Here is a 57,671-nt window from a genome sequence, read left to right on the forward strand (position 1 = left end):
GCAAACGATTCAGGCCGGCGATTTAAGTATGAACCGCAAAACCTATGAAGTTACCGTAGGCGCAGAGAGCATTACACTGCCGCTCAAGGAGTTCGAACTGCTCTATAAGCTCGCGAGCTACCCGGGCAAAACCTTCTCCCGCGATCAATTGATCGAGCAGATTTGGGGATTTGACTATGAAGGCAACGAACGAACCGTCGACGTGCATATTAATCGGCTGCGTGAGCGATTTCCAGAGGAGAGGCACGCTTTTCGCATCGCTACAATCCGAGGCTTGGGCTATCGTTTGGAGGTACTGAAGTGACGAACAAGCACAGAGCAGAGATAAGAGAGCGGAGAGAGAGACGGAAGCAGCGGCGGATGAGCAACAAAAAGCAGTCCATTCTCCAACGAATTGGAGGCTTCTTTTTTGGCTTTGGTGTATTAGTGCTTATCATCCTGTATTGGCTAGCTGCCTTCTATGGCACAGAGCACCTTTATACGCATCTGGGGAAACGCCCAGCGGAAGTGATTGTGCAGTTGATCAACTGTTTCGGTGGCATGTTCCTCTGGGGAATAACCATGGCGATCCTTGGCAAATTTTTGCGTAAGCATCAATTGATTTTTTTTCAAAGCTTGAATCAAGCGATACGCAGTATGTCGAGAGGGGATTTTAATGTAACGGTGGACAATAACCCGCGAAATGGTCCCTTCGTGGAGTTGGCGAACTCCATTAACCTTATGGCGACCGAGCTAGGGCAGCTGGAGCGAATGAGGCAGGAATTTATTTCGAATGTCTCTCATGAGATCCAGTCGCCTTTAACGTCCATTAGCGGATTCTCCCGCGCACTGCAGAATGATCAGTTGTCGCCGGAAGAGCGCAAGCATTATTTGACCATCATTGAAACAGAAAGTGTACGACTATCCAAGCTAAGTGAAAATTTGCTGAAACTGACTTCCTTGGAGTCGCAGCATCACCCTTTTGAACCGAAGAGCTACCGTTTGGATAAACAGCTGCGTAATCATATTCTTGCTTGTGAGCCGCAGTGGATAGATAAAGATATTGAAATGGACATCGAGCTGGATAGTGTAACTGTGGAGGCTGATGAGGATCTGCTCAGTCAGGTATGGATCAATCTGATCCATAATGCGGTGAAATTTGTGCCTGTAAGTGGCACGATTTCTGTTCGTGTGGTCAGTAACGGAGAAGAGGCGGTAACGCGAATTTCGAATAATGGACCAAGCATTCCAGAAGAGGATCAAACGCATATTTTTGAACGTTTTTACAAAGCGGATAAATCTAGAAATCGGATGGCGGGCGGTAATGGGCTGGGTTTGTCGATCGCGAAGAAAATCGTGGAGATGCATCACGGATCGATCGCGGTGGAAAGTGGAGTCGAAGAGCTGACTTCCTTCATTGTCCGAATACCGATTGTTCAGAAGACTCAGATCTACAACCTATAACATCGTGTGCTCGCAAATAGAGGCCCCCGCTTATCCATGATAACCGGAGGTCTCTATGAGCCATTTTGCCTATTCAATTGTTCTTCCGCACTCCATTCCCCGAAAATTCGCAAGTCAGTTGCTGTAATCTATACGTCCGCTTCAAAGTTAAAGTGTCCTTTCTACTTATTAATTGCCCATTTCATCAACCGTACGACAAGTCCCTCACTTCTGTTCCTTTCCTAGAATGATGACCTGCCTGATCTGATTTCCCGCATGCTGGATGAACGAGTGGGACGTTCCTGCACTTGGCTCCTGTCGTTTAGAACGCAAGTGAGTAGCATGCTTCGCTAACGTGGTCCAATGGACTATCCCCTCTCCTAGAAGGATGACCTGCCTGATCTGATTTCCCGCATGCTGGATGAACGAGTGGGACGTTCCTGTACTTGGCTCCTTTCGTTTAGAGCGCAAGTGAGTAGCATGCTTCGCTAACATGGTCCAATGGACTATCCCCTCTCCTAGAAGTTGGTAAGGCTCTTCTGTGATGCTGCCCCGGTAGGTAACGGGTTGTCCTTTCTGTCTGCCTTGGATTCATAATAGCCCATTATTAAAATATTGTAAATATTCAGATTATTCAAATATTGGTAGAAATATGCCTGTTTTTTTGTTTTTTCTTATAAATGCTTACGTATTCGTGGAATTGCTCACATTGCATTCTTGCTTTCGAACTCTTTGAAACGAGTGCCTTGAAAAGTTAAATTCCCAATATCACCCTCGACCATATAACCAAACTGTTGCCGGCTTATCCACAACTCCAATCTGCTCTGGTCCTCTAACTCAAAAGTTACATAGTAAGAGGTGTTCGAACTTAAATTACTGGATCTTCCGGAGAGTTGTATCCGTTTGGAAACAACCTTACAGAATCGATCTTGAATCGGTGCATTGTTATTGGAGCTCCAGACCGAAAGGGATTTCATAATAATAGATAGAAAAATGCCAACTACGAGAATGAGGATGAGGATGAAGAGGATAAGGACAAGTGTACTTAAAGCTCCTTCATTTAATCCAGCTAGCACATGTAAGCACTCCTTCGCAGTATTGATAGAATAGGGGAATCGACTTCCTCCTAGCTAGAGGAAACGTTTGACAAAACGGTAGCCGGTTTCATGAAAGCCGAGGGGCGGTTGGGCAGTTCGGGATTTGTCACTGGATTCTACGTCAGTAAGCCACAACATACCAGAGCAATTATGATCACTTGCAAGCTGTTCGGCATAGCTTCTCAATTGCTCCAAAGGTGCTTGGTTACTATGGGGATCTTGCTTAAAGGAAATAACCGAGATTTCACTAAATGTGACATTGTTTACGGCATGATCTCTACGGATACGAAAGCTTAATGTACCGAGAATTCGATTCTTTTCTTCAAAAACATATAGTAATTCGTCCGGATTATCGCGCAGGTTATACAGCCTATTTTCAATATGTAAAGGGGAAATCAGTTTGCCAGTAAGATGAGAAACGAGTGAACTAATCGCTGATGTATCCTGGGGTGTTGCTTCACGAATGCATGTAGTCATAGGTATCCTTCTTTCTAATAACAAGTTATATTGCTAATTGTACCATATATTGGAACATTAGTTCTATATTTATGAAAAAAATGTCAATTTTTTCCCACATCAGGAAGAATGAAATTTCGGTTACCGAAAACTACATTCTGATTGGCGATAAAACCTACCAATAAACGCGGTTCCTCATCCCCGAGTAGCTTCGATAAAGGTTTTCTCATATAACAGGCGATGATAGGAATAATGAGGGATGAAATGCAAACAAGCGCAACAAGAATTTATCTTGTTACGCTTGTTTGCGTGGAACATGTTGCTTATGCTTGCGCAAGAATGGTATTTAATGTCGTGCGATCGCTGGCTTGCACCAGCTTAATTAGCAATTCCTTCGCTGCGGCATAATCATCCACGTGAAGAATCGACGCGGATGTGTGAATGTAGCGCGCGCAGACCCCGATCACAGCGGATGGAATCCCGCTGCCTTGCACGTGCACCTGCCCAGCATCCGTTCCGCCTTGCGAGATGAAGTACTGGTATGGGATCTTATGCGTCTCCGCCATATCCAGAATGAACTCGACCATCCCACGGTGGGTGATCATCGTGGGATCGAAGATCCGCAGCAGCGCTCCGCGCCCTAGCTGCCCGAACGCTTGGCGGTCGCCGGTCATATCCCCGGCGGCACTTGCATCGAGCGCGTAGAACAAGTCCGGCTGAATCATATTCGCAGCCGTTCTTCCACCGCGCACGCCGACCTCTTCCTGTACGGTGGCCCCCGCGTACAGGATGTTCGGGAGCTTCGGCCCGCCGTGAAGCTCCTTCAAGAGCTCAATCGCGAGGCCGACGCCGTAGCGATTGTCCCAAGCCTTGGCCATAATCCGCTTCGGATTGGCCATGGGTGTGAACGGGCAGATCGGCACGATCTGCTGCCCGAGCTTGATGCCGATGGCGATGGCATCGGCTTTGTTTTCAGCGCCGATGTCAATGTACATCGTCTTGATGTCTGCGGGCTTGCTGCGCGCAGCCTCGTCCAGCAAGTGCACGGGAACGGAACCGATCACACCGATGATCGGTCCGTTCGCGGTCATGATCTGCACGCGCTGCGCGGGCAGTACTTGACTAAACCAGCCGCCGAGCGGCTGGAACTTGACCGTGCCGTGCTCGGTGATGCCGGTCACGAGGAAGCCGACCTCGTCGAAGTGGCCCGCCACCATGATGCGCGGTCCTGTCTCATCACCGCGCACAACCCCGAAGAGGCTGCCAAGGGCGTCCTGCACGAACTCATCGGTATATTTGGCTAACTCGCCGCGTACAAATGCACGGATCTCTCGCTCAAAGCCAGGAGCGGCTTGCATTTCGGTTAACGTTTTAAAAAGTGCTAAAGTTTCAGTATTCATTAGGTACCTCACTCACTTCATTTGGACTGTTGGATAAATCTGAGAACTATTTTACCACAGTCTAATAAAGAACACTCAGTCAATTGCAAGTTGCCTATTTACAAAACTAATGACATTAGTTATTATACTAATATAAATAGTTAATGGAGGCGTTGAAGATGAAAATAACGCGAATCGGACATTTGTATCAGCTGGCTTTTATGCCGAGATTGTTCCCAGTGAATTGTTACTTGGTAGAGGAAGAAGCCGAATTAACTTTGATTGATGCGGCTTTGCCATTCAGTGTGAAAGGTATTCTGCAGGCAGCAAAGCAAATTGGGAAGCCGATTACACGTATCGTTCTGACCCATGCGCATGGGGATCATATTGGTGCACTAGACGGTTTGAAAAAGGAATTGCCTCATGCACAAGTTTACATCTCCAGAAGGGATGCGAAGTTGTTAGCAGGCAACGTAGAGCTGGAAGCGGATGAGCCTCAAACGCCGATTAAGGGTGACATCCCGAAAAGGATCCAGACGAAGCCCGATGTGCTGCTGGCTGATGGAGATCGAATTGGTTCATTGCAAGCATTCGCTGCCCCTGGTCATACACCAGGTTCCATGGCTTTCCTTGATGTGCGGAGCCGGGCGTTGATTGCTGGGGATGCTTTTCAAGTGCGAGGAGGAGTAGCGGTGTCAGGTGTGGTGAAATTCTGGTTCCCGTTCCCAGCGATGGCGACGTGGAGTAAAGAAGCTTCCTTGGCGAGTGCGCGCAGATTGAGACAGTTGGAGCCTAGCTTATTGGCAATCGGACATGGACGTATGATTGAGCAACCAGCAGTGGTGCTGAATGCAGCACTGGAAGAAGCAACAGCGAAATTTCAAAGCGCAACAGCGACAATTTAGAAAAAAGGGGTCCCCAAATGGCAACTCGACAAGGTTTAGATGCAGAATCGGTTTTACAGGCAGCAATAGAGCTCGCAGATCAACAAGGGATTGAGCTGCTCTCGCTTGCTGCACTGGCGACCAAACTAAAAATCAAAACACCTTCCCTTTACAATCATATCAAGGGCTTGCCTGATCTGCGAAAGCAACTCTCTAAGCGCGGCCTTCTCCTCGTGAAAGATGCCATGATTGAAGCAGTGATTGGTAAAGCTGAGGATGAAGCATTGTTGGCTGCTGGTGTGGCATATGTGGATTTTGCTCGGAAGCAGCCGGGATTGTACGAGGCGATCTCAGCGCTGCCTGATTATGAAGATCCCGAGCTGCAAGAGGTCGGCGCTGGTGTAGTAAGCTTCCTGTTGCGCATTCTTGCACCTTACGGACTCAGTGAGGAAGATGCGCTGCATGTGGTGCGCGGTTTTCGGAGCATTGTGCACGGATTCGCCTCGCTCGAGCTTCAGAATGGCTTCCGCATGGGGCTGGATCGGGATGAGAGTTTGCGTCGGTTGTTGCAGACGTATTTGCGGGGGCTGCGTGGGGATGCAGGGCGTGAGAAGTAGAGTGATAAGCTCAACGAGCCCGCACGGCCAACTAAATGGAAAACATACAGTTAATGTAGCCGTAAATCATCAAATCGGACGATTAGATGGAAAAAGTACAGCTATTATGGCCTGATTTGGTGATATGGCGACTTGGGGAGAAAATTACCTACAGGAAATCCAGCTATTTTCGTTTTTACGGGGAAATCGGCAAAATTAGCTACATGAAATCCAGTTAAATTTGTTGAGGTGCTTCTGAGGAGCGGTTTAGGTGGCGGAGTAGTTGTGGTGTTAAGCAAGAGTAGATGAGTAAGTGAGCAGTGTAGAAGTGGTAGTAAGCAAGAGTAGATGGATAAGTGAGCAGTGTAGTTGAAGTAGCTAGAATCTGCAATTTCACCAAGAAAATGCGAGTAAATGAGAGCGCGAGTGTCCTGTTAGGACTGCTTACGCTTTTTTGCGTGTTGGACCTTGGGGAGACGGGCATGGCCCCATTACTCCCCTGATTCAGCATGCAGGGGGAACGTCCCCGTCCCTACCCCTGCTGCGGTTTCTCGCATGCCTCCACTGGCAGACCGGAATCAACAAGTCCCGTGTCAATCGAACGCCACAAATAGAGGGAGCCGAAGCTGCGATAAGGCGCCCAGCCCTCGGCGGCGATGCCTAAGTAGTTTTTATCTGGGCGCTCGGGAAGTGCATGCAGCCAGCGGGCTGCTCGCTGTAGACCGGCATCGCCAAGTGATAAAATGTCAGGTCGACCTAGGGTGAAGATGAGAAACATCTCAGCGGTCCAGACGCCGATCCCTTTGACGCTAGTTAGCTGCTTCAGAAGTTCTGTGGTATCTACATCCTGCAGCTGATCCAGCATGACTTCACCACTTAGCACCTTGGTGCTGAGGTCGCGGATGTAGCGGATTTTGGGATAGGAGACCCCGCATTGGCGGATGGCTTCCTCATCAGTGGCCAGAATATCCTCTGGCGTAATGGAGGGGATGAGTTGTATAACTCTCGTTTTGATCGTTAATGCGGCTTTGGCTGAGAGTTGTTGGGAAATGATCGACATGACGAGAGATTCATAGGGGCGAAAGCTTGGTGTAAGTGTGAGTTCACCGATGAGCTCGATCAATCTTGCTAATTTCGGGTCAGCTTGAGATAAAGCGATGATGGCAGGGTGCTGGTTATGAAGTTTAATGGTTGTAGTAGGCACTGTAGGCTGGTGCATAACAAATCCTCCTCTGAAAAATCATGTCCAAAACGGTGCAATCTCGCTACACATTCTCTCAAGAAGAGAGAAATGGGTGGCTTATCCAAATCGACTCTCTTTGAGTATAATGAATACTCCCGCCACTTACCTTTAGCTAAAGCTAAGGTTGAAGATGGGGTTTCTAGTGTATCAACCTTACTTATTTCAGGATGCTTAACACTAGTGGAGTTGACACATTGATGGTTTTTGTACCATCCAACCCCTCTATCCCATTAGCAGATGCTTTTGGGAATACTTTCCGCATAATGTTGGCTGCGCCATTGACATCGGCATGGATTAAACTCTTCGCACTCTTATACAGTCCGCGATGAATCCGTTTGCTCGAGAAGGTCAAAGTACCCTCTTCATTGTATCGCGGCAACGGATCATGTTCCAAGAAACTGGCTTTCGAGGTGTAGGCTTCTTCTGTCAAGATGACAGCTATTCCCTGTTCAGCGGCTTTATATTGAATCATCGAAAGGAGCATCTGATGAGGAACATGACAGAATGACTAATTATTTCGTCGCCCCATATCAGAAGATCGCTTCCAACCGTCGTTATGCCCGATGACAATTGTGCCGATATTTTGCTTCATAGCCAACTTGATGATGAAATGGCTCGCCTTGTGAAACAAGTCTTTAATTCTACGATGGCGCTTCAAATGCAATCGTTCTAAACGTAGCGAAGTATGGGCACCTTCATACGGCTCCTTGCCTTGACGAAGAATACCTGTATAGCGAGCCTTCATTTTGTTGTAATATTGATTGATGGATTTCACTACCTTGCCCTTCAACAACACCGGTTTGGATCCGGTTGTGGTGACGATAGTTGCAAGATTATCGATACCTAGGTCGATCGCCAGTACATGTTCTTTCTCTATTTCTTTCTTTTCAATCCGACATGCAAAGACCAATTCCACTACGTATTGCCCATATCTTGGGACAACACGCACCTGCATCAACTTCCCATCAATACTACCCAACTTACCGATGTTAAGCTGCACTCGCGTTTTTGGGAGCTTGAGATATTTCCGTTCTTTGATTAAGCAATCTTGATTCGTAAAAACAACTTCTTTTGCTTGACTGCGAGCGTAGCCCGGAATACGTGGCTTTCCGTTGTACTTCTCCGGATGGTTACGATAGTCAGTGGTACTGGCAATGAAGGACTTCCAGTTTTGGAACACCACCTGCATGACCCCTTGACTGCTCTGCGTAGGGAGCTTTCGATAGGGCGTCCAGAAAGCGGTAATTGACAAAAGGACTCTCCTGTGATGGTAATTGAAACGGACGGGAACGTTTCTTCTCGCTCAGTCGTTCATTCATGGAGCCAATGTGCGTCTGCAGGGTGTCCGTCACTTGTTGCTGTAATGGCTGTAAGGGTTGATTCTGCCTAAAAGCGGTAAACACTTGCCGGATCCTGACACACCTGCTCCAGGTACGGATACAACCGATGTCCGGGTTTGATCCATACTTGATGAGTTCTGTAAACTGGCTTTGACTCTGACATGACTCACCTCCAGTTCATATAGCGAATTAGAACGAATGTTCTACATTTATTTTACCGCATATGAATTTGGAAAGGAAGAACATTTAGGGGGAACTCAGGAAGTCGCGGATTCACCTCGCCACTTGAAGAAGTGGGAGTCTTCTCCGCGGTATTAATAGAAGATAGAATGAAAGCCAAAGGGGCCGGAGCTGGATGACAGAGGAGAAACACATAGCATCAAGAAGGAACGTGGGGATTTTCGCGCACGTTGATGCGGGGAAGACGACAACTACGGAGCATTTGCTGTACCTAAGCGGGCGTATTCGCGCGCTTGGCAGTGTGGATAGTGGGACAGCACAAACGGATTCTCTGGAGGTGGAGCGTGAGCGGGGAATTTCGGTTAGGAGCGCAACGACAAGTCTAGTGTGGCAAAATACGTGGATTAATCTGGTGGATACGCCGGGGCATGTCGATTTTTTGTCGGAAGTAGAGCGCTCACTGCGCGTAATGGATGGAGCGATTCTCATCATCTCTGCGGTGGAAGGCGTGCAATCGCAGACGGAAATGATCTGGCATGCGCTTCAAACACTTCGCATCCCGACGCTGCTTTATATGAATAAATTGGACCGTGTCGGGGCCGACCCCGAGCGCGTCCTGCGGGAAATTCATAAGCAGCTCACGGGGATGGCGGTGCCGATCTATGCGCCGCTGGGCATTGAGGACACGTTCCGCGGCGCGCAGAACGTGCTGGACGACGCGCTCGCAGTCGGCGCGCCCCATGGATTCGACCTCGCGTCCGCGGTCGAAAAGCTCTCCGAGCTCGATGAGCCGATGCTCACGAGCTACATTGAAGGTGCGCCCATCGCGGCGCACGACGTCAAAGCAGCCCTGCAGCGATACGCGCGGCAGGGTGAGGCTTTCCCTTTGCTGGTCGGTGCCTCCAGCAAAGCCATCGGCATCGAGGAGCTGCTCGCAGCGGTTCTCGATTACTTGCCTGAGCCGCGCGGCGATGCAGAGCAGCCGCTGTCGGCTGTGGTCTTCAAGGTCGAGCGCGACAAGAGCATGGGGCGCATGGCATATGTCCGCCTCTACGAGGGGACGATCCGTAACCGGGACACCGTCGTCAATGCCACGCAGGGCGTGGAGGAGAAGGTGACCCAGATTCGCCGGATCGACGGTCGCAAAGCGGAAGATCTAGGAGTTGTCGCGGCGGGCGACATCGCGGCGGTCTGCGGCTTGACGCAGGTGCGGATCGGCGATGTGCTCGGCCGGCAGGACAGCGTGCCGCCTGCGCCGCGCATGGCGGTGCCGCTGCTCACGGTGCAGGTGCACGCCGAGAGCGACGCGCAGTACCCTGCACTCGTAGCTGCCCTGCAGGAGCTCACAGACGAAGATCCGCTCCTCGATCTGCAATGGCTGCAGGACGAGCGTGAGCTGCACGTCAAGGTCATGGGCGCGATTCAGCTGGAGATTCTGACGAGTCTCTTGCGCTCGCGTTTTGGTCTCGCGGTAAGGTTTGACCAACCTTCCGTGATCTACAAAGAAACGCCTTCGCAAACGGGTGAAGGCTTCATTGCCTATACGATGCCCAAGCCTTGCTGGGCGATCTTACGGTTTCGCATCGAGACTGGCGCGCCAGGCAGCGGGCTCGTGTATGAGTCCCAGGTACGAGGCGAGCAGCTGCTCGTGCAGTACCAGAATGAAGTGGCGCGCCGCGTGCCGGAGGCGCTGCAGCAGGGTTTGCTCGGTTGGGAGGTCACCGATGTGTTGGTGACGCTTGTGGAGGGGGAACATCACGTGTGGCACACGCATCCCCTCGATTTTGCCGTCGCGACGCCGATGGGCATTATGCAAGGCCTCGCACAGACGGGCACAACGTTGCTGGAGCCCATGCTTCAGGTGCGTATCACCGTGCCAGAAGAGTTCGGCGGCAAGGTGCTGAGCGATCTTGTGCAGATGAGGGCGAGCTTCGATGCGCCTAACATAGCTGGTGGAAGGTTCGTCTTGGAGGGACGGCTTCCAGTGGCGACATCGCTGGAATATCCTGTGAAGCTTAGCGCCATGTCGGGTGGTCGCGGTGTGATTACGTCGTCTTTTGCAGGCTATCAGCCGAGTCCTCCAGATGTGCATGCAGAGCGCAAACGGCGCGGCGTTAATCCGCTCGATCAGTCGAAGTATATTTTGGCCGTGCGAAAGGCCTTATCCAATTAAGCTTTCGGGGGGCGGCCTCTGAGACCATTGACAGGGCGTCCCTCCTTTGAGTAAAATACAGGTAAGTTAATAACATGTGACGGAGAACTGGAGACTCACTTGGATTGCCCTTAGAATACTGGAGGCAAATCTTGGTGAGTCTTTTTGTCATGGTGCTCATGTTCAGAAGTTTAGGGAATCGAGGTGAAGCGCGTGTTGCTGCAGGATCAGTGTATTTTACCAGCCATCCGGAAGATGAAGGATTTAGAGAAGCTCATGAAGTCGTCGTACACGTATATTGTGCTGCTCGATAGTCATATTGGCCAGCTCAAAAGCACTGTCGACCTAGGCCGAGCCCATGGAAAGAAGATGCTGCTTCATGCGGATTTGATCGAGGGGTTGAAAAACGACGAGTTCGCGGCTGAATTTCTGTGCCAAAGCATTCGCCCCGCAGGGATTATTTCGACGCGTGGCAATGTCATCACGAAGACGAGGCAGAACGGCTTGCTCGCGATTCAACGGCTTTTTCTGCTGGATAGCTCGGCGCTGGACAAAAGCTACACCCTGCTCGAACGCACACAGCCAGATTACATTGAGGTTATGCCGGGTGTCATTCCGCATATTATCAAAGAGGTGAAGGAGCGTTCGGGTATTCCGATTTTTGCAGGCGGCCTGATCCGTTCCGTTGATGATGTGGAGCAGGCGCTTGCGGCAGGTGCGACGGCGGTGACGACCTCAAACCATGAGCTGTGGCAGCATTACGATGGCGTGACAAGGAGGCATAATCAATCATGACAACAACGGGATCCAAGCCCTCATATATGCTTTCTCTCGATCAAGGAACAACGAGTTCAAGAGCCATTTTATTTGATCAAAAAGGAAGTATTGTTCACACCGCTCAGCAGGAGTTTAAGCAGTATTTCCCGAAGCCAGGTTGGGTGGAGCATGATGCCAACGAAATTTGGCTGTCGATTCAAAGTGTGATTGCAACGCTTTTGTCCGAGACGGGGTTACAGCCTACAGAGATTGCGGGCATCGGCATCACGAACCAGCGGGAGACGGCGGTTGTGTGGGATCGACATACGGGGATGCCGGTGTACCATGCCATTGTGTGGCAGTCGCGCCAGACCGCAGACATTTGTGAGGAACTGAAGGCTCAGGGGCTTAACGACCTGTTTCGCGAGCGAACTGGGTTGCTGATTGATGCATATTTCTCCGCGACCAAAATCAAATGGATTCTCGACCACGTCGAGGGAGCCAGAGCAAGGGCTGAGCAGGGTGATTTGCTTTTTGGCACGATGGACACGTGGATCATTTGGAAGCTGACGGGCGGCAAGGCCCATGTCACGGATTACTCGAACGCTTCGCGGACGCTCATTTACAACATTCACGAGCTGAAGTGGGACGAGGAGCTGATGGGACATTTGAACATTCCCGCCGCGATGCTACCTGACGTTCGTTCTTCGTCGGAGGTGTACGGGCATACGCAGGAAAGCTTATTCTTCGGTGCGGCGATTCCGATTGCGGGCGCGGCTGGGGATCAGCAGGCGGCCTTGTTCGGTCAGGCGTGCTTTGAGAAAGGGATGGCCAAAAACACCTACGGCACCGGCTGCTTCATGCTGATGAACACAGGGAATCATGCGATTCCGTCGCGCAGCGGCCTTTTGACAACCATAGCATGGGGCTTGAACGGAAAGGTTGAGTATGCGCTGGAAGGCAGTATTTTCGTGGCAGGATCGGCGATTCAGTGGTTGCGTGACGGGCTGCGAATGATCAAATCGGCAAAGGATTCGGAGGATTATGCCAAAAGAGTCGTGTCCACCGAAGGGGTGTACGTGGTTCCAGCCTTTGTGGGGCTGGGGACGCCTTATTGGGACAGTGATGTGCGAGGCGCGGTGTTTGGGCTGACACGGGGGACGTCGAAGGAGCATTTTATCCGAGCAACGCTGGAATCCCTTGCCTATCAGACCAAAGATGTGCTGCAAGCGATGGAAGATGATTCTGGCATTGAGCTCACCAAGCTGCGAGTCGACGGCGGTGTGGTAAAAAATGATTTCCTCATGCAGTTCCAAAGCGACATGCTGGGTGTCACAGTGGAGCGTCCGGTTATCAATGAAACGACGGCGTTAGGAGCGGCCTATTTGGCAGGTCTAGCGGTTGGCTTCTGGCAGGATCAGGCGGAAATTGCGGCGCAGTGGCAGGTGGATCGGGCGTTTGAGCAGGGAATGGAAGCGGATTTGCAAGAAAAGTTGTACAGCGGATGGAAAAAGGCGGTAAATGCCGCAATTGCTTTTAAATAAATGCATATAGTGATATACTACACCTAACAAGTTCATATTCGGTTGGAGACTAGGAGAAACCACAGCGGACCTTAACGTGCAAACGTGATAGGTATGTTGTGGTTTTTTATTTTATTCATAAAAAGGGAGAGATTGCCATGACAACAGTTGAGAAAAAAGCGGAAAAACATAAAGCATTTAACGGATTACAAAGAAAAGAGACGCTCGAGGCGATGGCGCAGCAACAATTCGATGTGATCGTGATCGGCGGGGGAATTACCGGTGCGGGTATTGCACTAGATGCGCAAAGTCGCGGACTTCGCACAGCGTTGATTGAGATGCAGGACTTTGCTTCGGGGACGTCGAGTCGTTCGACGAAATTGGTGCATGGCGGCTTGCGCTATTTGAAGCAGTTGGACGTTAAGGTAGTAGCTGAGGTAGGTAAGGAACGTGCGATTGTGTACGAAAATGGTCCTCACGTGACGACGCCAGAGTGGATGCTATTGCCTTTCTATAAAGGCGGTACGTTCGGTAAACTGTCTACTTCGCTAGGCCTACGCGTGTACGATTTCTTGGCAGGGGTCAAGCGCTCAGAACGACGCAAGATGTTCAGCCCAGATGTGACATTGCAGCACGAGCCTTTGCTCAAGAAGAAGGATCTCAGGGGTGGCGGCTACTATGTAGAATACCGCACGGATGATGCGCGGTTAACGATTGAGGTTATGAAAAAAGCGGTGGAGCTCGGCGCGATGGTGGTGAATTATGCCAAGGTCGAGGAACTGCTTGTGAAGGATGGCACGTTGCTAGGAGTACGGGTTGTGGATCAACTTGCGGCTGGAGGCGGAACTGAAGGAGGGAAAGCCGGAAAAGATCAAACAGCTTCGTACGCGCTGTATGCGAGCAAAGTCGTGAATGCGGCTGGGCCGTGGGTGGATACCCTTCGCGAAATGGATCGCTCGAAACAGGGCAAAACGTTGCATTTGACCAAAGGGGTGCATTTGGTTTTTGATCAAAGCCGGTTCCCGCTGGGGCAGGCGATTTATTTCGATACGCCGGACGGGCGGATGGTGTTTGCGATCCCGCGCGATGGCAAAACCTATGTCGGCACGACCGACACGAACTACAAAGGGGATATTGCGAATCCCCGTATTACTTTAGCTGATCGCACCTACGTGCTGCGTGCTGCGAACGAGATGTTTCCGTCCCTCGGGTTGACGGAGGCGGACGTTGAATCGAGCTGGACCGGGCTGCGCCCGCTGATTCATCAGGAGGGAAAAGACCCTTCCGAGATTTCGCGTCGCGACGAAATCTTCGTGTCGGCATCCGGCCTCATCTCGATGGCCGGGGGCAAGTTGACCGGCTACCGTAAAATGGCCGAGTCGGTCGTGAACCAGATCGCCGCCATGCTGGTGGCGGAAGGTAAGGTCTCGGCGGCGCTCCCGCCGAGCCGTACGAAGACGCTGCCGATATCCGGCGGCGAAGTGGGCGGCTCCGCGCAGCTGGCGCCGTTCTTGCGCAGCAAGGTCAGCCAAGGCCTGCGGCTGGGGCTGACCGAGCCTGAGGCGATGCTGCTCGCGCAGCGATACGGGTCCAACGTGGACACCGTATTCGCACTGCTGGAGCAGCACCGTGGTGAGGCGGCGCGGCGGGGCATGCCCGCCTCGGTGCTCGCTGCGCTCGTGTACGCGATCGAGTGCGAGATGGTCGTGAAGCCGGCGGATTTCTTCATCCGCCGTACGGGCGCCCTCTTCTTCGACATCGCGTGGGCAAGGCAGTGGAAGGCGCCTGCGGCGGCCTTCCTGGCGGAGCGCTTCGGCTGGAGCGAAGCGCAGACAGCGGCTTACACCGCCGAGCTGGAGCAGCTGCTCCATGAGGCGGTTCATCCGCTGGAGGCATAATCCGCCAGTAACAGCCTTCGCCTCCACTTTCGCTAAATGAACGTATTCCATGTTATTTGGCGGAGCTGCAAATGGAATAACTGGATTTCCTGTAGCTAATTTAGCCGAAACGGCTCTCTTCAGGGAATTAACTGGAATTTCTACAGCTAAAATGAGCTATTTTCAGCAGAAGGGGTATTTCCAGTTGAAATAGCGGGAGTTTTTCCAGTTAATCTGTGAGTAGGCGGAAATGTGCAGGGATTAACTGGAGGTTTTCCATTTATTACTTCGAGGCTAGCTTAATGTAGATCTCTAAATGCCATCTAAACAGAATAAGTCGTCCCACAATTCATCAAGGAATTGTAGGACGACTTATTTGTGCTTATTAATTGTAGAACAACTTATTGTGCTTGTTCGATACCAGAAATCGCACTAGAAAGAATGGGGCCTCCACGATAAAATCCGCCGCGGTATAGGACATGAAACATATCTTCGATTCGCATCGGATTCTTCCCGATGATAGGGTCGCTCATTCCATGACGGCTGCTGCCACCGTATCGCCTTTCCTCTCCCTGTACCTTAGAATGTTTAAAGGTCGACTGCATGTACAACCGCCATGAGCTGTTCGGCGTAATTGGTAATCGCACTATAGTTCCCTTGTTGAATTTCATTTAGCGCTACCAAACTTCCTCCTATACCTACCGAAGTTGCACCAGCTTTGAGATATGAAGCTGCATTTTCTTTGGTTATACCTCCGACTGCGAGGATATTCAGTTCATTTAGAGGACCTCTGAGCTCTTTCAAATACGAAGGACCTAAGCTGGAGCAAGGAAAAAGTTTAACGATCGGGGCGCCGTAATTCATGGCCTGCACGATTTCCGTTGGTGTCAGTGCACCCGGCATCGGAGTTACTTGTTGTTCTAATGCCGTCTCAATTACGCCTTGATCCACATTCGGGGAAATGAGGAACTGTGCTCCTGCTTGAATAGCTCCTTCTGCTTCCCTTGCATGAAGGACTGTCCCAGCGCCAATGATCATACGGCCATCATACTTTTTACGCATGTGATCTATGATTCGAAGCGCATTCGGCGTGTTCAAAGTCACTTCTGCAAGCTGAATCCCCCCTGCTGCGAGTGCTTCGAATAGAGGGGGGGCCTGCATGAGTTCAATTCCCCGAATGATGGCAATCACCTTGGATGCTGTTAACGTGGTTAGGACGTCAGACATGGCACTACTCATCCTCTCTTCCGGTTAAGAATATTGATCGCGATACTCCTGAGGGGTCATCCCATAATGCTTTTTGAAAGCATGATTAAAGGAGTGCGGACGTTGGTACCCGAGCTGCGTGGCGATTTCGTAAATTTTATCGTGACCGTTTTTCAACAGATAGGAAGCCTTATCCATACGTACCCGATTGACGTAATCGCTTAGATTATCGCCAGTTTCCAATTTATAAATTTTAGACACATAAACGGGGTGCAGATACACGTGATCCGCAATCGATTGCAATGAGACATCGCTGGCCAGATGCAGATCAATAAAAGAGCGGATGTCACTAATTAGGGTGACCCGGCTGTCTTTTCTCTCCTGATCCATATCCTCCATCATCCGATGTAAGGAGCGAATGGACCATTCACGTAATTGATTCACGCTGCGGAAGGGAATGCCTTCCGTCATTTTCTCGTAGTCCCCGCCAATGAGCTGATGCAAGGGTCGGCCGTTTTTGTGAGCGATATAAGCAAAAGCGGATGCAACTGAGAAGTATACCTCCAATAAGTGCTCTTGAGACTCCGAGAACTTCGCTTCCATTTCGTCAAAAATTAATGAAAGCTTCTCTTTGGTATCTTCCCATCGGGCTGCCTCCAAGAGATGATTGAGTGTAGGAGGTTCATACAGTTTCTGCAAAGCGGAAAGTTCCGTTTGGGCGGATTCTTCGCCGAGCACCATTAATAATTCATGTTCACTGCCAATCTGCTTGCGAAAGGCACTCAGAGAGGAGTTATATATGGTTGTGATATCACCAGGAAACTCTCCCCAACTGCTGAGTAGAATGGAGATTTTGCCCTTCAAATAATTGTTCACGGCGGATTGGAGGGCAGCTGCTGTTCGTTCAAGCCAACCAGGGTCTTCCTTCTCAGTAGTAACTGGCTTCCGTTTCATGATGAAAACCAAATAATCATGTGCGTCTTTGGTTGACCAGCTATCGAATTTCTCGGCAAATAATTCCTCAACCATATTACTGATGGCATATTCCATTAAGGATAGACGCCTCATATCATATTCAAGGAAGTCAGATTCAAGGCGAATCATCATACATACACAAGTCTGTTCATGAAAATCCGGGAGTTCAAGCATATGCATTTTCTCTTGGAGCGATTGCTCAGAAAGTTTGCGTCCTTGAAGGAGATCATTCAGCAAGTTTCCTCTCAGTAGAGGCAGGTTTTCTTTGAACGTGTAAGTAAGCCGCTGGGTGGAGATGACTTCTTGCCATTCCTTCTGAAGCTTATCCATGACCCGACCAACCGTAGCCAGCAAATCCTTCTCTGTAACGGGTTTTAATAAATAATCCTCCGTACCTTGAAGGATGGCTTCTTTGGCGTAGTTGAAATCAGAGTAGCCCGATAAGAGAATGCACTTCGTTTTCTGCCATCTATCGTTGATTTCCGCAATCAGCTCCAAGCCGCTTATTCCCGGCATCTGAATATCTGTAATGACGATATCAATCGAAAATTGTTCAAGTAGCTCTAAAGCTTCTTTACCCGAATATGCCTTGAAAATTTGTTCAATGCCCAGTGACGTCCAGTCAATGGTGGCGTGCAGCCGATCTACAACATGCGCTTCATCATCAACAATAAGAAGTTGTATCATGATCTTCTCTCCTGAGCAGCTGGAAGGGTATCCTGCTGCTTCTCACGCTTCCAAGTCAACACAGCCTTCATACCCCCATCTACTCCTAATTGAAAAGTCAGCCCCGATCCTTCTCCAAATTGATAAAATAGCCGATGATGAATATTCCATGTGCCACAGCCAATGTCATCGGACATCGGTTGCTCCAGCTGTTTCGATAGCTGAGTTAATTTCTCTTGATTCAGACCAGGGCCGTTATCCTCGACAATCACTCGGTTCCAGTCCCCGTCTTGCTCGCCCTTGATGGTGATGCAGTCACTTTCCATACTGCGTTCAATGCCATGAATAATGGCGTTCTCCACCAAAGGTTGAAGAATAAGCCTAGGAACCGATTCGTTCAACATGTCCTCCGGTATATGAATGTCATACACTAACCGGTGAATACGCAATTGCTGAATGTTTAAATAGTGAATAACGAAATTCACTTCTTCCTGCAGCCGAACGACTTGTTTCTCGATTCTTGTTGTATACCGATAAAACTCGGCCAAATTTTGTGACATAGCGACAACGGATTCCTTGTCCTCCATCTCAGCTGAATTGATAATGAAGAATAACGAATTGTACAGAAAGTGCGGATGGATCTGTGACTGTAGCTGTTTCAAAGTGGCTTCGCGCGAGCGTATTTTCTCCGCATAAACATCTTCAACCAATACTTGAATTTGCGTCGCCATTTCATTAAACCGTTGAATGAGGAAATCGAATTCATTCTTGGCTTTGTAGTCGATGCGTGCCGATAGGTCGCCTCTTTTCACCTTCTGCACACTTTGAATCATCTTGCCGATAGGTATTTGTACATTCCGATACAAGATAAAAGAAGCTAGCACACTCATCATGAGCAGGAGTCCGATCGATATGTAAAACAGCTTGCGGGTCATGGTAATGGGAGATAGTATTTTCTGAACGGGCACGTAGTCTACCAAATACCAATCCAATTGCGTTGATTTCACATAACTGACCAGATACTGCTGTTTATTGATTTCAATCTGCTTTTGACCGGAGAGCGGTATAGTAGATCCAGTTAGAAATTCTCTGATAGTAGCCGAAATAGACGCATCTGAAGAGCTGTTAAGAATTAAGGCTTGCCCGCCATCCACCAAAAAAGGATCGCTTCGTTTATCTTTCTTATACACATCGAGCAGCTGAACCATATTCTGTACACTAAATCTCACTTGATAAAGCACATTCGTTTGATCCACGACTTGAGCGCGAATCGGCTCACTAACTTCCCTAATGAAAGATCCGACACCTTTGTCACCTTCACGTACTTCATAGGTCCAAGTTCTCTGGATCGGTCTATGCCAAGGCCACGAATCGGTACCATTTACGAAGATGCTGGAGGATAGCACTTGCTTTCCTTTGGGAATCGCAATTGTGAGTTCATTTACCCAACCGCTGGAGACACTTTGCAGGCTAAGCTTTTCGATGATGCGCGATTGTTCCTTCAACATGTCATATTCCGGCGAATTGTGTTTATCGATGTACTCTCTTACATAGGGGTCACTTCCTAGAATCACGGGCGACATGGCTAATCGCTCTACATCTGCATCCAGCTGGTGCATAAAAAAAGACAGTTGGTTCAAATTGGACGATTGAATCTGATCTTGTACAACATTGTTTGTAATTCGATTCGTAAAACTGTAGAGCATGACAATGGGAATCAGAAGTAAAACTAACAGAATTAAAATTTTGCTGAAAATATTCAATTTATAGGGCATGCGAAGTCACCTTCCACGTATCTGCTAAGCTAACCAACTTCAAATTTAATATACGAGAGATGCTGCCTAAAAGAAAGGAGGCATCTCTCGTATTTCACAATTCTGGTTGTTAACCTTTAACAGCACCGGCGGAAAGTCCGCTTACGACATAACGCTGAGATACTAAAGCGATGATGAGAACCGGAAGTGTAATGATGCAAGCGGCCGCCATCAATGCCCCCCAGTTGATTTCGGAGTAGGACATAAAGTTAAATACAGCGATCGGGAGCGTCTTTGTTTTGTCTCCAGCGAGAATCACCGAGAACATGAAATTGTTCCACGAGAAGATGAAGGAGAGAAGCGATGCCGTAATAACGCCAGGTCCCGAGATGGGCAAAATAATGCGCAAGAAAACTTGGTGGTGTGTACAGCCGTCGATGAGACCTGACTCTTCGATTTCGGTAGGCAGAGCCTCGAAGAAAGAGATCATAATCCAAATAATAAAAGGCAGTCCGACAAGCATATGGCTTAAAATAAGTGCTGTATACGTGTCCACCAAATGGATTTTGGAGAACAAGATGAACCAAGGAATTAGAAAGGTAATTCCCGGGATAATTCTCGCGACTAAGATGAGAAGTCCCAGCTTATGAAGGTGATGACGAGCAATCGCATATGCCGCAGGGAGTCCTAGAATAAGTGACAACAGTGTTGAACCAGCGGCCACGAGGAAGCTGTTCCAGATAAATCTAATGAAATCATATTCTTTAAATACGCTGACATAGTTATGAAACGTCGGTTTAAAGATAAACATTTGGCCGGTCGACAAGATCTGTGATTGTGTCTTAAACGATGCGAGGAGCATCCATACGAATGGAAATGCAAACACGATGACGACCAGAAAGGTAAGCAGCGTCTGTGCAATTTTTAGACCTTTCTTTTTTTTCATGATGTCGCTCCCTCCATTCGTTTACGCATCCAAATCATAAATAAGGTTAGTCCCATAACAAGTGCGAAGAAAATGACAAGCAGTGACGAAGCCATCCCAAGCTTAAAGTATTGGAAGCCAAGCACATATCCGTATAGATTCAAAGTCTCTGAAGCGAAGTTCGGGCCACCTTGCGTCGTCGCATAGATGATATCGAACGTCTTCAAGACGTCAATCAATCGCAACATAGCGGCCACAATAATGGTCGGTCTTAATAATGGAAGTGTAATGGAAACAAACTTTCTCCATGTACTTGCGCCGTCGACATCCGCAGCTTCATAAGGATCTGTCGGGAGTGTAGCTAACCCTGCCATAATAATGAGTGCAATCATAGGTGTCCATTCCCACACATCGACGATAACAAGCGAAGGAATGACCTGATTAGGTGAAGCTAACCATAGGAGTGGTTGTAGACCAAACGTTTTGAGCAACATGTTGGCTACCCCGATCGTAGGTTCGTAGATCAGCATCCAGACTAAGCCCATGGCTACCGGTGTTGCTACCATTGGCAGTAGAAAGATTGTTTTTACGATGTTCTTCCCGCGGAACTCTCTGGAAAGAAGCAGGGCGATGGCAATACCAAGAATCACTTCGAAGGTAAGTGCTGCAAATGTGAAATAAAAAGTAGAACCTGCTGCATGCCAGAAGCGTTCATCTTTGAACAGGGCTATATAATTCGACAAACCAACCCAGAGAGGTGGTGTCGTTGCGGACATGCTCCATTCATAGAAGCTGATCCGAACGGTATAGATGATCGGAAACAGCATCATTAGCAGGACGAAGATGACCGCGGGGAGTGTATAAATCCATTTTAAGTTGCGGTTAAACCAACTGTATTGCACGCTGCATGCACCCTTCCTGATGTCGTTATTTTCCGTCTAAAAGATAAAAAGGGCCATCAGATGACCCTTTTCATCCATCGAACACATCGTTATCTTGTTTTATCTTTATCCATAATCGCTTGCAATGCTTGGTTGGCTTTGTCTGCCACAGGTTGAAGATTCGTTTCACCTGACATGACCTTCTGAACAATTTCACCAACAGCATCACGAGCTTCACCTACACTAATCACCGTTGGACGATCGTGGTCAACGCCTGTTTTGGCACTTTCTTTGATGATCGGGACGAGCTCAGCCGGGAAGCCTGTTGTGCCTTCTGGTTTATCCCAAATCGAAGCGCGGGCACCAGGGTTACCTTTTTGCTGTGTTTTCAACACAACCTCTTTACTTGTTGCCCATTGAATGAACGCCCAAGTCGCATCTTTATTGGCGGATTTGCTGTTCATCGCAAGCCCCCAAGATGTAATACTATACGGCTTGGAGCCTGCTTTACCCCCAGGGAATACAGCAAACCCAACTTGATCAGAAATTTTCGATTTCGCTGGATCCGTTGCATTCTGGTAGAGTGAGTTCGCATCGGTTAAGAAAGCTACCTTACCCTGAGCGAAGATACCGAAAGCTTGCGGCCATGACATATTGAGCACACCTGGAGGCGCATAGTCTTTCAACAATGTACCGTAAGTTGTAAAAGCCTTGAGTGCTTCAGGGGTATTAATGCTAGCCTTCTCGCCTGTTGTGAAGTCTGCACCTTCGGAGTATAGGAAGGAAGAAACTTGCGTAACAAGTGGAGATCGTTGGCCTCTGGCTACGAATCCGTACATCTCATTTTTCGGATCATGCAGTTTTTTAACCGCCGCGGTAAGCTCCTCTAACGTTTTAGGAACAGCAATACCCGCCTTTTGCAGCAAGTCCTTCCGGTAGTACAAAATTTCTTGTTCCGTAATAATCGGGATACCAGCTAACTTACTATCAACTGTTGTTGAACCGATGGCGGATTTAGAGAAATCATTAAAGTCGTAGTCTTTTGCTTTTTGAGCGTAGTCGTCAAGAGGTTGAACCCAACCATTTTTGTAGAAAAGCTTGCCTTCTTGAAGAGGGCGATACATAAAAACATCAGGTGTTGCAGAACCAGATGTGAATTGCACGGTCAGCTTCTGTGTGAGCTGGTCCTCGAAAAAGTTTTCAACATTCACCTTGATACCCGTTTCTTTCTCGAAATCGGGAAGCAAGGGTTTGATCGCTTCTGCCCAAGGATGGTTGGCTGTTACTAAGGAGATTGTTTTTCCTGCGAATGGCTTCGCATTAGCTGTTGCAGCAGCGTTTGGCGCTGTTGTTGCTTGTTCTGTCTTAGTGGATGTATTGCCGCATCCTGCAACCACCGTTGCAGCCATGACGACTGTCGTACTGACACCAATCCATTGTTTGAATGACTTTTTCATGTAATATGTGACCTCCCAAGTACGTTCAATTGGTTGTGTTTACATCTCTAAGAGTACCTGATTCCGCTATTTGGTTGATATAACTAAGATTCAATATGGATAACTACGACTAAAGGAAATAGGAGTGATGTACGTAGTGTTACCATTTGTTGTATATGAATAACAAATCAATGTGGAGTGAAAGAGAACCGCTGGGGGCTTATACAAGGAATACAGCCTATCCAAGTGTTGACAGAGTGTCGCTATCGCTCTACAATGTATAAAAATACACATAAATGAATAATTATACGAAAGTGGTGACGAAGTTGCAACACATTCTGTCCTTGCAAGAGCTCGACAAAGCTACCTTGTTGTCCATTATCCTTAAAGGGATAGAGGTCAAAAACAATCCCGAAGCCTACTACCATCACTGCGAGCGTAAAGGGCTGCTCATGCTTTTCCAGAAATCCTCAACACGAACGGCGCTTTCCTTCCATTCAGGTATTCATCAACTGGGCGGATACGCGGTGAATATGGATTGGGACGCCAGTAACTTTAGAATCTCCCCGATCCAATACGAAGCTCGTTATGTGTCGAGGAATTGTGATGTCATTATGGCTAGGCTCAAAAAACATGCCGATTTACTAGAGTTAGCTGCTTATTCGCAGGTGCCTGTAATTAATGGATGCTGTGATAAGTATCATCCGTGCCAAGCCCTTGCGGATTTGATGACGATTTATGAAGTCAAAGGAACTTTTGAAGGCGTAACACTGGCTTATGTTGGTATTCATAATAATGTCGTTAATTCCTTAGTTGCAGGTTGTATGACTTTGGGCATCAAACTATTGCTAGTAACGCCAATCGTTAATGAAGCTTCGTGGGATGAAGAATTGATGAAGCAAGCCTACGTTAGCGAATACATTGAAGAGGTTGAAGTGCTGTCTGTTGCGATGAAAAAGGCTGATTTTATCTACACGGATACATGGGTCGACATGGAGTTTTTCTCAGAGGCACATTACCAGGAAGAAAAAGAAAGACGAATTGACATCATGATGCCTTTCCAAATCAATAAGCGCAGCCTCGGGAAGCATTTGCCTTATATTATGCATGATATGCCCATCCATCCCGGCTTCGAAATCGCAGAAGATGTGATCGAATCGGAGCAATCTATTATTTATCAGCAATCGGAAAATCGGATGCATGTTCAAAAAAGCTTGCTCCTGCACCTACTGAACCTATAGAAGTGGCTGAAGATCCAGCGGTGGCTGATGGGCAGTGTATTGACCGGCTTAGCTGTACGTCTTGCTTTCGAGAGGAGACAATAGAGACCCGCAGCAGCTTGCCGCAGGTCTCTTCATCGTCCTCTCTAACCTCGCTTAAAATAAGCAATCACAAACTCGCGGAAATGAATGGCCGCTTGAGAGAGGTAGTGCTTGCGATTCCATGCGATACCGAAGGTGCGGTGACAGTAGGGCTCTGTTATTTTTAACTGAACAGTATCAGGATTGGAAGCTCTCCTCCCTAGGGAAAGCGGAAGGGTGAAAGTAATGCCGAGCCCCATTTCGACCAAGGTTTGAATGGCGCTGACTTCCTCAAGCTCGAACGCGACGCGTGGTTCAAACCCCGCCTGACGGCAGAAGCCATCTGTAATTTCCCGGAAATTCGTTTGAGAGGAGAGGGAGATGAAGGGTTCATTGGCGGCTTCTATTAAGCGAATACTATCTCTGGCGGCGAATCGGTGTCCCTTCGGAACAGTCAAATATAGCTCTTCTTCAACGAGTGTAAGCCATTCAATATCCGGGCCGATTACCGGTGTAGAAGAGATGCAGAAATCGATTTCGGCATTCTCTAGATCATTTTTCATTTCCAAGGCAGAAGCCAACTGTCGCTGGATGACTCTGACATGGGGGTGAAGGGTCAGGAATTCCTTGAGCAGAGTCGGCAGCACATACGGAAGCGATACAAACAGGGAAACGACGCCATGGTCGAGTCCAGCCATATCTTTGATCTCACGTTCGCCTTCTTTCAAGGCTAGGAAAGCTTGCTCAACATGACGGAGATACGTTTTCCCGAAGGCATTTAATTTCACGTGCCGTCCCTGGCGCTCGAAGAGAGGGAGACCTAACTTCTTCTCAAGCCGCTGGATAGAGTTGCTGAGTGAAGGCTGGGAGACATTGAGCTCTTTGGCAGCTTGGGTCATGTGTTCAAGGCGCGCGACCGTTTGAAAATAATGAAGCTGTAGGAATTCCATAGTGAATCCTCGCTTTACTCACCACATCAGAAGGTATAAGTTTTCGGTTACCGAAAACTGTTTTCTGATTGGCGATAAAATTTACATCTAAACGCGGTCGCTCATCTTCGAATGGCCTCGATAGAAGTTTTCTCATAACTTTGATGTGATCATTCTATCATATAATATGTATTATACTTTATTGGTTTTCACTCTTATACTAGTTCAACAGAAAGAAAACCCTGGTGGAGAATGGAGCACATATGTTGACTAGAGAGAGAATTTGGAGCAAAAATTTCGTTGTTGTATGTATGAGCAGCTTTTTCATGTTTCTCACTTTTTATATTCTTGCTACGGCATTTCCCTTATATGTGAAGGATAGCTTGCACGGTAATCAGCAACAGATGGGGTTGTCAATTACGATTTATGTTATTGGCGGCGTGTTGATTAGGCCCTTCTCAGGACAATGGGTAGATCGCTATGGGAAAAAGAAAATGGCCATCATCGGAATGGTCATTTTCTTATTGGCCTGCATCAGCTATTTCGGTGCAAAAGGCATGTTCCTGTTTATGCTGATTCGCCTTATTCACGGCATGAGCTATGCGATTGCTTCGACAGCGACCAGTACGATTGCATCGTCACTCGTACCTAATTCGCGTCAAGGAACAGGGATGGGCTACTTCAGCATGTTTATGAGCGTCGGGATGGTCATCGGGCCAGCGATGGGTTTGTTTTTATGGAAAGATAAGAACATCCATGTACTGCTGTTGGCTATCTGTGTGATTGCTGCGCTCTCGCTTCTCTTCACGCTAGGTATGCGAGTGCCGAAGCAAGAGCAGGTAGCGTTGCAGGCAGTGGTGCCTGAAGAACGGGAGAAACGACGTTTGCAGTGGAGTGATTTTATCGAACCTAAGGCGCTGCCTATTTCGGTGGTGGGGTTTATTTTAGCTTTTGCCTATAGCTCGCTATCTGGTTTTATGTCCTCGTTTACCGTTGAAATTCATCAATCTCAAGTTGCCGGGACTTTCTTTGTGGTGTTTGCACTGATGATTGTCGTGTTTCGGCCGCTGATCGGGAAAATATTCGATTCTTACAATGAGCATTATCTGTATTACCCTGGGATTGTCTTGTTTGCCGTAGGGATGCTGCTGCTAAGTCAGGCGCACTCCGGGACGATGGTATTAGTGGCTGGCGTCATCATGGGCGTAGGTTATGGAGCGCTTTTACCGTGTTTTCAGGCTTTAGCGATGAAGCTGGCCCCTGAACACCGCAGAGGGAGTGCAACGGGGACGTTTTTCCTGCTGTTTGACCTTGGGTACGGCTTAGGCTCTTATGTGATGGGAATGATCGCCTCTATGGCGGATTACCGGATGATGTATGTTGTCGCAGGGCTCGTTCCTTTGCTATCCGCGGCTTTGTACTATGTGCTGCACCATCGCCCTAGGGCGAAGATACAACTCCATAATCAGAATGCCAAGCTAGTCTAATAGGGAACGGGCATAAAAACGTAAGCTTTTCCTCAAAATAAACGATGTTCGAGAATTGTTTGCAGAGGAGAAGGTTTATATGAAACGAAGATTATTAGTAGTAATGCTGATTGTCACGATGGTTCTTACTTTCACTTTCATGCCGATGGGCGTACATGCTGCGGGGAAAGAACCAGGGTCTGCGCTTTGTTTGACGCCTTCGAAGGTGAAGCTGAAGCAAGACATGAGGAGACTTTGGGTCGATCATGTGGGCTGGACGAGGAGCTACATTGTTAGTGCGGTTGCAGGGCTAGAGGATCAGAAGGATGTATTGGCCAGGCTGCTGAAGAATCAGCAGGACATTGGTGACGCGATCAAACCGTACTACGGAGATGCGGCGGGGAATAAGCTGGCTGAGCTGTTGAGGGAGCACATCCTGCTTGCTGGAGGGGTGTTGGATGCGGCCAAAGCTGGCAATCAGGCCGAGCTCGCGAAAGTGAATAAAGAATGGTACCGGAATGCGGATGATATCGCCAAATTTCTAAGCGCCGCTAACCCGAACTGGTCTCAGAAAGAACAACAAGACATGCTGTATGCACACTTGCAGCTTGTTACCGACCAAGTTACCTCAAGGCTAAAAAAGGACTGGAAAGCGGACATTCTTGCTTCGGACAAGAATTCCGATCATATGACCATGTATGCCGATATGTTGTCGGATGGGATTATCAAGCAGTTCCCAGATAAGTTCAAATAAGTTCTTACAATTTCAAATAAGTTCGAATCGCAAGCTGATACTGGATGCATCCGGCGTCGGCTTGTTTTGTGCTTAATCGTGCGCTGGTTGGGGACGGCGTGCTATAATCGTGCCATATGAACGAGAGGAGAGGGGATGTCGAAACTTGTCGACTTTTCACGCCATATGGATATCAAAGAGCTCTTATCTTATTTAACCGAAGAGAATCTGATGCTGCTTCTGGACAAGTACCGTTCATTCGGTCCGCTCCCGGGGCTACTGCTTCCTTTTATGAAATCTTTCATTCCACCGCTCCCAACATTGGTGATCATTAGTGTAAATGCTGCTGTGTATGGGTTGTGGCTCGGTTTTCTTTACTCCTGGATCGGTATTGTATGTGGTTGCTTAGTGACGTTTGCCATTGTGAAAAAAGTGGCGGGCCACCCCTATCTCGTGCGCTGGTCGCAGAAGCCGAAGGTTCAAAAAAGCTTGAACTGGGCCCGGCGCCAAGCTTTCAATTATGTCTTTATTCTTAGCTTATTTCCCCTCGGACCTTTTGTAGTCATTAATATGGCGGCGGGGTTGGTGCGAATGCGTTTCCGTTCCTTCTTAGTGGCGGTTGCTGCGGGGAAAGCAGTGATGGTCATGTCGGTCAGTTTTATTGGCTACGATCTGAAGCGATTCATGGATCATCCGTACCAGCTTATTTATGTGGCCTTATTCATTGGTGTTTCGTTGTTTATTAGCAAAAAAGTAGAAAAGCGGTTTATGTGATTGGATGCCGCAGGATACCTCGCCTTGCAACTAGGCTTGTTTCCCAATTTACAGGGAGCGAAGCTTGAGCAGAGGCGGGGTCTTCGTGCATAGTAAAGGCTTATTCGTTGGAGTCGCTCCACACAAAGAAAGTTAAGTTTGGATAGTTGTAGGCCAGCTCGGCGCCTTTTTGTTGTATTGGACTGAAGTCGAATGACTGCTTGAATATAGCGCGGTCTGGCAAAAAAGTCACGCTCGTTCCTGGCTGAGGGAAGGGGGGAGATACGGATTTCTAGCACCGACAGACCTTCCAACGCAAAATGGGGGACCGCAACATCGGGCAACACTTCGATCGTAACATTGGGGATCACAAATTTGGCGATACTTCGACCGTACATTGGCGAACATCCACATGATCGAGGGCAACAAAAAGAAGGGCGCGGAACGGAACCGAAGAAGATAGAAGAACGGAACAGAGCAGAACAGAACAGAAAGGCACGGAATAAAGCTGGGAATTTGGAATAAATGGATTTTATGTAGCTAATTTTGCTGTGAAACCCACTTTGGGGTGATTAACTGGAAAAAGGAGACTGTCGATTAAATTTAGCCGACAGTACATATTTACTTTACTGCGAATATTTTCGAGGTAATTTGCGGTTAAAAGTGCCGTAATTAAGGCTTTCTCTTTGTCTTATTTGCTACTGACTTGCAGAATGGGCATACGGGAACTAGGGAGACGTTTTCTTACGAATCCCAGCACGAGAGGTTTCTCTTGTTTAACAAATTGTTTGAGATTAACGACCATGCTCACGAGCTTCACATCCGTTCGGCGTTTCTCTCTTGAGTGTGAACGGGCGTGCCCGAGACCGTTATGGTTTTTCATCTCGTTGTTCTTGCGTTCAATTGCATTTCGCTTTGTAAATAGTCCCACAGCCTCTTCCGTTTCATTGAAAACTTTGGCGAGCTGGAACTCTTCGTAGTAGTCACTAATGAAAATGGTTCGACCACTTGCACTCTCCGTACATTGTTCACGTAATGGGCAAGCCTTGCACGTTGACTTAGGAAATTTATACTGTTTCCCTTCGATCTTACGGTTATCTACAGCTTTGCTTGTAATAACTTGAGCAGGGCAGGTTACGGTTTTAGCCTCATGGTCATAAACAAATAAGTCGTTTGTATACAAACCGGTAGGGTTTTCGTTTACTTTTTTGAGCGGTGATGCGAGAGTGATCTCATCCTGAGTAAAGGCTTGACGATGACACCCATAACCATAGGCGGAGTCCGCTACAACCGCTTCGGGTTTAACAAAATGCCGCTCGCGTATTGCGTTTACAAGCGCTTGCAGTTGCACTCCGTTCACCTCGTTGCAGGCAATGGGCTCAGCAAGCAACACGATATTATGAGCCGCTGATGTGACCACTTGAATCTTGTCTCCGACAAACGTCTTTAGCCCTTTATTGGCCGTTCGCGCATCCGGATCGACGCTACTAAGCAGCCGATCAACCGGACGTTCTTTGCGGGGGCGTTTCTTGTAGGTGCCATTTGGATCATCCGGATGACCTGGCTCCGTATTCTCAGAAAGGATACGAAACAGAATCGCTTGTCTTTCTAGTGAAACAAGTTGTCGTTCACGATGGTTCCACGACCAAAATATGGCGCGGATGGATGCTTTCTCGAACCAATACAGAAGCCCAAAAGCGAAGACAACTAACTTGCTGAACAAGGCGGCGATATCTTCTGGCGTAGGATTGACTGGTAGTTTGTCGGTCAATACGCGCAAATCCAATTCAAGGCCAAGCTGCCGATACAGCATGCTGTGAGCACGTTTGAGATGATTGATTACCCGAAGAACGGCTTGCTTGATGAGACGGTAAGCCGAGAGTCGCGCCACATGTCCGTCTGTATGAAACGAATCGACAAGCCAAACGTCATTTTTTTCTCCCCACAAACCTTTTTGTTTGGCTTGGGCAAGGATGTGATGGTGACAAGCGTCAAAAAGAACAGACCCCATCCGTTCACGGTCAAGGGCAATGGTACTGTGGTCGAATCCGATGAAACTTACTGGGAGACCAAGAAAACGCTTAATGAACAAATCTCCGATAACGCGCTCTTCCATTTCGCGGTCGGAGAGATTGTAATAACGTTGCACAATATGGAGTTTTAACTTTAACGAAGGGGCGTAAGGCTTTGGTCCACGAGTGGAATAGAGTGGAGCGCAGATTTCATCCGCAAAACTGAAGTCGAGCAACTCAGCTGCGCGGCTCCAGATAGGATGTACTGGCAACACCGAATAGACCTCCACGTCGGCGAAAGAAATCTGCTCCAACTGCTTGTAACGAACCTGTTTCAAAAACAACGCCCCCTTCTTATGTATCTCTATTATACCATGAATGGAAGAGATTTTGAGAGATAACGGAAGAAAACACGTTGTTTTATTGGTATTTTGGAACTGTGTAGTTGAGAATTAATCGACAGTCCCAAAAGTACAGCTAAATTCACACATTTACGCCGAATGAGGGGGATAGGAAGGAAATAGATGGAGTTTTTCCATCTAGATCAGGAAAATGACAATAAACGAGGAAATTAGCTGTATAAAATCCATCTAAAGTTGAAAGGACGCTAGTGGGACCCCTGGGAAGAGGATGACGACAGGCCGAGGATACCAAAGCAAAGGCGACGCTACTTAAAGACACATAGGCAACAAGAATTCGTAGTCCAACCGTACAGCATGTTCACCATTCCACCTCAACAGCAAACTTAACCTCACCACAGGGACAAACTCGTCCCGCATAACCGCCACCGTACCCACAGCCTCGTCCGATCCCGCACCCAACCCCAACCCCAACCCCAACCCCAACCCCAACCCCAACCCCAACCCCAACCCCAACCCCAACCCCAACCCCAACCCCAACCCCAACCCCAACCACAGTCTCATCCGAACCCCAACCCGCGCGCGCTACATTGGAAGTATCCAGTGAATGGCTCTGATAAGTAGCCAAGTTAGCAGTTGGATTGGACCAATCCAATCAACTCCAGTTGTGTACATCATTTTTAATCAATTCGGGGTGAATGTCCAACACAAATAGCTGAAAAGCCACAAGAAAAAGACGAACCAACGCTTAATGCAGCGTTAATTCGTCTTTTTGTTGTGCGACCAATTCCGTGTATACCCGGATCTGGTCTTGATCGTCTATTGTAGCAAGCACGACGTGCTCGAGTTCAACCTTTGCGGCTTGCATCTGCGCCTCTAACCAAGCGATATCTTTCCCTTGCTGTGCGAGCAGCTTTTTATCATAGGCACCCTGTATGATTAGTGGCTTCATGAGGGAGAAAGGTGTGCTTGGGATTGCCATATCTTTGGCGGTAACCGTTTGATGCTGAGGCTCAAGGAATACGGAGACCATCCCACCAGGCTCCCAAAGTGCGAGCGCTACCTTCTCAATATCCTCCACTTGTTGCTTGCGAAGCTCAGAGAAAAGGTGGTCGACGGAGATTTTGGCCTTGCGCAGGCCGCCCATACGAAGCTGTCCGTGTTCAATAAGCGTGAGAGGTGACGGTTCAAAGAGATGTTTAAGGAAGTTCCATTTTAGACTCAGCCAAGAGGTTAGGAGATACAGCACAACGAGCGCTAGGGTGGTGATCATGGAGCCTTTTAAGGCTAAGTGCTCGTCAGATAGCGGGTGAGCCATGATATTACCTAGAATGAGAGCGATGACGAAATCGAGAAAACGCAGTTGAGAGATCGAGCGTTGGCCTAATGCTTTGGCGGTGATGAGCAGAAAGAAGTAGCCTATGATGGCGCGTAAAATCCACTGCATGGTAGTCAGTGATTCTTGACTGCGAAAGAAATCCAAGGGTCTTCACACTCCGAACATAAGGTAAATACTCCCTATAACGTACCCTTATGTGGGTCCTGTTATCCGCAGTTTCAATGAAGTTGAGGCCCTTACTAGCCGCCAGTGAGTCCTACCTGCTCCTCGCTCCAAGCCCAGAGCTGACGAGCTAACGCGTCGTCCTTCGCTCGGGTGGAAACAGGCGCAATCGCCCGCCTGTAGAAGTACTCGCCACTGACCGTCTGCAGGTCAGGGCTCGTGGCCAAGAACACCGCCGTATCCGCGCCCTGCGCCGCCGTCAAGAAAAACGGCCGCATCATCGCATGCACGGCCTTCCCAAACCCGGTGTCGCGATCGACACCGATGTTCGTGGCCACGGCTCCCGGATGGAGCGAGTTGGCCGTGGCGGAAGTGCCTGCGAGCCGCTTCGCGAGCTCGCGGGTGAACAGGATATTCGCCAGCTTCGACTGGGCGTATCCGTTCCAGACCCGGAACCCTCGCTGAAGGTGAGGGTTGGCCCAATCGATGCGCCCGATTTTGTGGGCGCCGGAAGAGACATTGACGATCCGCCCCTGCGGAGCGCGGAGGATAGCGTCCAGCAGAAGCTGGGTCAGCAGGAAGTGGCCGAGATGGTTGACACCCATCATGGACTCGAAGCCATCTGCTGTGGTTTTCCGCTTCACGGTGACGACGCCGGCGTTGTTTACGAGCACATCGAGCACGTCGTGCTTGGCTAGAAACGCCGCCGCGAAGTCGCGAATGCTCGCAAGCGAAGCGAGGTCGCAGAGCATCAGTTCGATATGCTCGGAGCCGCTCTGACGCCGTGCTTCTGCTAGTGCCTGCTCGCCTCTTTGTCTGCTCCGGCAGAGCATGATGACGTTGGCGCCTAGCTTGGCCAATGCCACCGCCCCGGCAAGGCCCATGCCGGAGTTAGCTCCGGTGATGAGTACCGTTTTATTGTACATCGCGGATCGCCTCCTTTTTTCCAGTATAGCCCATGAGAAGAATCCTCGCATATCTGATTGCGCGAACGATGCTGCATTGTGATTTCTTTTATGTGTTAAACTTGTTGGATAGAATTCAATCAGTAGAAGTGAGGAGTGTGCACAAGTGGAAGCGAAAAAAGCAGCAGCAGAGCTAGCGATTACGGAAATTCGAGATGGGATGATCGTCGGTTTGGGGACGGGATCAACGGCCTATTGGGCGATCCAAGGGCTTGGTGCACGGGTACAAAATGGCCTGCACATTCAGGCCGTCGCCACCTCAGTTGCTTCTGAGAATTTGGCTAAGGAGTTGGGGATCCCGCTGATACCTTTTGCAGATATCTCAGAAATCGATGTCACGATAGATGGGGCCGACGAAGTCGACCCTGCTTGGCATTTAATCAAAGGAGGAGGGGGCGCTCTGCTGCGGGAGAAAATCGTCGCATTTTCAAGCAAGAAGCTCATTATCGTGGTGGATGAAAGTAAAGTTGTTGCACAGCTTGGCGCATTTCCACTACCTGTTGAGGTTGTAAAGTTTGGCTATGAACTGACGAATCGGAAACTCCGAGCGCTTGGCTGCGAGCCCACAGTTAGAGTTGTTGATAATCGGCCTTATGTGACGGACAACGGAAATTATATTATCGATTGCCGCTTCGATAGTATCCCGAGACCTCCTGAGCTCCATCAAGCTATTAACGGTATTCCTGGCGTAGTGGAGAATGGGCTTTTTATCGGGCTGGCGAGCCAGGTGATCGTGGGGTATAAGGATGGTTCGGTGGGGAGGTTGTAGGAGATTACAACGGCCGAATAGGCAAAAAAGAGTTGCCCTTCATGTCATGGTGACTTGAGGAGGCAACTCTTTCTATGTTTAGACGAGATTTAGATGTCTCGATCGTCGTAGTCCGAGGAATAACTGGAAAATCTCCAGCTAATTCCAGCGAAATTAACTACAGAAAATCCATCTATTCTACTTGTAGTTCCGCTAAACGGGCAGAGTCGGTGTGCGTATGGGTGTAGGCGAGTGTATATGGATGTTCCGCCTAGACCTTCGCTTACACTAACGGCTGCATACCCATCTCAACCCAACTTTCCCTCGTTGGACCATAAATATCGGGAACGCGCAATCCAGCTTGGCGCATCAAGACGATCATCTCACCGCGGTGGTGAATTTCATGGGAGATGAGGACGCGGAGCGTAAGCCCGTTAGGCCACTGATCGCCGTACATATCGCTAGTCTCGAACAACTTGGCCTCGGTCCATTGCGACTTAACCGCTTCGATGGCTGCGGCAGCGGAGGTGCGGTAGGTATCAGCGATAGTTTGGGCAGAAGCGGGAGCAAGCTCCTCCCCTTCAGGGGCGGTGAATGTCAGCCCTGTGCGGGACAGCATCTCGTGGACTGTTGTAGCGATGTGCCACGCAATTTGTCCAAGTGAACGGAGTTCAGGCGTGATTTTCTGGGCAAGTGAAGCATCTGTTAGGGCGTCCATGACGCGTTGGGTGCCTTGCGCTTCTCGGGCATATTCGGTTGCAAAATCTTCAATCATTTTAATCATGGGGGTTGTCCTCCTCAAATTTGTACTGGCATCGTAAGTATGGGCTTGGTCTTGCCGCCAGAAGAAACTGGCATCACTAGCAGGGCATTCTTGTATGGATATGTTGTCAGCAGGGGCAGAGTTTCCTATCGATGCTTGTTCTTGGTTGATACGCACACCTCATACCCCTAGTATAGACAAACATTGCTGACAACAGAATGTCAGTGATTCGAATAAAGGGCAACTATTTTTTCGGCTTTTTCTTTGATAATGGCTGCGATATGCGCCGGTTCTAGAATGCGCAGGCTGGGGCCATAGCTGAGCAGTGTGCCATACAGCCATGGCTCATCGGGCTGTGTCGCTCTAATCATCAGTGTTCCGTCGGGCTGCAGGGTCACATGCTCTGGACGGAAATAATCTTCGATCTGTGCCCTGACATTCGGCTGAGCGTGCAGCACGAGCGTAATAAGGGTGGCAGGGTTTCTGTTGCCTAGACGATAGTCAAGCTGCTCCAACGTTTCTTGCTTGCGTTCGAATATTTGGGAAAGCACATCGACGCCATGCATACGAGATAAGCGGAAAATCCGAAAATCCCCACGCAGCAAGCAGTAACCGTACAGATACCAGCCGAAGCCTTTGACCACGATGCCCATGGGCTCTACGGTTCGCACGGACGGTTCGCTTTGCGATGAAAGATAAGAAAAAGTGACGAGTCTTGTCTCCTTAATTGCGGTTCGGAGAGTCGCAAGATGCTCTGTATTTTGCTGGCTGCTGCCCCAAGGATTCATGTCGAGAATGAGCTGGTTGCCCAGTTGCTTTGCAGCGGGTTGCTCGGATTTGGCGACGAGTGCACCGACCTTATCCAGCAGATTGCTGATTTCTTGGTCGGGGACGGAAGCATGAATTCCTTTGAGGCCGGTGATGATCGATTGCAGCTCTTCCAAAGAAAGAAACTGCCGATCCAGACGGTATTGGTCCATGATTTCATATCCACCGCTGAGTCCCGAATAGGAAACAACCGGAATGCCAGCTAGGTTAATAGCCTCCACATCCCGATAAATGGTGCGCATAGACACCTCGAACCGCTCGGAAAGCTCCTTGGCACTAATACGGCGACGATTGAGCAGCAGCATGGTGATGGCGAGTAAACGATCTATTTTCAGAAGGAACACCTCTTTAATTCTGGTCGTATTCTTCATTCATTATTCGATTATACTGATGAAAATCCTTTGTTGCCCGTTTCGCGCATACCACATTGGAAAAATTGGAATAATAAACCGAATTCAATTCCATGATGGGAAGTGCGAACAATGTCTCGGTTTAGAAAAAGTTTTAGAATCCCACTGCGCGCAGCAGCATTGGGTATGCTCTTGAGCGGCGCTTTAAGCTTTAGTGGGTCGGCAGAGGCCTCCACGCTAGCGGTACCTCCGCCACCCGCACAACTAACGCCTCCACAGAGTGGGCAAGGTCAGCTCATCCAGACGCGTGAGATTGATGTCACCGGTGACGGCAAATTAGAGATGGTCTCCCTTGTCGGTCTGAAATCGGACATGAACAGTCCCTATTATGACAAGTTGTTTATCTCCTCCGTCGGACAAGGTCAGGCGCAGGTCGTGATTCCGCTGGAGGGCGGGTACAATCCGAAAATGGATTTTTGTGATTTTATCCATGACAAGCTGCCACAAATCTATGTGACCTCCGATACCGGCGGCAGTGGCGGGTTTACTTCGAATTACATCTATTCGCTCAGAAATAATGTGCCCACTGCGATCCCGATGCCAGAACCGCTGCATGTCAAAGCGACCTTTAAGAATAACTATAAGGTGAAGATGAAAATCGAGGAGACCGGCAAATCCTTTACTCTCGATATTGCGGATCGCAAGGAGGCTTACGAGCAATTCGGCATTTACAACCAAGGGAAAATTGTAAAGCCAATCATAGTTAATGTGGATGCGTACAGCCTGTTGAAGCCCGTCGATGTGGATCGGGATGGCTTCTGTGAGTTGAAAGGTGTTCAGCGCATCACAGGTATTGCCAATGCAGACACACTAGGCTATGTCACTTCGGTGTGGAAATGGCACAAAGATAAATGGAAGCTGAAGGAAGCGGCTGTTACGCAAACCTTGACGACCAGCATGGTGCGTGCACCAAGTCTTGAAGACGAGGACTAGAGACGACAAAGACCGCTCTTACACGGAAAAAATTCCATGTAGGGCGGTCTTTCTTCATGTGGGCTTATGCCCAGTTTCCATTGCGGAATAAAGGCTCGCGCGTACCGTCTGCCGTAATCCCGTCAATCGCCATATCCTTGGAACCAATCATGAAATCTACGTGGATTAAGCTTTTATTGTAGCCATTTGCTTCAAGCTCCTCGGCACTCATCGTCGTTCCACCCTCAATCGTGAACGGGTAGGAATTGCCTAGCGCGACGTGACAGGAAGCATTTTCGTCAAATAGTGTGTTGTAGTAGATGAGACCTGACTGTGAAATGGGGGAGTCATAAGGCACGAGTGCGACTTCACCCAAATAACGAGCACCTTCATCCATATTGAGCATGTTGTTGAGTACTTCTTGACCCACTTCTGCAGTTGCTTCGACGACGCGGCCATCTTTGAAGGTTAGGGAGAAGCCATCGATTAACGAACCTTGGTAGCTCAGCGGCAAGGTGCTGCGAACCGTACCATTCGTTCCGTTGCGAGCGGGCATCGTGAACACTTCCTCTGTCGGGATGTTCGGAACGAAGAAAATACCCTTCTCAGATTCGCTGCCTGCGGCAACCCATAGATGCTTCGGTGCTAGTTCTATGTACAAGTCGGTACCTGGTCCTTGGAAATGCAGTTGCTTGAACTTCTTGTTGTTCAGCAAGTTCTGTTTCGCCGTCAAGGTGCCGATATGTTCTTTCCATGCGGTCACAGGATCGGCTAGATCAGCACGCGTCAGCTTGAAAATTTGCTCCCAAAGTTTCTGAACCCGCTCAGCTTCGCCTAAATTCGGGAATACCTTTGCTGACCATTCAGGTGTTGGGTAGGAAACCATAAGCCAGTTGACTTTGTTGCTGCGTGTATAGTTCAGGTAGCCTGCGCGTGCCGTAGCTGCTGCTTTGCTGGACATGGCGACACGGGCTGGATCAATATCTTTGAGCAAATCGGAGTTGGGTGCGTAAATGGACAGGAAAGCTGCACCTTCCTTTGCCATTTCTTCCATCCCGTTAGCACGCCATGCGGGGTAGTTCTGAAGGGTATCTTCGGGTGCGTGCTTCAGGCGAAGCGCCTTTACTACATCGTCATCCCAGTCCACGACGACATCCTTCGCACCAACGTCATAAGCCTTCTGAGCCAGCTTGCGGACGAAATCTGCACAAGCTATCGGCGTCGTGATGACGACGGTTTGATCCTTTTGTACATTTAATCCGACGCGTATGGCAAGCTCTGCATATTGGTCTAAATAATGCTCGAATGATTCCATCTCTATGTCTCCTTTATATTTGAGTACCATTTAGTGTATGATAGAAAATAAAACTTTAACCCCGTGGGAGAAAGGCTGGGCACATATGGAAACGAAAAACGCGGAAGCTAACGTAAGCGCAATATCCAATTTCATTAAGAACATTGTAAACGAAGATTTGAAATCAGGCAAAGTCAGTCAGGTCGTGACCCGATTTCCCCCGGAGCCGAACGGTTACCTTCATATAGGACATGCAAAGGCGATATGCACGAACTTTGAAATCGCGGATGATTTCAATGGGTTGACGAACCTTCGATTTGATGACACGAATCCGGTCAAAGAAGATGTTGAATATGTGGAGTCCATTAAACAAGACGTAGAATGGCTCGGTTTTAAATGGGACGGGCTTTTCTTCGCTTCGGACTATTTCGAAGAAATGTATAGCCGAGCATTAGTCTTGATTCGCAAAGGACTGGCTTATGTAGACGACCAATCTGCGGATGAAATCCGTGAAACTCGTGGTACGTTGACGCAAGGAGGAACAAACAGTCCTTATCGTGAGCGCACGATCGAGGAGAATTTGTCCCTATTTGAGCGTATGCGTGCGGGTGATTTCAAAGACGGCGAGCGTGTGCTGCGGGCCAAAATTGATATGTCAGCGCCGAATATTAATCTTCGAGACCCGGTTATCTACCGTATTCTTCACGCACATCACCATAACACGGGAGATGCTTGGTGCATCTATCCGATGTACACATATGCTCACCCGCTGGAAGATGCGATTGAAGGTGTAACACACTCGCTCTGTTCGAGTGAGTTTGAGGATCAACGTCCGTTCTACGACTGGGTAATTCGTGAGTGTGAGATGCCGAATGTGCCGAGACAATATGAATTCGCCCGTATCTCCTTAATGAATACCGTTACGAGCAAAAGAAAGCTGAAACAACTCGTCGACGAGAAAGCCGTTGATGGTTGGGACGATCCACGTATGCCGACCATATCAGGTCTGCGTCGTAGAGGCTTGACGCCAGAGTCGATTCGCAACTTTGTCCGTGAGCTTGGCGTATCCAAAGGCGGCGGCGGCAGTGTGGTTGACACACGCATGCTGGATCACTTCATCCGCGAGGATTTGAAGCTGAAGGCGCTGCGCACGATGGGCGTACTGAATCCGCTCAAAGTTGTCATCACCAACTATCCTGAGGATGGCGTGGAGATGCTGGAAGCGGAGAACAACTCCGAGAACCCGGAAATGGGCAATCGCATGATTCCATTCTCCCGCGAGATCTACATCGAGCAAGATGACTTCATGGAGAATCCACCGCCCAAGTATTTCCGGTTATTTCCCGGCAACGAAGTGCGTTTGAAAAACGCCTACTTCATCAAGTGTAATGACTTCATCAAGGATGCGGATGGCAATGTGGTTGAATTGCACTGCACTTATGATGTTGAGACGAAAAGCGGCAGCGGCTTCACTGGCCGTAAAGTCAAAGGCACCATCCACTGGGTGGATGCGAAAAGCGCCGTACCCGCGGAATTCCGCCTGTACGAGCCACTGATCTTAGACGATGAGGAAGGCGAAGAAGAGACATCGTTCATGGATAAAGTAAACCCAAATTCCTTGCAAATCGTGCAAGGCTTCGTCGAGGACAACATGAAGAGCGTGAGCCCGCATGATAAGTTCCAGTTCTTCCGCCACGGTTACTTCAACGTGGATCCGAAGTACACAACACAGGATCATCTGGTGTTCAACTTGATCGTTTCATTGAAAAGCTCGTTCGTGGTGTAACGAACGAAGATATAGTTGAAACCGAACCCCCTGGCGGATGCTAGGGGGTTTTGGCTTTTTAGCGTCGCAGTAAGGGGGTACATGATGGTAAGCTCCATAATAGGGTAAGGAACGACCTGCTATCAGCCTCACAGCAACCTGCAAAAGTGCAACTGTTTGGGGCAAAATCCCCCGAAATCGGAGCATTCATGGGAAAAGGATGCCTATTAGCAGTTTTCAGTTGAAGTGCAGGAGATTTAAAGCATTTCGCGAATGCGTATAAGGAAGTATTTGTGAAAATGAAGGTGTGGGGGAATAAAGTAGTTTTAGGAGGCGCACATGAAGACGACGATTTATATGGTTAGACACGCGGAATCTCCCTATAATGAAGGAAATGAAAGGACCAGGGGACTTACCCCCAAGGGGAAAATGGACGTAGAAGACATCACAAAGATATTAAAAGATGAAGAAATTAATATGCTGATATCTAGCCCATATGCGCGAGCAATTTTAACCCTAGAGGGGTTGGCTAAAGAAATAGAACAAGAGATTAAGATTGTTGAAGATCTTCGGGAAAGGCATTTTTCTAGTGAAGATGCTCTGATTCCTGCAGAAGATTTTATGTCAGAGATGAAGCGGATGTTTGATGACTTTGATTATGCTTATCCAGGTGGAGAATCTAATAAAGCCTGCCAACAAAGATCGGTGGCAGTATTGAAGATTATTTTAGAAGAAAATAAGGGTAGGAAGATAGCCATTGGCACACATGGTAATGTGATGACATTAATGATGAATCACTTTGATGCGACATATGGATTCGATTTCATGAATCAGACCAGGAAGCCTGACATTTATAAAATGCAATTTAATGACCTCGTATTGGAGGAAGTGACGAGACTCTAGGAACCGCGTGAATAGGGATGTCATCCGTGAGAAATTAGAAATTTTTCCTTCACAATTCTCCCTTACACTAACAGGATAATGGTTTCATTCAAGGAGTGTGACCCCTCGTGACAATGGTATTAGTCGTAGATGATGATCTGAATATATGTAAAATCACGAAGCTATATCTGGAGAAGAACGGCTTCGAGGTAGCGACGGCGAACGACGGCGAGCAGGCGCTCGCGCGGTTCAAGGAGTTGCAGCCCGATTTCATCGTGCTGGATATTATGCTGCCGAAGCGCGATGGTTGGTCGGTCTGTCAGATGGTTCGCGCACAAAGCGATGTGCCGATTCTGATGCTAACGGCGCGAGGCCACGTGGATGAGCGCGTGGAGGGTCTGCGGATGGGAGCCGACGACTATTTGGTGAAGCCTTTTGACCCGAATGAGCTGGTCGCACGGGTAACGTCGATCCTTCGTCGGACGGGGCTTCGCACCCAAGTGGCGCCTGCGGCCAACGTATATGAGGTCGGCAGCTTGCGCATTGATAGCCTAGGCCATGAGGTGACGGTGGAGGGGCAGGTTGTCGCCTTACCGAAGAAAGAGTACGAGTTGCTGCTGTTTTTCGTACGGAATCCGAATCAAGTATTCACGCGCGAGGACCTGATCGCTAAGATCTGGGGGTGGGATTTCGAAGGAGAGGACCGTGTGGTTGATTTATATATCAAACGATTAAGACAGAAGCTGTCGGCCCTCACGGATCGCAAAGAAGACTGGAGTATCCGTACAGTATGGGGTGTGGGCTATAAGTTTGAGGGGCCAGGCATATGCTGAATTCCTTTTATCGCAAGCTACTATTTATATATATAGCGATTACGGTGGTGTCGATTGTAGCGATTTCTGGCGCGATTGGTTACACGATGAAGCAGAAGACGTATGACCGAAGCGAGAAACTTTTACTGGAAAAAGTGGAGCAAGTGGAGGAGCTAGCGAAGGATCTGTTCGATAATTCGACGGCTCAGAAGGATTTCCGCAAGCAGATTAATGCGATGGAGAAAACTTCAAATGTCCGCGTTTCGGTGATCCGACATCCTCGAGCGACCTTGGATAAAATCCAAGCTGTAGGCGAAGTTCCTGCCCGACTGGGCTGGGTGGAGAAAGTACTCTCCGGTAACCCGGTGACAGTGAAGAGCACATTTACACAGAATAGTCCTGTCAAAATGCTGATCGTCGGACGTCCTGTCCTACAGGACAGTCGGGTGGTTGGGGCGATTTTCCTGTATACGCCTATCCAGAATATCCAAGGTACGATTAAAGAGATTAATCGCGCTATTTACATCTCTGCTCTCGTGGTGGCGCTACTGGCAATTGCGCTTCTTTACTTTGTGTCACGGCACTTTGTGAAGCCTTTGCAGCAGATGAGCAAGACAGCGGAGGCGCTGGCACTCGGAGATTTCAGTGGCAGGGTGCCTGTACGCGGCAAAGATGAAATCGCCTCGTTGTCGGGGTCGCTCAACCGCATGGCCGGCAAGCTGCAAAAGGTCGAAGAAGGCCGGAAGCGGTTCCTCTCGGAAATTTCTCACGAACTTAGGACACCGCTGACGACGATACGCGCCTCCCTGCAGGGCATCACGGATGGCGTAGTTGATCCAGAAGATGCGAGGGAATTCATCGATATCTCCCTCCAAGAGACACTTCGACTAAGTCATCTAGTGGATGATCTGCTGGAGTTGTCTTCATTTGAGGAGAAGCAGGTGAAGTTGACGATGCAATCCGTTGATCTGCCAGAGTTAATTGGACTCGTGGTGACACAGTTGAAGATGAAGGCGAAGGGTAAAGGGATTGAGCTCAGCGCAAGTGTGGAGGGAGCGTATACCGTCCAGGCAGATGCGGACCGACTCAAGCAAGTATTCATCAACTTACTGGATAATGCGATCAATCACATTCCAGAAGGCTCACAAGCTGGGATTCGCGTGAAGGCGGTCAGGCAGGAACGTTGGATCGAGGTATGGGATGAGGGGCAGGGCATTTCTCCAGAGAAGCTGCCGTATCTTTTTGATCGGTTTTACAAAGCGGACGAAAGCCGCAATCGCTCCGGCGCAGGGTTGGGATTAACGATTTGTAAGCACATTATCGAGGCGCACGGCGGTTCCATTCGTGTCGAGTCGCAGCTGGGGGCTGGGACGGTTTTCAAAATCTTTTTGCCACCTATACCTGTCCTCACATGACAAACTTATGACATAACTATGGGATAAGATAAGGTTCGTAAGGTAAAGGGGTAACGACCCTATATACGAATCGAGGAGTGATGCCACATGTTGAAAAAGAAATTAGCAGGATTAGTGTTAGTAGGTGCGATAATATGCTCTGTTCCGGTGGCGGCTTTCGCCGAAAATGTACAAGGAGATATACCAGCAGCATCAACAACGAAGTTTCATCCTTTGAAACAACTTTTAGTGGAGAAAGCGAAGGCTTTTGGCATATCGACGGATGGGAAAACGAATAAGGAGATCAAGACAGAGCTGAAAGCGGCGTCTTTAACTGAGCTGCAAGCAAAAGCGACTGAAGCGGGTATCTCGACGGAAGGGAAAACTGGCAAGGAACTCCATACGGCGTTAAAGGCTGCCAAAGAGGCCAAAAAAGCAGCGAAACAAGCGAAGGTAGCTGAGGCTGTGAATAAGAGAGCAGCCAAACTAGGCATCTCCACGGATGGTAAAACAACGGAGCAGGTTTACACAGAAATCACGAGTGCACTGCAAGCCAAATGGGCGAAAAAAGCTGCGAAATAAATAGGATCAAGCATAGTATGTACATGAAGGAAACCCTGGTGCCAACTCTGGCGCTGGGGTTTTTCCTACTCCGAATCATTTTGCGATACTCTCATAATATAAGCGTTAAGGGGGATATGTTATAATAAATGTATTAGTAAAAGTTGGATGAACCCCTGTAAGGAGGTTGCCATGCTCTTCTTCTCCAAAATCCTATTGCGTCTAATCCGTTGGAATAATCTCTTTGTTTTTGGCGTAGCTGTTGTATTCATTGGAGGCAGCGCCTTGTTAGCCTATGAACTTGAGCCGAGCACCTTCGAGACCCGATTTAACGGCCTCTGGTGGGTCATGACGACGGTTACGACTGTCGGCTATGGTGACTTCTATCCACATACGGTTGCAGGAAAATGCTTAGGGATCGTCGTCTACATCTTTGGTATTGGGCTTATTTCCATAACGATTAGTAAAGTCGTGGATGCCTTATTTGTGTATCAGCGGATGAAGGAGGAAGGGAAATTGAAGTTTGCAGGTGAGAATCATTTTGTCATTATTGACTGGAGTCAGCATGCAGAGAATGCCATTAACGAGATTCTGAACTCGGATCTCCTCGTGGAAGTTGTACTTATAGCTACACTGGACAAATCGCCAATTCAACATGATCGTGTGCATTATGTGCTGGGCAACCCGCAACTCGTGGCGACTCTCGAAATGGCGAATACGTCGAAGGCAAGAGCGGTATTCATCTTTGCTGATGAGGTGACGCAGTTCCAGAACACGATTCGAGATCCTGCCTTTGTCGATGGCAAAACCTTGCTGGTCGCCACGACCGTTGAGCGCAACTATAGCCATGTCTACACGATCGTGGAGATTCGCGATAAGCAAAACCTGCCCAACTTCCAGCATATTCGCATTGATGAATTCATCTTTGGCAGTGAGACGATTTCCCAGCTCGCGGTACGCTCGGCGTTCAGCCCAGGCACCTCGAAGATTCTCACACAGCTGCTGACGCGCACGCCTCAAGGTGAGGACCTCTATGAGATTCCTACACAGGCGAAGTGGGTGACGTTCCATGATGCTTTTCAGGATTTGCTGCAAAAGGGCGCTACATTGATCTCAGATGGGGAGCATCTGAACATTAACAAAAGGCTTCATGAAGAGATTCCGCTGGGAGCTAAGCTTTTCGTAATTTGTGATAAGGAAACGTACGGACGGTTGACTCAGAAATAGAAGAAGAGCCAGAGGCGGGGCCTCAGGGCTCTTTTTTATAACGTTATGCCATCATCCTATACCTCGGAAAAAATAGGAATATATCCGAATAACGTTATGGCACAGTGCTATTTAAACGGGTAACCTTTTGAACTACACCTATGCCCCAGAAATACCAGGTGTTACTTCACCTTCAAAACCGCAACCAACCGACTCAAGGTCGTTCCTTGAACGAGCAATGAGAACACTACATTGCTGAACGTCATCGAGAGTAGCAGGTCGCGGCCTTCGAACGCAGGCGACACGCTTAAGATAAGGGCAATGGAAAGGGACCCTTTCAGACCACCCCAGGCAATGATGGGCTTCCATGTTCGAGGGATGGAGCGATCCATCGAGAGACTTACGTATACAGCGATGAATCGCGCAACGAGAACGATTAGAATGCTTCCACCAATCAGGGGCCATTTGTCCGTGAAGTCAATGTTCGATATTTCCAAGCCCACCATGAGGAAAATGAGCGCATTGCCAATAAAGGCGATGACCTCCCAGAAGGAATCCATTTTCTCTAGCGTGGTGTCAGACATGCCGATGTTCTTCCCGTAAGTTCCGAGCAATAGTCCAGCAAAGACCACCGAGATTACGCCGGATAGGTGGAACATCTCGGCGATCTCGAATACGCCATAGAACAAGACGATGGATAGACCAATTTCGACGAGATAGTTATCGATGCGCGAGGTGATTCTGGAAGCTAGGAAACCGCCAAGGATCCCGATCAGCATCCCACCGAGCACAACCTTGGCAAACTCTAATGTGCCATCCAGAAGGCTGGACATGCTGAGCATCGTAGTGACTAGCGCGATTTTGAATAGGACGACGGCGACGCCGTCGTTGGCTAAGCTTTCGCCCTCGACGATCGTGGATAGCTTCGAATTGAGTCCGAGCGACTTAAAAATACTGAGCACGGAAACGGGATCGGTAGCGGCCATCAAGGCGCCGAATACGAGTGATTTTTGCAGGGAGAGACCTAAGAATACAGAGCAGAGCACCGCTACAAGAACAAAGGTAATCAATGTGCCGAGTAAGGAAAGCAGTAGGATAGGCCGCTTGTTTTCCTTCACCTCATGGAAGTGCAGCTTGATCGCCGCATCCCCAATGAGGGCGGATAAGAAGATAAGGATAACAGTGGTTTGGAATACGTGATCGGACGAGATGTAAAGTTTGAGCTCATCCATAGCAGGAATGGGAAGGAGTCCAAGCAATAAACCCGCAATGACGAGCAATGTAGGATAAGGTTGTTTCAGTTTGTCTGCCAAATAGGCAATAGCAACCGCGATAGCAAGCAAGACAAGCCAGTAATGAATCATCTCAATTCCTCCTATCACATAACCGAAGTGTTCGGTTTAACCTTTCAGTAACACCTGCTACACCCAAGTAACGCTCGTGATGAGGCGATGCTTCATGAGTGATAGGATAAAGTCCTCATAGGAATCTTGACGCACAATGAATTGATAATCATGATTTTTAAAGGCGTAGAACAATACATCTGTAATGACATGATTATGTTCGAAGTCATGCTGAATGTCTTTCACCCTCTGATCCATAGAAGCGTCCCCGAGAATGTGAATGCGGAATTCAATATCCTGCCCGTTGGGTGCTTCACTGAGCTGTATAACCTTGTCGTCAAATGTGTATTGTAACATCACATCATCTTCCTCTCTTCGTGGATTCCCTACATCAAATATCGCAGGTAGATATAGATACTGGATAAAACAATCGATAAGATCATCAAAGGAAAGCCATATTTCAGATATTTCATGAAGGTGATCGGGTAACCCTCTTTACCTGCGAGACCTGCGACAATTAAATTCGCACTGGCTCCAATTAAGGTGCCATTCCCCCCCAAACAAGCACCCAAGGCAAGGCTCCACCACAGAGGTTCAAGGTTGCTCACACCCATATTACCCATTTCCTGAATCATCGGAATCATGGTAGCGACGAATGGGATGTTATCGAGGAAAGCCGATGCAATCGCGCTCAGCCAAAGAATCAGCATCGAAGTTGCGAGCTCATTGCCACCTGTCAATTCAATCGCCTGCGCAGCTAATTGAGCAATCACACCGGTTTCCACAAGTCCGGATACGAGCACGAACAGACCGACAAAGAAGAAGATCGTAGGCCACTCGATGCTAGCGAAAGCCGACTCCAGCATATGCTCGCCAGTCAGGAGAAGCAGCAGAAACGCACCGCTCAGCGCAACCGTAGCCGATTCCAAATGCAAGCTCTGATGCAGGAAGAAACCTAGAAGGGTAAGTGCCAGAACGATGAGGCATTTCCAGAGAAGCTTCCGATCTGTCAGCATGGCCTTCTCATCCATCGCCATAATGCTCTCTTGCAGCGCTGGGGTAGATTTGATTTGTTTCCCGAAAAGCAGCAGAAATAATGGAATATAGGACAGCATGATAATGATTGCAATTGGTGCAAGGTTATTAATAAATGCCATGAATGTAAGCTCTTTCACCGCGCTGCCAATCATAATATTCGGTGGATCGCCGATCAGCGTTGCTGTACCCCCCACATTAGAGGCCAGAATTTGTGTGAAAAGGAACGGGAAAGGATTCACGCGAAGCTGTCTCGTAATGCTCAGGGTGACAGGGACCATAAGAAGGACGGTCGTCACATTGTCCAAAAAAGCAGAACAGACCGCCGTGATGACCACGAGTGCGATCAATATCCTTCGCGGTTGTCCCTTGGCGAGCTTAGCCGCCTTTACCGCTACATATTTGAAAAGTCCCGTCTCCGCTGTAATACCCACAATAATCATCATCCCGATGAGCAGGCCTAGCGTGTTGAAATCAATGTGATGCAGCGCAGTCTCTTGGCTGACGATGCCGAAAGCAACCATAAGCACGGCGCCAATCATGGCGATAATGGTGCGGTGAATTTTCTCAGAAATGATAATGGCATAAATAAGCAAGAAGATGCCGATAGCCCAGTAAGCTTGTAATTCCACTAGATGTTGCTCCCCCCAATGACTTGATTTCAGGATTTCCAGAATTGACCTGAGTTATGTGTAATAAACGACCCGTAGTTCCCCGAAAAAGACAAAAAGAGCCCGCTTTTGGCAGGCTCCTCCGGGTCAATCCTATATAGCGTAACTATACCTGCTCCACTGAGAGTTGTAAAGAGAAAGTCATTTGGTACAATAGATATAATGTGTTAACTCGGGGTGATAAGAATGATCAATATTGGTTTGGCTGGTTGGGGTGACCATGACTTAGGCGGTAGCAAAGGGAAGCTTGTGACGTACGGTGCTCATTTCCCGGTAGTGGAGGTTGATACATCTTTCTATGCCGTCCAGCCTGAACGCAATTATGCGAAATGGGTCCAAGAGACACCTGAGAATTTTGGGTTTATTATCAAAGCCTACCAAGGGATGACTGGCCACCTTCGAGGTGAGAATCCGTTTCCAGGTGGGACTTGCGAGATGTACGAGGCATTCTTGCAGTCAATTCGACCCGTTCAGGAAGCGGGAAAGCTGAAGGCCGTGCTGTTTCAGTACCCGCCGTGGTTTGCGTGCAACAAGGCGAGTGTGGATGTGATTCGGGAGGCGAAAGCCAAAATGGGCGATGTCCCGCTCGCGCTGGAGTTCCGACATCAGAGCTGGTTCACGGAGGACATGCGGGATAAGACGCTGGCCTTCATGAAGCGCGAGGGCTGGATGCACAGCATCTGCGACGAGCCGCAGGCAGGAATTGGATCCGTTCCGATCGTCCTGGAGGCGACGCATCCTGACATGACGATGGTTCGCTTCCACGGACGCAATGTCGGGGGATGGGTACAGACGAACGAGGCCAACTGGCGCGATGTAAGGTATCTGTACGACTACAATCCGCAGGAATTGTTGGAGTGGAAGGTGAGGTTGCTCCGCTTGCAGGAGCAGACGCGGGAGATTTGTATCATTTTCAACAACAACTCAGGTGGACATGCAGCAGGGAATGCGAAAACGTTGATGAGCATGCTAGGCTTGGACTACGAGGGGCTTGCACCGAGACAGTTGGATTTGTTCTAAGAGAAAGTGACTCCAGGTTCAAACGATGAGCTAGTGGTCAGCGTTCTGTCGCTGAATTGTCGAAGTCGATGCTGTCGGACTAGGCGACATTTGATAGAATGGGATGTAGGAGCAGATAAAAGGGGCGTGTGACAGGTGGTTGGTGCGATTATTGGCAGTGTGATTGCGATTATTATCGTGATTGGGCTAACGATTTGGATAACGAAGAAGGCTTATTCGCGTAAATGGGAAGATGATGAATAGAAGTTTCATAGATACGCAAATACCCCTGTAAGAAGCACATCACGTGATGCGCTCTCTTGCAGGGGTATTTAATTGATTTTAACCGACTGAACCTCGTTGTGCTGTATTTACTCCTCCTGCACCCGTCGGTAATCCGAAGGCGTCACACCCGTTTCTCTTTTGAAAATCCGATTAAATGAACGGTAATTCTCGAAACCGATGGATTCGGCGATCTCAAATGTTTTCTGATCCGTCGTTAGGAGTAAAAGTTTGGCCTTTTCCACTCGCAGTCGAGTTAAATATTGAACGAAGCTTTCGCCAGTCGTTTTCTTAAACATACTGCTGAAATAAGGCACGCTGTAATTGATCGATTCTGCCAGTTCTTCCAACTTGTACGGATAGCTGAGGTCCTCGTACATCTTCTGGATCATACGGGAGATCGAGGAGTCGATTGACTTGCTATCGCCCTGTAGTTTCTGCAGATTACGGAAGAAAAGGAACGTCGTTTCATGCACAGCGTGGAATGTCTGGCATTGATCAAGCTTCTTGCGGAACGCTGCCTCTAGCTCCACGGGTTCCTCGGCATCCGCTGTGAAATGGCTGATATCCAGAAATACGCGTAGATATAAGGATTTGATCTGCTCCGGGTCCCATCGCTGTTCCAACGCTTGTCGGAAGAAAGAGTTGCGCTCCTCCTCTAGGGCGGCTGCACTGCGAAGTGGCTCCAGCAGTGCCTGCTTCAAAATCTTCACCCAGAGACGACTATAATTCTCTGGGATGTGTTGAAACGTGACCATCTCGGTCCAAGCAGAGCGTGAGACGGTCACATTCCACTGATAAAAGAACGGATTGGCAGCCGTCACAAGCTTCTTCAGCTCCGCCAGCCGTTCTCCCATACCCTGCTCGATTCGGAATTCCAACGTGAGCGGGTTCATTTTAAGATAAGCCGTAAAGGATTGAATGATCTGTTCAAGGAGCACCTCTCCTTGGGAGGAGTTCCCCTCTGGCGCATAGATTGAAAAGAACCGCCCTTTATCCAAGGCGATAACTTTATTCGCCCCACGGGCCGTGAGCAGCTCCTTTAAGACGTTGACTCCGGCGAATTGCCACAGCTTCAACTCTTCCTGCTGATCAATCGAGAACCGCAGCGAGCTTCGATCGAGTTCCAGCAGCAGCACATGAAAGTTCCCGCTGGCTACTGGGATATGGGCAGCTTCCAAGCTCTGAAGCCACTCGGACTCGGCATCCGATGAACGAAGCATATCGAGAAAGGTACTCTGCTCAATCTCCATTTCGTTCGAGCGAACCTTTTGCTCCAGGAGCAGCTGCTTCTCTCGGGATTCATCTAATGAAACCGCCTGTCGGGCAAGACCCTCCATGGTGCGGGCAAGCAACTCGGGATCAGAAAGGCAGTCATCTTTGATTAAATAGGCGGCGGCCTTTAACTGAATGGCTTGCTGAGCATAGTGGAAGTCTTTGTGACACGTCAGAATAATCATTTGCGGCATCGTTTCACCGCTTTGTTCGATTTCGTGGAGCATCTCTAAGCCGTTCATCCCAGGCATTGTAATATCTGTAACGATCATTTGGGGCTTATGCTGTAAAAAGAGTTCAAGGCCCTCAATTCCATCCTCCGCTTCACCAACGAGTGCGAACATGTCGCTTTGGTCCTCGATCATATGCCGAAAAACGGTTCTTGCCGGTATCTCATCCTCGACCAATAACACTTTATAGCTGCTCATGCTGCACCTCCTTTAAACGTACGGTATCAGGGGGAAGCAGGAAACGAATCAGCAGGCCTTGATCACTGGGAGAGAATAATTCCATCTGCGCTTCCTTGCTGAACATCAGCCTGATCCGTAACCAGACATTTTTGAGGCCGATATTTTCGCCCAGTTGTTCTTGCTGCATGTGCACCCGCAGCTTCTCAAGCTGCGTCTCATCCAGACCAATCCCATCGTCTTCAATCTCAATTACGGTGCATGCGTCAATGGACCGCGTATACACGCGAATGTGGATGTGGCCTTCAGCCTTCTTTTTGGGTAAAATCCCATGAAACACGGCATTTTCAATGAGTGGCTGCAAGCTTAGCTTAGGGATGTACATGGCCTTCAAAGGCGATTCAATGTCGACATGCAGCTTGGTCTGGTATTTGTATCGCATGTTTAGCAGGCCGATATAATCCTGTAGATAGTCTAGCTCCTGCTGCAGCGGCACATTCTGATCGTAATTTTCCATACTGTAACGCAGCAAGGAGACGAATTTTCCCATCAAAGTATTAATGTTGTCGTAATCTTTCAGCATAGCAAACATGCGAATCGTATTGAGCGTATTGTACATAAAATGTGGATTAATCTGCGATTGCAGCGCCCGAATCTCCAGCTTGCGCTTCATATCTTCGGACTCCTGCTGTTCGGAAAGCAAGTCCTGAATACGGACAGCCATCGCATTGAGCATACGTCCTAAATCGCCGATTTCATTATTGGCAAAATAAGTGACACGAGCATCGAAATTCCCTTTTTTGATCGCATCGACCTGTCGCTTCACTGCTTGCAATGGGCGATACAATTGGTATCCGAAGCCGATAACGGAGAGGCCGCCGACCGTGACAAGTGCAAGGAGAAAATAGGTGACGGTCTTGCGAATGATGTCAGCGCTTTGGGTCAACTCTTGTGAAGGAATTTCCGAGATGACGATCCATTTATCAAAGGTTTTCGTTTGTTTCACGGAAATGATCGACGTGTCCATCCCGAATTGCGTTGGTTTCCCTAATGAGACCCAATGCGCTAGAATGTTGCGGGTACGGACATCATCCTGGTTGCGCTCTAGTTTGCTGGTTGTGGCTATGGTAATGCCACTCTGCGTTAGAAGTGAGACAGAGCCGAGCGAGCCCAGCTGAATATTCTCAATTTGCTGCTGAAACTGCGCATTATTCATCGAAATCAAAAGAACCCCGCGCAAATCCTCGTAGACTTCGAAAGGGATACGGCCGATGTAGTAGGTTGAGTTTTGCAGTATCTTTAAATCAGGGTGCGAGCTCTTATCCAGGAACATGCTGGATTGGTCCTTTGCCAGGAACTCTTGAATCAAGGGCTTGAAAGGTGAGCGTTCCAAGGTTGAGGGAGCCTCATCGGAGGATAAGACTTCACCCGTAATGTTGGAATATACCTGTAGTCCTTCGACATTGCCGATCACGGCAGAAGCGGTACTGAGAACCGAAATGAGATCCTTTTTGCGGACAACCTCTTCGAAATATTGGGAGGAGGGCGACACCAGTGCGCTTTGGATCGATGAAATACGGGAATACTGCTCACTAAGCTCTCGGAACCTGGACATCGTCAGTTCAATGCGGTCCACAACTTGATTGACGAGCTGGGCATTCAGCCGATTGACCTGTTTTTCCACGGTTGAACTGGAGACGGATATGGAGATATAAGATAATACAATCAGCGGGATGATGGAGACAGCCAGCATGACTAGAATCATTTTGATATAGAAGCTACGGGTTAGAAAACCGAAGAAGGGCAACATCATGGTGCTCATCACATCCGTTTGGCATAGTTGATCTCCCTCCGCTCAGGTCGGGGGTCTTTGTATTTGCATTATAGTACATGGGGAGAAAGGGTGATACCGCTTCAGAGCGATATCTTAAAAACGGTGACACTTTCACTTGTTTTCGACATGTTCTTGCTTCCATATCATCTTCTATAATTCAAACTGTACCACATACGACGCGTCAGTAAAAACGAAAAGGGGAATATACATGACTAGTAAAAAAACGTTTGTACCCGTTCTCGCGGCTACATTGCTCTTAGCTTCTGTGGCAGCAGGCTGCTCAAGCAATTCCAAGACACCAGCCAGCACAGCGCAAGGTTCGCAGTCGCCCACGGCTTCAGCAGCACCTACAACCATTAAAGCGATGACCATTTTGTTCGGCAATCCGCCTGCAACAGACAATAATAAGGCGAAAGAGGATCTGGAGAAAAGAGGGAATGTGAAGCTTGACGTTACATTTGTTCCGTCCGAAGCATACAAAGATAAGCTTTCGGTCGCTGTCTCCGCTGGCGATTCCTATGACTTGCTCTTGCTGGATGGCGGTAAAGACGATAAGTATACCAACTTGGTCAAGATGGGTGCCTTCCATGACCTTACTCCTTATTTGGACAATACCAAAAATTTAAAGCAGATTAATCAGACCGTGTGGAAAAACTCGGAAGTCAAAGGGAAAGCTTACGGGATTCCAAGACCGCGCGGTATATATGGCGGCGGAGACGGCAACCTGATTATTCGGAAAGACTGGCTGGATAAATACAACTTGGCGGTGCCCAAAACAGTAGACGAGCTGACCAAGGTGCTTCAAGTGTTTAAGGAAAAAGATCCAGCTGGCGGCGGTAAAACGATTCCGCTTTCAGTTAACGGCGTAGATGCGATCGGGAATCCTGGTCCATTTGCCGGTACGAATCCGATGCAGTTTGCTTTCGGTATACCTAACGTATGGAAGCTGGATAACGGTAATGCAGTTCGGGATTTCCAAACACCGGAGTACAAAGCATACCTCGACTGGCTGCAAGGTGCTTGGAGCAAAGGTTTGATTGACAAGGACGCGCCGGTACTGAAAAACCAGCAGCAAGTGCGAAGCAAATTCATGGCAGGTGTAGCTGGCGTATTTGCTGGCAATGCGAGTGACTTAACCGAAACCAATGTAACTAAACTAAAACAAGTTGACCCGAATGCGGAGATTGCCATCATTGACCTGTTAGAGGGACCGGGTGGCAAAAAAGGAGTTAGCGTGGGCGGTGGCTACTACGGGCTTTGGGCGATTCCGAGCTCGGTGCCTAAAGATAAGGTTCAGAAAATCATCGACTTCTTGGATTTCAGTGCTTCCGAAGAGAACGCAGCATTTGCAAAAACCGGCGTGATTGGGCTGCATGCTAGTGAGCTGAAGGACGGCGTAGCCGTTCAAACGGACGAGCAGAAGAAACAATTTGACCTGGATAAACCATCCCAATTTGTTCTCGAGAACAAAGCCGATCCATACACGTACGCAACAGCGAAAGATCAAGCGATTTTGAAGGTTCAAAAGGCATCACTGGATGTAATCAGCAAAGCGGGTATTGAGAATCCTTTCCTCAGCTATAATTCACAGATTGCCAGTAAAAATCCAGATAGCTACAAAAAAATGAGCGCTGTCATGACGAAATACGTCCTGGGCGAGTCCAAATGGGACGACGTTCAGAAAGAAGTAGATGCTTGGACGAACGGCTTGGGTGGACAAATCACGAAAGAGCTGCTCGATCAATATATCGAAGATCATAAGTAAGCAAGCGTAGGGGGCAGGCTAGCCCCCTCTATTTTTGGTAAGGAGGGGAACGGCTTGGAGAGAACGATACGACTTCATAAACCTAATAAATTCAAACAACTGTGGCCTTTTTATGTGCTGGCAGCACCGGGCCTCCTGTATTTCATCGTGTTCCACTATGCCCCTATGTGGGGGTTAGTGTTAGCTTTTAAGGATTATAGTCCTTTTGTCGGCGTATGGGATAGCCCGTGGGTCGGCCTTACGAATTTCAAAGACTTTTTCAGTACGTCGGACTTTTATATTCTTCTCAAGAATACATTACTGCTCTCATTTCTCAATTTGTTCGTCTATTTCCCATTTACGATTATGCTTTCCATTATGCTGCATGAATTACGGCTTCAACTGTTTAAACGGATTTCCCAAACTATCGTCTATCTCCCACACTTCTTGTCCTGGGTTGTCATATACGGCATTACGATTTCGTTCTTTGGCCCATCAGGGGTCATCAATCATTACATGGAGCAATGGTTCAGCTCGAACACATTATTCCTTGTCAGCAATGAATGGTTCCGTCCGCTCATTATCCTGCAATCCATCTGGAAAGATGCGGGTTGGGGTACGATTATTTTCCTTGCTGCACTTGCTGGCATTAATCCAGAACTGTACGAGGCTGCCAAAGTAGATGGGGCGAATCGTTTCCATAATATTATGAACATTACACTGCCTGGGATTAAAAGCACGATTGTCATTCTGATGTTGCTGAAGCTGGGTTCCTCACTCGATTCGAACTTTATGCAAATTTTCCTGATGACCAACAGCTTGAATCTCGATGTGTCCAATGTGTTTGACCTCTTCGTGTATCACATCGGGTTGGAGCAATTCAATTACAGCTTCGCCATTACCGTTGGCTTGTTTAAGTCGATAGCGAGTCTCGTTCTGGTGCTCACAGCAAATTATGCAGCCAAATGGCTCGGTGAAGAGGGTATTTTCTAGAGAGGAGTAACATTATGAAAGCACGCGTAACCTGGTTCGACAGTCTCCTTACCGTCATCATTGTGCTCATCTCCTTGACGGTGATTCTGCCTTTTCTTTATATCATTGCAGTTTCATTCAGCCCCCCAGGGGATTCGATGGCCGGGAACTTCTTTATATGGCCGAAGCATTGGACACTTGACGCTTACAGCTACTTGTTTAATGCTCAAACCTTTCTGAATTCGATCAAAAATTCGATTTTCATTACCGTGCTGGGCACCTGTGTCAATCTGTTTGTATCCATCACGCTGTCCTATACGCTCTCTAAACGGATTGTGCCTGGACGCCGTATCATGATGCTGTTTATTTTCTTTACGATGATTTTCCATGGCGGCATGATTCCAAGCTATCTAGTTGTGAAAAGTTTAGGGCTACTCGACTCCTATTGGGCGATCGTACTGCCTGCTGCAACAAGTGCGTTTAACGTGCTTGTAATCCGTTCCTTTTTCCAAAGCTTGCCGGAGAGTCTGGACGAAGCAGCGCGCATTGACGGAGCGGGAGAATTTCGTATCTTATTATCCGTTGTAATTCCGCTGTCGAAGCCGATTATTGCGACCTTCACGCTGTTTTTCATGGTGCAGTATTGGAATGAGTTTTTCTCGGCCGTTATTTATATCAATGATACGAACCGCTGGCCGATTCAACCGTTGCTGAGGCAAATGGTGGCGATTAGCGCCTCTAACATATCAGCTGATGCTGCGATTGATGCACAGTTGGCCGTTAATCTGGGACCTAACGTTCAGAATGCGGCGATTTTGCTCGCGATGTTGCCTATCGTGGCCGTGTACCCTTTTCTACAAAAGTACTTTGCCAAAGGCGCGATGCTAGGCTCAATTAAGGAATAAGAAGGTGAAAGTATGATTGAGATGGGATATAAGGATTTACGTCATAATCCAGATTTTACGCAACCGCAAATGTCCGATGAGGCGTTTATTCGGCTAGAGCTAGATGTGGAACGACCAGGGATGGAGCTGGTACGTGAGAGGATGGCTCTCAGTGATGTAGTTGGCGCACGGGATGCGTATTTGTCAGTGATTGATGCCAGCGTCACCAATCGCTACTATTTTAACGTGAGTGATGTGCCGAGCTTGATGGCGTATGCCAGAGAACGGTACTGGGATGACGAGGAAGCCAAGTTGTCCGTCGTGGAAGCTGACCGGATTGTAGCGGGGGATATTCCGATTTTCAAAGGAAAACGCGTCCACTTTCAGGATGGTAAGTATGATTGGAACAGCTGGCTGTACGATAGCTCGCAGTATCAGCTGCATTTGACGAGATTTGTATATGTGAAGCATTTGGCGAGGGCTTACTGTGTGACGGGTGACGAGAAGTACGCAGTGTGCTGGAATGAGATGATGCGTGATTTCATCGATGATAATCCCGTACCTGTGGGCGATACGTTCCGAGCCCAGCATTGTACATGGGATCCGTTGTCCGTCGGTGTGCGATTGTTCACACTGCCGGAAGCATTCATGACGTTCTGGGGTTCGGCTTCTTTCACGCCGGAAGTGAAAATGAAAATGATCAAATCGTTCCATGAGCATGGCCACTATGTACACCGCTATCATGCACACCACGGCAACCATGCGACAATGCAGCTTCGTGGCCTCATCCAGGTCGCGCTGCTGCTGCCGGAGCTCAAGGTCTCCTCAGCGTGGCTGAGTTACGGATTGAAGGAATTACCGAGCTACATCCAGCAAAATGTATACGAAGATGGGGTCCAATTTGAAGCGAGTCCCAACTATCATTTGGTCGTCATGCGGGACTTGTTCGAATTGGTTCCGCTGTTTCAGACACTCGGTTTGGCGGTCGAATCTTCGTATGAACAAGTGCTTGAGCAAATGTATGTTGTCCTTCTGCATATGCTGACGCCAGATGGCCAATTACCGCGCTTTGGTGATACGGATGCGCATGTGTCCAGTGAGCTGCGCACGACAATGAGCTTAGGGGCGTATTTGTATAATCGGGCTGATTTCAAATATTGCGGGCACGCCGAACTGCCTTTCTCTTTATTATGGAGGTTGGGACCTCAGGCAGTGGAAAGATATGATCGATTGACTGCCGAAATGCCGAAGGAAACACTGGCTAGTTTTTCCACTGGCGGGTATATCCTCTCACGGCAAGATTGGAAGCAGGATGCGCTGTATATGGGGATGCGTGCTGGCGTTGGGATTAACGGACATGCGCATTCCGATGCGCTGAGCGTAATCATGTATGCTGGTGGCAAAGAACTGCTGCCAGACTCGGGTATGGGCCTCTTCGAGTGGAACAAAGAGCGGAAATATACCGTGTCCACGCGGGCGCATAACACGGTTGTTGTGGACGGGCAGGATCAGCACGTCCGAGGCCTGCATTGGCAGTCGCCGCCGACAGCGGCTTGCAAAATATGGGATGTACGTGGTAAAGATCAGTATGACTATTGGTTTGCCAGTCATTATGGCTACACCAGGTACGATGATCCCGTTATTCACTCACGCAAAGTACTGTTTGTAAAGAACCGGTACTGGCTCATCGTGGATCTGTTCGAGGCCAATGAACTGCATCGATATGAGCAGTATTATCACCTGCCATGTGGCCAAGCCATTTGTGATTGGGAGGGGAGAAGGGTTAGTACGCATTTAGATGGAGCTAATGTGCAACTACACTATCCACCACAAGCGGGGCAGGAAGATGTGCTGACCGTAGAATCCGGCCTGTTGTTTCATCT

At 48.6% G+C, this 57,671-nt stretch carries 51 protein-coding genes and 1 pseudogene (2 of these 52 running past the window's edge); 26 read left to right on the plus strand and 26 right to left on the minus strand.

Annotated features, from left to right (window positions below; translation table 11 throughout):
* Nucleotides 1–304: the 3' end of a response regulator transcription factor gene (locus ASG89_RS13150; protein ID WP_057311165.1), read on the plus strand. 371 nt of this gene lie to the left of the window's left edge; only the last 304 of its 675 coding nucleotides appear in the window; its start codon lies beyond the left edge, outside the window; it ends in the stop codon at nucleotides 302–304.
* Complete coding sequence (locus tag ASG89_RS13155; RefSeq protein ID WP_321166499.1) at nucleotides 301–1,443, plus strand: HAMP domain-containing sensor histidine kinase; 1,143 nt, start codon at nucleotides 301–303, stop codon at nucleotides 1,441–1,443. The genes ASG89_RS13150 and ASG89_RS13155 overlap by 4 nt, the downstream gene beginning before the upstream one ends.
* 204 nt (nucleotides 1,444–1,647) lie before the next feature.
* Here the strand turns inward: ASG89_RS13155 and ASG89_RS13160 are convergent, their stop codons facing one another.
* From ASG89_RS13160 to ASG89_RS13175, 4 genes are all read right to left on the minus strand, one after another.
* Nucleotides 1,648–1,917 carry a hypothetical protein gene (locus ASG89_RS13160; protein WP_057311166.1) on the minus strand — a complete coding sequence of 90 codons (270 nt, stop codon included), beginning with the start codon at nucleotides 1,915–1,917 and terminating at the stop codon, nucleotides 1,648–1,650.
* A gap of 209 nt (nucleotides 1,918–2,126) precedes the next feature.
* The gene (locus tag ASG89_RS13165) at nucleotides 2,127–2,498 is read right to left on the minus strand and encodes a DUF2500 domain-containing protein (RefSeq protein ID WP_057311167.1); all 372 of its coding nucleotides are present in this window, start codon (nucleotides 2,496–2,498) and stop codon (nucleotides 2,127–2,129) included.
* Nucleotides 2,499–2,552: 54 nt separating this feature from the next.
* Nucleotides 2,553–2,996, minus strand: coding sequence for a hypothetical protein (locus ASG89_RS13170; RefSeq protein ID WP_057311168.1), 444 nt, complete (start codon nucleotides 2,994–2,996; stop codon nucleotides 2,553–2,555).
* Between the two features lie 302 nt (nucleotides 2,997–3,298).
* A complete protein-coding gene (locus ASG89_RS13175; RefSeq protein WP_057311169.1) occupies nucleotides 3,299–4,375 on the minus strand; it encodes a M42 family metallopeptidase in 1,077 nt (358 codons plus the stop codon).
* Between the two features lie 158 nt (nucleotides 4,376–4,533).
* Here ASG89_RS13175 and ASG89_RS13180 point away from each other — a divergent pair, with 158 nt between their 5' ends.
* The 3 genes from ASG89_RS13180 (at nucleotide 4,534) to ASG89_RS38215 (ending at nucleotide 6,073) form a co-directional block, all read left to right on the plus strand.
* Entirely contained in the window at nucleotides 4,534–5,259 is a 726-nt protein-coding gene (locus tag ASG89_RS13180; protein WP_057311170.1) for an MBL fold metallo-hydrolase, read from the plus strand.
* A gap of 17 nt (nucleotides 5,260–5,276) precedes the next feature.
* The gene (locus ASG89_RS13185) at nucleotides 5,277–5,855 is read left to right on the plus strand and encodes a TetR/AcrR family transcriptional regulator (protein ID WP_057311171.1); all 579 of its coding nucleotides are present in this window, start codon (nucleotides 5,277–5,279) and stop codon (nucleotides 5,853–5,855) included.
* Between the two features lie 86 nt (nucleotides 5,856–5,941).
* Nucleotides 5,942–6,073, plus strand: coding sequence for a hypothetical protein (locus tag ASG89_RS38215; RefSeq protein ID WP_268795619.1), 132 nt, complete (start codon nucleotides 5,942–5,944; stop codon nucleotides 6,071–6,073).
* Nucleotides 6,074–6,366: 293 nt separating this feature from the next.
* On the opposite strand, the gene ASG89_RS13190 is transcribed toward ASG89_RS38215, so the two are convergent.
* Together ASG89_RS13190 and ASG89_RS13195 are read right to left on the minus strand one after the other, a co-directional pair.
* The gene (locus ASG89_RS13190; RefSeq protein WP_057311172.1) at nucleotides 6,367–7,053 is read right to left on the minus strand and encodes a DNA-3-methyladenine glycosylase family protein; all 687 of its coding nucleotides are present in this window, start codon (nucleotides 7,051–7,053) and stop codon (nucleotides 6,367–6,369) included.
* Between the two features lie 181 nt (nucleotides 7,054–7,234).
* Nucleotides 7,235–8,580, minus strand: a pseudogene (locus ASG89_RS13195) (RNA-guided endonuclease InsQ/TnpB family protein).
* A gap of 192 nt (nucleotides 8,581–8,772) precedes the next feature.
* Here ASG89_RS13195 and ASG89_RS13200 point away from each other — a divergent pair.
* The 4 genes from ASG89_RS13200 (at nucleotide 8,773) to ASG89_RS13215 (ending at nucleotide 14,926) form a co-directional block, all read left to right on the plus strand.
* A complete protein-coding gene (locus tag ASG89_RS13200; protein WP_057311173.1) occupies nucleotides 8,773–10,770 on the plus strand; it encodes an elongation factor G in 1,998 nt (665 codons plus the stop codon).
* Nucleotides 10,771–10,965: 195 nt separating this feature from the next.
* On the plus strand, nucleotides 10,966–11,544 hold the full coding sequence (locus ASG89_RS13205) for a glycerol-3-phosphate responsive antiterminator (protein ID WP_414813260.1): 579 nt from the start codon (nucleotides 10,966–10,968) through the stop codon (nucleotides 11,542–11,544).
* Entirely contained in the window at nucleotides 11,541–13,049 is a 1,509-nt protein-coding gene (gene glpK, locus ASG89_RS13210; protein ID WP_057311174.1) for a glycerol kinase GlpK, read from the plus strand. The genes ASG89_RS13205 and glpK overlap by 4 nt, the downstream gene beginning before the upstream one ends.
* 137 nt (nucleotides 13,050–13,186) lie before the next feature.
* Complete coding sequence (locus tag ASG89_RS13215) at nucleotides 13,187–14,926, plus strand: glycerol-3-phosphate dehydrogenase/oxidase (protein WP_082593053.1); 1,740 nt, start codon at nucleotides 13,187–13,189, stop codon at nucleotides 14,924–14,926.
* Nucleotides 14,927–15,306: 380 nt separating this feature from the next.
* Here ASG89_RS13215 and ASG89_RS36375 read toward each other — a convergent pair whose 3' ends face one another.
* From ASG89_RS36375 to ASG89_RS13245, 7 genes are all read right to left on the minus strand, one after another.
* Entirely contained in the window at nucleotides 15,307–15,438 is a 132-nt protein-coding gene (locus ASG89_RS36375) for a hypothetical protein (RefSeq protein WP_414813261.1), read from the minus strand.
* A gap of 55 nt (nucleotides 15,439–15,493) precedes the next feature.
* Nucleotides 15,494–16,132, minus strand: a complete 639-nt coding sequence (locus tag ASG89_RS13220) for a bifunctional 4-hydroxy-2-oxoglutarate aldolase/2-dehydro-3-deoxy-phosphogluconate aldolase (protein ID WP_057311175.1) — start codon at nucleotides 16,130–16,132, stop codon at nucleotides 15,494–15,496.
* A 24-nt stretch (nucleotides 16,133–16,156) separates the two neighbouring features.
* Nucleotides 16,157–17,773, minus strand: a complete 1,617-nt coding sequence (locus ASG89_RS13225; protein ID WP_057311176.1) for a response regulator transcription factor — start codon at nucleotides 17,771–17,773, stop codon at nucleotides 16,157–16,159.
* Nucleotides 17,770–19,527, minus strand: coding sequence for a sensor histidine kinase (locus tag ASG89_RS13230; protein WP_057311177.1), 1,758 nt, complete (start codon nucleotides 19,525–19,527; stop codon nucleotides 17,770–17,772). The genes ASG89_RS13225 and ASG89_RS13230 overlap by 4 nt, the downstream gene beginning before the upstream one ends.
* Nucleotides 19,528–19,636: 109 nt before the next feature.
* Nucleotides 19,637–20,452 carry a carbohydrate ABC transporter permease gene (locus ASG89_RS13235; protein WP_057311178.1) on the minus strand — a complete coding sequence of 272 codons (816 nt, stop codon included), beginning with the start codon at nucleotides 20,450–20,452 and terminating at the stop codon, nucleotides 19,637–19,639.
* Nucleotides 20,449–21,333, minus strand: coding sequence for a carbohydrate ABC transporter permease (locus tag ASG89_RS13240; RefSeq protein WP_057311179.1), 885 nt, complete (start codon nucleotides 21,331–21,333; stop codon nucleotides 20,449–20,451). The genes ASG89_RS13235 and ASG89_RS13240 overlap by 4 nt, the downstream gene beginning before the upstream one ends.
* Before the next feature lie 89 nt (nucleotides 21,334–21,422).
* On the minus strand, nucleotides 21,423–22,769 hold the full coding sequence (locus tag ASG89_RS13245) for an ABC transporter substrate-binding protein (protein WP_057311180.1): 1,347 nt from the start codon (nucleotides 22,767–22,769) through the stop codon (nucleotides 21,423–21,425).
* Nucleotides 22,770–23,044: 275 nt separating this feature from the next.
* Between ASG89_RS13245 and ASG89_RS13250 the strand changes: the two genes are divergently transcribed.
* Nucleotides 23,045–23,989: an ornithine carbamoyltransferase gene (locus ASG89_RS13250; protein ID WP_063867858.1), complete on the plus strand. Its 945-nt coding sequence runs from the start codon at nucleotides 23,045–23,047 to the stop codon at nucleotides 23,987–23,989.
* 125 nt (nucleotides 23,990–24,114) lie between these two features.
* Here ASG89_RS13250 and ASG89_RS13255 read toward each other — a convergent pair whose 3' ends face one another.
* Nucleotides 24,115–24,999: a LysR family transcriptional regulator gene (locus tag ASG89_RS13255; RefSeq protein ID WP_057311181.1), complete on the minus strand. Its 885-nt coding sequence runs from the start codon at nucleotides 24,997–24,999 to the stop codon at nucleotides 24,115–24,117.
* 242 nt (nucleotides 25,000–25,241) lie between these two features.
* Here ASG89_RS13255 and ASG89_RS13260 point away from each other — a divergent pair, with 242 nt between their 5' ends.
* From ASG89_RS13260 to ASG89_RS13270, 3 genes are all read left to right on the plus strand, one after another.
* A complete protein-coding gene (locus ASG89_RS13260) occupies nucleotides 25,242–26,465 on the plus strand; it encodes an MFS transporter (protein ID WP_057311182.1) in 1,224 nt (407 codons plus the stop codon).
* A gap of 79 nt (nucleotides 26,466–26,544) precedes the next feature.
* Nucleotides 26,545–27,198: a hypothetical protein gene (locus ASG89_RS13265; protein ID WP_057311183.1), complete on the plus strand. Its 654-nt coding sequence runs from the start codon at nucleotides 26,545–26,547 to the stop codon at nucleotides 27,196–27,198.
* Between the two features lie 135 nt (nucleotides 27,199–27,333).
* Nucleotides 27,334–27,951, plus strand: coding sequence for a TVP38/TMEM64 family protein (locus ASG89_RS13270; protein WP_414813262.1), 618 nt, complete (start codon nucleotides 27,334–27,336; stop codon nucleotides 27,949–27,951).
* Between the two features lie 670 nt (nucleotides 27,952–28,621).
* Here ASG89_RS13270 and ASG89_RS13275 read toward each other — a convergent pair.
* From ASG89_RS13275 to ASG89_RS13290, 4 genes are all read right to left on the minus strand, one after another.
* A complete protein-coding gene (locus tag ASG89_RS13275) occupies nucleotides 28,622–30,280 on the minus strand; it encodes a transposase (protein WP_057311184.1) in 1,659 nt (552 codons plus the stop codon).
* A 382-nt stretch (nucleotides 30,281–30,662) separates the two neighbouring features.
* Complete coding sequence (locus tag ASG89_RS37140; RefSeq protein WP_157276640.1) at nucleotides 30,663–30,956, minus strand: hypothetical protein; 294 nt, start codon at nucleotides 30,954–30,956, stop codon at nucleotides 30,663–30,665.
* 93 nt (nucleotides 30,957–31,049) lie between these two features.
* Nucleotides 31,050–31,784, minus strand: coding sequence for a DUF421 domain-containing protein (locus ASG89_RS13285; RefSeq protein WP_057311186.1), 735 nt, complete (start codon nucleotides 31,782–31,784; stop codon nucleotides 31,050–31,052).
* A 95-nt stretch (nucleotides 31,785–31,879) separates the two neighbouring features.
* Complete coding sequence (locus tag ASG89_RS13290; RefSeq protein ID WP_057311187.1) at nucleotides 31,880–32,728, minus strand: SDR family oxidoreductase; 849 nt, start codon at nucleotides 32,726–32,728, stop codon at nucleotides 31,880–31,882.
* A gap of 145 nt (nucleotides 32,729–32,873) precedes the next feature.
* On the opposite strand from ASG89_RS13290, the gene rpiA reads away from it, so the two are divergent.
* Nucleotides 32,874–33,536, plus strand: a complete 663-nt coding sequence (gene rpiA, locus ASG89_RS13295) for a ribose-5-phosphate isomerase RpiA (protein WP_082593057.1) — start codon at nucleotides 32,874–32,876, stop codon at nucleotides 33,534–33,536.
* Between the two features lie 262 nt (nucleotides 33,537–33,798).
* On the opposite strand, the gene ASG89_RS13300 is transcribed toward rpiA, so the two are convergent.
* A complete protein-coding gene (locus tag ASG89_RS13300; RefSeq protein ID WP_321166500.1) occupies nucleotides 33,799–34,317 on the minus strand; it encodes a DinB family protein in 519 nt (172 codons plus the stop codon).
* 182 nt (nucleotides 34,318–34,499) lie between these two features.
* Nucleotides 34,500–35,477, minus strand: a complete 978-nt coding sequence (locus ASG89_RS13305) for a helix-turn-helix transcriptional regulator (RefSeq protein ID WP_057311189.1) — start codon at nucleotides 35,475–35,477, stop codon at nucleotides 34,500–34,502.
* A gap of 111 nt (nucleotides 35,478–35,588) precedes the next feature.
* On the opposite strand from ASG89_RS13305, the gene ASG89_RS13310 reads away from it, so the two are divergent.
* Complete coding sequence (locus tag ASG89_RS13310; protein ID WP_057311190.1) at nucleotides 35,589–36,449, plus strand: hypothetical protein; 861 nt, start codon at nucleotides 35,589–35,591, stop codon at nucleotides 36,447–36,449.
* A gap of 64 nt (nucleotides 36,450–36,513) precedes the next feature.
* On the opposite strand, the gene ASG89_RS13315 is transcribed toward ASG89_RS13310, so the two are convergent.
* Nucleotides 36,514–37,743, minus strand: a complete 1,230-nt coding sequence (locus tag ASG89_RS13315) for an aminopeptidase (protein ID WP_057311191.1) — start codon at nucleotides 37,741–37,743, stop codon at nucleotides 36,514–36,516.
* Between the two features lie 85 nt (nucleotides 37,744–37,828).
* Between ASG89_RS13315 and ASG89_RS13320 the strand changes: the two genes are divergently transcribed.
* From ASG89_RS13320 to ASG89_RS13345, 6 genes are all read left to right on the plus strand, one after another.
* Entirely contained in the window at nucleotides 37,829–39,508 is a 1,680-nt protein-coding gene (locus tag ASG89_RS13320; RefSeq protein WP_057311192.1) for a glutamine--tRNA ligase/YqeY domain fusion protein, read from the plus strand.
* 318 nt (nucleotides 39,509–39,826) lie between these two features.
* Nucleotides 39,827–40,390: a histidine phosphatase family protein gene (locus tag ASG89_RS13325; RefSeq protein ID WP_057311193.1), complete on the plus strand. Its 564-nt coding sequence runs from the start codon at nucleotides 39,827–39,829 to the stop codon at nucleotides 40,388–40,390.
* A gap of 113 nt (nucleotides 40,391–40,503) precedes the next feature.
* Complete coding sequence (locus tag ASG89_RS13330; protein ID WP_057311222.1) at nucleotides 40,504–41,202, plus strand: response regulator transcription factor; 699 nt, start codon at nucleotides 40,504–40,506, stop codon at nucleotides 41,200–41,202.
* Nucleotides 41,196–42,596, plus strand: a complete 1,401-nt coding sequence (locus tag ASG89_RS13335; RefSeq protein WP_057311194.1) for an ATP-binding protein — start codon at nucleotides 41,196–41,198, stop codon at nucleotides 42,594–42,596. Before ASG89_RS13330 ends, ASG89_RS13335 begins: the two co-directional genes overlap by 7 nt.
* A gap of 87 nt (nucleotides 42,597–42,683) precedes the next feature.
* Nucleotides 42,684–43,157, plus strand: a complete 474-nt coding sequence (locus tag ASG89_RS13340; protein ID WP_057311195.1) for a hypothetical protein — start codon at nucleotides 42,684–42,686, stop codon at nucleotides 43,155–43,157.
* Nucleotides 43,158–43,328: 171 nt separating this feature from the next.
* Nucleotides 43,329–44,363, plus strand: a complete 1,035-nt coding sequence (locus tag ASG89_RS13345; protein ID WP_057311196.1) for a potassium channel protein — start codon at nucleotides 43,329–43,331, stop codon at nucleotides 44,361–44,363.
* A gap of 161 nt (nucleotides 44,364–44,524) precedes the next feature.
* Here ASG89_RS13345 and ASG89_RS13350 read toward each other — a convergent pair whose 3' ends face one another.
* The 3 genes from ASG89_RS13350 to ASG89_RS13360 are packed head-to-tail and all read right to left on the minus strand — an operon-like array spanning nucleotide 44,525 to nucleotide 47,352.
* Nucleotides 44,525–45,706, minus strand: coding sequence for a cation:proton antiporter (locus ASG89_RS13350; RefSeq protein ID WP_057311197.1), 1,182 nt, complete (start codon nucleotides 45,704–45,706; stop codon nucleotides 44,525–44,527).
* Nucleotides 45,707–45,763: 57 nt separating this feature from the next.
* Entirely contained in the window at nucleotides 45,764–46,042 is a 279-nt protein-coding gene (locus ASG89_RS13355) for a hypothetical protein (protein WP_057311198.1), read from the minus strand.
* A gap of 29 nt (nucleotides 46,043–46,071) precedes the next feature.
* The gene (locus ASG89_RS13360; RefSeq protein ID WP_057311199.1) at nucleotides 46,072–47,352 is read right to left on the minus strand and encodes an ArsB/NhaD family transporter; all 1,281 of its coding nucleotides are present in this window, start codon (nucleotides 47,350–47,352) and stop codon (nucleotides 46,072–46,074) included.
* 225 nt (nucleotides 47,353–47,577) lie between these two features.
* Between ASG89_RS13360 and ASG89_RS13365 the strand changes: the two genes are divergently transcribed.
* The gene (locus ASG89_RS13365) at nucleotides 47,578–48,411 is read left to right on the plus strand and encodes a DUF72 domain-containing protein (RefSeq protein WP_057311200.1); all 834 of its coding nucleotides are present in this window, start codon (nucleotides 47,578–47,580) and stop codon (nucleotides 48,409–48,411) included.
* A 350-nt stretch (nucleotides 48,412–48,761) separates the two neighbouring features.
* On the opposite strand, the gene ASG89_RS13370 is transcribed toward ASG89_RS13365, so the two are convergent.
* Both ASG89_RS13370 and ASG89_RS13375 read right to left on the minus strand, forming a co-directional pair.
* Nucleotides 48,762–50,375: a helix-turn-helix domain-containing protein gene (locus ASG89_RS13370; protein WP_057311201.1), complete on the minus strand. Its 1,614-nt coding sequence runs from the start codon at nucleotides 50,373–50,375 to the stop codon at nucleotides 48,762–48,764.
* On the minus strand, nucleotides 50,362–52,176 hold the full coding sequence (locus ASG89_RS13375) for a sensor histidine kinase (RefSeq protein ID WP_057311202.1): 1,815 nt from the start codon (nucleotides 52,174–52,176) through the stop codon (nucleotides 50,362–50,364). Before ASG89_RS13375 ends, ASG89_RS13370 begins: the two co-directional genes overlap by 14 nt.
* A 220-nt stretch (nucleotides 52,177–52,396) precedes the next feature.
* Here ASG89_RS13375 and ASG89_RS13380 point away from each other — a divergent pair, with 220 nt between their 5' ends.
* The 4 genes in view from ASG89_RS13380 to ASG89_RS13395 are tightly spaced (at most 54 nt apart) and all read left to right on the plus strand, a layout consistent with a single transcriptional unit that may run on beyond the window.
* On the plus strand, nucleotides 52,397–53,953 hold the full coding sequence (locus tag ASG89_RS13380; protein ID WP_057311203.1) for an extracellular solute-binding protein: 1,557 nt from the start codon (nucleotides 52,397–52,399) through the stop codon (nucleotides 53,951–53,953).
* A gap of 54 nt (nucleotides 53,954–54,007) precedes the next feature.
* On the plus strand, nucleotides 54,008–54,925 hold the full coding sequence (locus tag ASG89_RS13385) for an ABC transporter permease (protein WP_057311204.1): 918 nt from the start codon (nucleotides 54,008–54,010) through the stop codon (nucleotides 54,923–54,925).
* Between the two features lie 14 nt (nucleotides 54,926–54,939).
* Nucleotides 54,940–55,809 (plus strand): carbohydrate ABC transporter permease, encoded by an 870-nt coding sequence (locus ASG89_RS13390; protein WP_057311205.1) that lies wholly within the window; start codon nucleotides 54,940–54,942, stop codon nucleotides 55,807–55,809.
* Between the two features lie 12 nt (nucleotides 55,810–55,821).
* A protein-coding gene (locus ASG89_RS13395) for an alginate lyase family protein (RefSeq protein WP_057311206.1) crosses the window boundary here: on the plus strand, nucleotides 55,822–57,671 show its 5' portion. 364 nt of this gene lie beyond the right edge of the window; 1,850 of the gene's 2,214 nt are visible here — the first part of the coding sequence; the start codon lies at nucleotides 55,822–55,824; its stop codon lies beyond the right edge, outside the window.

Source organism: Paenibacillus sp. Soil766 (assembly GCF_001428105.1).
Lineage (GTDB): Bacteria > Bacillota > Bacilli > Paenibacillales > NBRC-103111 > Paenibacillus_E.

Coding starts and splice junctions, on each gene's coding strand:
- ASG89_RS13160 (WP_057311166.1), bottom strand. CDS start 1,917: ATGTTAGCGAAGCATGCTACTCACTTGCGCTCTAAACGAAAGGAGCCA.
- ASG89_RS13170 (WP_057311168.1), bottom strand. CDS start 2,996: ATGACTACATGCATTCGTGAAGCAACACCCCAGGATACATCAGCGATT.
- ASG89_RS13175 (WP_057311169.1), bottom strand. CDS start 4,375: ATGAATACTGAAACTTTAGCACTTTTTAAAACGTTAACCGAAATGCAA.
- ASG89_RS13180 (WP_057311170.1), top strand. CDS start 4,534: ATGAAAATAACGCGAATCGGACATTTGTATCAGCTGGCTTTTATGCCG.
- ASG89_RS13185 (WP_057311171.1), top strand. CDS start 5,277: ATGGCAACTCGACAAGGTTTAGATGCAGAATCGGTTTTACAGGCAGCA.
- ASG89_RS38215 (WP_268795619.1), top strand. CDS start 5,942: ATGGAAAAAGTACAGCTATTATGGCCTGATTTGGTGATATGGCGACTT.
- ASG89_RS13190 (WP_057311172.1), bottom strand. CDS start 7,053: ATGCACCAGCCTACAGTGCCTACTACAACCATTAAACTTCATAACCAG.
- ASG89_RS13200 (WP_057311173.1), top strand. CDS start 8,773: ATGACAGAGGAGAAACACATAGCATCAAGAAGGAACGTGGGGATTTTC.
- glpK (WP_057311174.1), top strand. CDS start 11,541: ATGACAACAACGGGATCCAAGCCCTCATATATGCTTTCTCTCGATCAA.
- ASG89_RS13215 (WP_082593053.1), top strand. CDS start 13,187: ATGACAACAGTTGAGAAAAAAGCGGAAAAACATAAAGCATTTAACGGA.
- ASG89_RS36375 (WP_414813261.1), bottom strand. CDS start 15,438: ATGAGCGACCCTATCATCGGGAAGAATCCGATGCGAATCGAAGATATG.
- ASG89_RS13220 (WP_057311175.1), bottom strand. CDS start 16,132: ATGTCTGACGTCCTAACCACGTTAACAGCATCCAAGGTGATTGCCATC.
- ASG89_RS13225 (WP_057311176.1), bottom strand. CDS start 17,773: ATGATACAACTTCTTATTGTTGATGATGAAGCGCATGTTGTAGATCGG.
- ASG89_RS13230 (WP_057311177.1), bottom strand. CDS start 19,527: ATGCCCTATAAATTGAATATTTTCAGCAAAATTTTAATTCTGTTAGTT.
- ASG89_RS13235 (WP_057311178.1), bottom strand. CDS start 20,452: ATGAAAAAAAAGAAAGGTCTAAAAATTGCACAGACGCTGCTTACCTTT.
- ASG89_RS13245 (WP_057311180.1), bottom strand. CDS start 22,769: ATGAAAAAGTCATTCAAACAATGGATTGGTGTCAGTACGACAGTCGTC.
- ASG89_RS13250 (WP_063867858.1), top strand. CDS start 23,045: ATGAATAATTATACGAAAGTGGTGACGAAGTTGCAACACATTCTGTCC.
- ASG89_RS13255 (WP_057311181.1), bottom strand. CDS start 24,999: ATGGAATTCCTACAGCTTCATTATTTTCAAACGGTCGCGCGCCTTGAA.
- ASG89_RS13260 (WP_057311182.1), top strand. CDS start 25,242: ATGTTGACTAGAGAGAGAATTTGGAGCAAAAATTTCGTTGTTGTATGT.
- ASG89_RS13265 (WP_057311183.1), top strand. CDS start 26,545: ATGAAACGAAGATTATTAGTAGTAATGCTGATTGTCACGATGGTTCTT.
- ASG89_RS13270 (WP_414813262.1), top strand. CDS start 27,334: ATGTCGAAACTTGTCGACTTTTCACGCCATATGGATATCAAAGAGCTC.
- ASG89_RS13290 (WP_057311187.1), bottom strand. CDS start 32,728: ATGTACAATAAAACGGTACTCATCACCGGAGCTAACTCCGGCATGGGC.
- ASG89_RS13305 (WP_057311189.1), bottom strand. CDS start 35,477: ATGAAGAATACGACCAGAATTAAAGAGGTGTTCCTTCTGAAAATAGAT.
- ASG89_RS13310 (WP_057311190.1), top strand. CDS start 35,589: ATGTCTCGGTTTAGAAAAAGTTTTAGAATCCCACTGCGCGCAGCAGCA.
- ASG89_RS13315 (WP_057311191.1), bottom strand. CDS start 37,743: ATGGAATCATTCGAGCATTATTTAGACCAATATGCAGAGCTTGCCATA.
- ASG89_RS13320 (WP_057311192.1), top strand. CDS start 37,829: ATGGAAACGAAAAACGCGGAAGCTAACGTAAGCGCAATATCCAATTTC.
- ASG89_RS13325 (WP_057311193.1), top strand. CDS start 39,827: ATGAAGACGACGATTTATATGGTTAGACACGCGGAATCTCCCTATAAT.
- ASG89_RS13330 (WP_057311222.1), top strand. CDS start 40,504: ATGGTATTAGTCGTAGATGATGATCTGAATATATGTAAAATCACGAAG.
- ASG89_RS13335 (WP_057311194.1), top strand. CDS start 41,196: ATGCTGAATTCCTTTTATCGCAAGCTACTATTTATATATATAGCGATT.
- ASG89_RS13340 (WP_057311195.1), top strand. CDS start 42,684: ATGTTGAAAAAGAAATTAGCAGGATTAGTGTTAGTAGGTGCGATAATA.
- ASG89_RS13345 (WP_057311196.1), top strand. CDS start 43,329: ATGCTCTTCTTCTCCAAAATCCTATTGCGTCTAATCCGTTGGAATAAT.
- ASG89_RS13350 (WP_057311197.1), bottom strand. CDS start 45,706: ATGATTCATTACTGGCTTGTCTTGCTTGCTATCGCGGTTGCTATTGCC.
- ASG89_RS13355 (WP_057311198.1), bottom strand. CDS start 46,042: ATGTTACAATACACATTTGACGACAAGGTTATACAGCTCAGTGAAGCA.
- ASG89_RS13365 (WP_057311200.1), top strand. CDS start 47,578: ATGATCAATATTGGTTTGGCTGGTTGGGGTGACCATGACTTAGGCGGT.
- ASG89_RS13370 (WP_057311201.1), bottom strand. CDS start 50,375: ATGAGCAGCTATAAAGTGTTATTGGTCGAGGATGAGATACCGGCAAGA.
- ASG89_RS13375 (WP_057311202.1), bottom strand. CDS start 52,176: ATGAGCACCATGATGTTGCCCTTCTTCGGTTTTCTAACCCGTAGCTTC.
- ASG89_RS13380 (WP_057311203.1), top strand. CDS start 52,397: ATGACTAGTAAAAAAACGTTTGTACCCGTTCTCGCGGCTACATTGCTC.
- ASG89_RS13390 (WP_057311205.1), top strand. CDS start 54,940: ATGAAAGCACGCGTAACCTGGTTCGACAGTCTCCTTACCGTCATCATT.